Consider the following 56354-nt stretch of genomic DNA (forward strand, 5'->3'; position numbering starts at 1 on the left):
GTACCGGCAATATGCCGAAATTTGAGCCAGCTTGTAGTGCGCCTTAAATGAACAGAATTTACCTCCTTTCGGGTTGTCTTGTGGGGGCTGGGTTGATTACGAGCAGTTGCATTATTTTGGATGGGGCACCCCCAGTTCGGCACGACCCTCCCTACGCCAGCTTCTGGGAAAAGCCCGGTCTGAGCAATGAGCAGAAACAGGCAGACTGGGTTGCCTGTGGAGGCGCTGTGCGTGGGAGTTTTAGCCCGCAACTTGAGCGTGGTGACACAAAACCCATGCTTGGAGAATACAGCAGGAAAGACAGAGCATTCCAGAGTTGCCTGATCGGAAAGGGCTATCGGTGGACGGGGCAGTGTACGAACGACTGGATGAAAACCACGCCAGCTTGTGGGGCGCGTTAAGTGGAAAGAACTTACCTACTTCTGGTTTGCCTTGTCGGGACGGGTTTCATGACGGGCGGCTGTCAAGATCGGTTACCCATGACCAACTTTAGTCATTCTCCTCATCCCCCCTCCAGCTTATGGGGGAAGCCCGGCGCGAGCGACGAGCAGAAACCGACAGACTGGGTTGCTTGCGGGGGAGTAAAGAATGGGCTTTTTAGCCCATTCTTTGAGCGTGAAACACTCGAAGAATTCTCAACGAAAAGTAGAATATTTCAGCGCTGTCTGATCGGGAAGGGCTATCGATGGACGGGGCAGTGTACGAGCGACTGGATGAAAAGCATGCCAGCTTGTGGTGTGCCTTAAATGAAAAGAATCTACTTGCCTTTAGGTTGTCTTGTTGGCGCAGATTTAATGTCGGGCTGCTGTCAAGATCGGTTCTGTTCTGAATCTAAGGACGACGATGAAAAACAAGAAGGCTCGCACAAGCTACGAAAGGGACGACAACGAAAGTAATATAAGTGAAGATGAAAAACAAGAAAAAGTTTTTGCCCGTGCCACTCGCTATTCTCGTGCCTCTCGCCGTCCACGCGCAAATCCCGCCCAACGTAGCGGCGGCGGCCCGCACGAATGCCGAACAGCAGCAACAGGTCGAGCAGCGACGCGACGCGCAGCAGCGCGAGGCGACCGTCGCTGCGCCGGTGGTGCGCTCGGCTGCACCCGCAGCGGGGGAATGGCCGGTGCTGCCCGTCGAGACGCCGTGCTTTCGTATCGACACGTTCACGGTCGAGGTGCCCGATACGCTGCCTGACGCCGTTCGCGCGAAAGGTGCGTCTGCCCTGCCGATGGACCGGTTTGCGTTCCTGAATGACTGGCTGCGGCATTACGAAGGCCAATGCGTCGGCAAACAGGGCCTCGACATGCTGACGAAGGGACTTCAAGGCGTGATCCTGAGCCACGGCTACATCACGACGCGCGTGCTGCTGCCGACGCAGGACCTGTCGAACGGGTCGATGACGTTCGCCCTCGTGCCGGGCGTGATCCGGCATCTGACGTTCGCCGACGAGGCCACGCGCGGGACCTGGAAAACCGCGTTTCCTGCGCGCGATGGCGACCTGCTCCAGTTGCGCGACCTCGAGCAGGGGCTGGAGCAGATGAAGCGCGTGCCGAACCAGGATGCGGCCATGCAGATTGTGCCCGGCACCACGCCGGGCGAAAGCGATGTGGTCATCACCACAACGCGCACGAAGCCGTGGTCGCTCGTGGTCTCGGCGGATAACTCCGGTACGCGCGAGACCGGCGGCTATCTCGGCAATGTGTCGCTGGCGCTCTACAACCTGCTCGGCCTGAACGACGTGCTCTCGGGGGGCTACAACCAGGATCTCCAGTTCGGCAACCACTCCCTCGGCACGCACGGCTGGAACGCCTCGTATTCGGTTCCCTGGGGCTACTGGACGGGTACGCTCTACGGCTACACGAACACGTACTACCAGCAGATCGCTGGCGTGAACCAGACCTTCGTGGCGAGCGGCAACGCGCAGACGGCGGGCCTGAAAATTGAACGGGTTCTCCACCGCAGCCAGAGCGATGTATCGGGCGTCGAGTTCCAGCTCATCAGGCGCTTCGGCGCGAGCTTCATCGAGGACACCGAAATACCGCAGCAGTACCGCAACAACACGTTCATCGAGGCGGGGCTGACTAACCGGCATTACTTCGGTGCGGCGCAGTTCGACGGCATGCTCGCCTACCGGCAGGGGATCGGCTGGCTGGGGGCCATGCCGGATCCGGCAAGCGGCCCCACGTACTATTTCCACATGGTGACGCTCGATGCCAACCTCTCGGTGCCGTTTGCGGTGGCCGGTCAGGCATTTCGCTATGTCGGCACCGTGCACGGGCAGTTTACGAATGACGAATTGAACTACATCGACGACCTGAGCATCGGCAGCCGCTACACGGTGCGCGGCTTCAGCGGTCAGACGATGCTCGCGGCGGAAAAGGGCTTCTACTGGCGTAACGAACTCCAGTACGCGCTTGGACAGACAGGACAGGCGCTCTATGCGGGGCTCGACTACGGGCGCCTGTGGGGGCCGTCGACCGCGTACCTTGCTGGCACGCAACTCGCTGGCGCGGTCATCGGCCTGAAGGGGGCCGTCGCGTCGCGCTTCGGCGCGTACAGCTACGACGTGTTCGCCGGGACGCCCGTCTATGCGCCGTCGGGTTTTCCTGCGCCCAGCGTGACGCTCGGCTTTCAGGTAACGGCACAGTTCTGAGGATTTTCCTGATGGTCAATCACGCCTGCGGTGGTCGCGCCCGATCGGGCACCACCGTTCATTCCTTCTGAGGAGCGAAACCTTGAAGCAATCAAAGACGTCCACCCTCGTGGCACTCACGTCCATTGCGCTGGCGCTGGGCGGGTGCGCCACCGAAGCCTCGCGTACGCTGCCGGTTCCCCCGGTCAGTAGCGCCCAGACACCCTACGCCGGCAAGCGTGTCGAGATTGCTGTGGGCAAGTTCGACAATCGCTCGAGCTACATGCGGGGCATCTTCACGGATGGCATTGACCGGCTGGGAGGACAGGCAAAAACCATCCTGGTCACCTCGCTGCAGGAAAGCGGGCGCTTCAATGTGCTCGAGCGGGACAACCTGGATGAAATCCGCCAGGAGGCCGCGCTGATGAAGAAGGCACAGGTGCTCAAGGGCGCGAACTATGTCGTGACGGGGGACGTGACCGAATTCGGTCGCAAGGAGGTGGGCGACCGGCAGCTGTTCGGCATCCTCGGGCGTGGGAAAGACCAGGTGGCCTATGCGAAGGTCAGCCTGAACGTGATCAATACCTCGACATCCGAGGTGCTGCTGTCGAGCCAGGGCGCCGCTGAATACAGCCTGTCGAACCGGGAGGTCATCGGATTCGGCGGGACGGCGGGCTACGACTCGACGCTGAACGGCAAGGTGCTGACGCTGGCCATCCAGGAGGCGGTCAATCACCTCGCGGCCCAGGTCGATACGGGTGCCTTGGCACCGGCGAAATAGGATGGGGCAGACCATGAAGCGAACCACCATCCTTGGCACCCGCACCCTGTTGCCGGTCATCGTCGCCGGCCTGCTGCTGGCCGGGTGCGCCGCACAGCGCAGTCCTTCCCTCTATCAATGGGATGCCTACCAGCCCCAGGTGTACGAATACTTCAAGGGCGAGACGGGACCCGAGGCGCAGATCGATGCCCTGGAAAAGGCCCTGCAGCAGATCCGGGCGAAGGGCAACATGCCGCCGCCCGGCTTTCATGCGCAGCTCGGCATGCTCTACGCGGGTGTCGGCAGGAGCGGGCAGGCCATGCAGGCATTCGAAGCCGAAAAGGAACTGTTTCCGGAGTCATCGGCGTATATGGATTTCCTGATGAAGAAAAAGACCAACGCACTGTGAGGACCCGGTCATGTTCAAACGCGCTTTCCTGAAACCTGCAATAGCCCTGTCCCTGGTTGCGCTGCTGGCAGCGTGCGCGGGCACGCCACAGCATGTCGACTACACGGCGTTCAAGAACAGCCGGCCACGTTCGGTTCTCGTGCTGCCGCCCGTGAACGAGACGACGGACGTGCAGGCGACCTACGGTGTGCTTTCGCAACTCACGATGCCGCTGGCCGAAGCCGGTTACTACGTCGTGCCGGTTGCGGTGATGGACGAGACGTTCCGGCAGAACGGGCTGACGACGCCGGCAGACATCCAGTCGGTGTCGCCGTCGAAGCTGCGCGCGATCTTTGGCGCCGACGCAGCGCTGTATCCGAAGGTCACGCAGTATGGCTCGGTGTATCAGGTGATCGACAGCACGACGATTGTTGCGGCGTCGGCCACGCTTGTCGACCTGAAGACGGGTGACGTGCTCTGGGCGGGTACGGGACGCGCCACGGGCAAGGAGCTCGGCATGAACGTCAATGTCGGCGGGGTGATCGGCGCGCTGGTGCAGGCCGCCGTCAAGCAGGTCGCGCATGAGCTGACCGATGAAGCCCACGATGTGGCGGGGCTCGCCGGTGACCGGCTGCTTCGCGCCGGCCCTCCGGCAGGTTTGCTGTACGGTCCGCGTTCGCCCAGGTACGGGACCGATTGAGCCAGGTGCGACGGTCTGGTGCCAGGCTCGGATGGGCACGTCCAGCACGTGCAACCCTCGCTGGATAACGGCAGCAACTGGAGCGGGGCCGCGCTGTTGCTCGTCCGCTGGCAAGCTGCGCGCGGGTCGCCAGGGGCGGCGTGACCGTGAAGATTGCACGGGCCATCGCTCTCCGCGCCAACGATGCCGCCGTGCAATTCGACCATGTTCTTCACGAGTGCGAGACCAATGCGGAGACCGCCTTTAGATCGGTCGATTGTCGTTAGGCCTTGCTCAAAGAGCCAAAACAATTTCGGCATCAGTTCCGCGCCTGCCCAGCCGCCGTCTCCTGTGCTACGTCGCGACATCTTTGTAAGGTTGCGCCACGATACACGACATCTGCTCCGGGTTTCCCCGAAAATATCTGATGAATGAATCGATCGTTATGCTCTGATATGACGCTAATCCGCTGCGTCAGCGCTTTCCTGCACTGACGGGATAGGCTGCGCACCGTAGGGAGGTGGTCAGCCAATTTGAATCTCTATTCTCAGCCACGAACTTGATTCCGTTAGCTCATTTCTGAGCAACTACGTTGGTTGTGGCGTCGAAAATCGTAGCGTTACCTCACTCCCTAGTAGCGCTCGGTACAGACGGTTGGAAGGGCTTTAGCGGAGTGTTCCCCCTGAGCGATTACGTGGTGGACATGCTCCGTATTCGATACGTCCAGCGGAAGTCACGTGAGTGGGTGTTCGGGTTCAAGGTCGCAAAGGTCAACGTGCCGTATCGCTTCCGGTCGAAAGCTGAGGAAAAGGACGATCCGGGCGGCATGCATCCGGTCCTTTCGTGGCTGTACTCGGAAGGGAAGGCGAGCATGATCGAACTACAGGAGGTATACATGGTGGAAGATGCTTTCCGCATGCACCGTGAACTTCTTAAGTCGAAAGTGAAGGCCGCGATTGAAGCGGAAGCCGCGCAACTGGAGGCCAAGGCGAAAGCGAAGGGTGGCGCGTAGGGTGTCTGCGCACGACTTCTAACGGGCCGCGCTGGACTCTCGGAGGCGAGTAGGCGCGGCCTTCAGTGTAGTTGCGGCAGGAGTCTACTGGCTTCGCTTGTAAGTTCCCACCACGGCTGGCCTCCTTTCGGCGTGAGTGTAATTACGCCTATGTCCACTAGCCTTATTTTCATCGAGTGAAAATCTGCCATAACGACATGGACTACGCTTAGTCGCCCTGCGGACCCGTCTTTAATTGCTTGGTCAAGATAGTCCTTCACAGTTGACTCTGCTGCTCCCGCCATCAGTACTGGGCCAAGTAGGCGATACGCCTCCAGGTACTTTTCCTGCCACACAGCTTGTCCTGTCCTTGGCACTTCTCCGATTCGCGCCACAAAGTCGTAGCGAAGCTTGAAGTGCTCGCTCAAGCGCTCGATCACAATTTTCTTTTCGACCTTAGGCTCGACTCGGCTGACCGGCGCTAATGGTGCGGCGCTAGTCGGGCGGCTACTCGGAGTACTACTTGGTCGTTTGGTTGTCGCGGATCGAACGATGAACAGCGCGGCGACAGCCGACAGAACGCCCCAGACAACGACCAGCCAAAGCGGAATGCTGACGGGGTGACTCCAACTCAGCCCGGACAGTGCCGCCCAAATAGCGCTAATTGCGAGAAGGATCAGGCCGCCAATCACGCTGCCGATTGCGTTCGACAAGACCGAATCTTTCCAAATCCGTTGAATGACGTCCATATGCCGCCTGACCTTAGTTGTCTGATGCCGCAGATTGTAAAGGCGAACGGACCGCGCAAACGCTCGTGCCGAATACGCGAGTGATAGTGGAAGGTCGGCTTGAAGTGTCGGACAGGCTGCTGCGCACTGGATCGAGCGTGCCGCGCTGGACTCTCGGAGGAGAGTAGGCGCGGCGTTACTGCACGCGCGGACGGATTTTTCCGGTAGGATCGGGCCTTCCGCAGAAAGCGCGGAAAAATCGCGGAAAAGTTGGGAGTCTGCGGAAAATTCGGCTGAGGCTTAGAGCGCGTTAGCTCAGGTTTTAGCCTTTAGAATCAACCGTTTAGCATTCTGGTGCCTCGGGCCGGAATCGAACCGGCACTCCTTTCGGAACCGGATTTTGAGTCCGGCGCGTCTACCAATTTCACCACCGAGGCGTGTGTTTGGGTGCTGCTTCGGGTACTGCTTTGGGTGCGCTAGTGTGCTTTTGCCCATTTTTCGCACCCGAGCGCAAACTTGCAGGCGCTCGAAGTAGCCGGTGATTATGACGCAAATCGCCCGCCCAGGCAACTGCGCGGCGCCGGCAAGCCGTCAAATCGTCCGCGAGAACCGTTCGGGCTGCTGCGCGCCAAGGTAGCGGTCGAACACCATCGCGATATTGCGCACCAGCATGCGGCCGGCGGGCAGCACCTCGAGGCGGTCGGCGCTGCGCGCAACGAGCCCGTCGCGTTCGAACTCGCGCAGGCGTTCGAGTTCGGCCGCAAAGGTTGCGGGAAAACGAATGCCGTAGGCGGCCTCGAACTCGTCGTAGCGCAGTTCGAGATTGCACATGAGTTCCGTGATGATGTCGCGGCGCAGACGGTCATCGGCGGTGAGGCGCACGCCCTTTGCGGTCGCAAGCTTGCCCGCGCCGATGGCTGCGCCGTAGCCGATCAGGTCCTTCGCGTTCTGCGCGTAGACGTCGCCGACCTTGCCGATCGCCGAGGCGCCGAAGCCGATCAGGTCGCAGTCGGCGCGCGTGCTGTAACCCTGGAAATTGCGGTGCAGCGTGCGCTGGGCCTGGGCGCGCGCGAGTTCGTCGGTGGGCAGTGCGAAATGATCCATGCCGATGTAGACGTAACCCGCCTCGGTGAGCTGCTCGATCACGAGCCTCAGCAGCGCCATGCGCTCCGCGGGCGTGGGCAAGGTCGCTGCGTCGATCTGACGCTGCATCTTGAACAGATGCGGCATGTGCGCGTAGCCGAACACCGAAATGCGGTCGGGTGCGAGCAGCAACATCGTCTCGAGCGTGCGGCCGAAGGTTTTGACGTTCTGGTACGGCAAGCCGTAGATCAGATCGACACTGATCGACTCGAAGCCGTTCGCGCGCGCGGCGTTCATGACGTCGACGGTCAGTTCGAGCGGCTGGATGCGGTTGACCGCCTTCTGCACGACCGGATCGAAGTCCTGAACGCCGAGGCTCAGCCGGTTGAAGCCGAGCGAACGCAGATGCGCAATGGTCTGCGCCGTGGCTTCGCGCGGGTCGATCTCGATCGAGTATTCGCCGGCGTCGTCGGGCTGCAGCGCGAAGCGTTCGCGCGTGGCGGCCATGAGCGTGCTCATCTCGTCCAGCGAGAGAAACGTGGGCGTGCCGCCGCCCCAATGCAGCTGCGAAACGGGGCGCTTCGTGTCGAACAGCGCGGCCTGCAGTTCCACTTCGCGGATCATCTGCGCGAGATACGGCTTCGCGCGGCCGCGGTTCTTCGTGATGACCTTGTTGCAGCCGCAATAGAAACAGACGGTGTCGCAGAACGGAATGTGGAAGTACAGCGAGAGGCCGGTTTCGCTCGCGCCCGGATCGGCCGCGGCGCACCGGTAGTCGGCGGGATCGAAGTCGTCGCGGAACCGCAGGGCGGTGGGGTAGGACGTGTAGCGCGGGCCATTGGCGCCGTATTTGGCAAGCAGGTCGGGGCGAAAGAGCAGGTCGGCGTCGCTCATGCAAAGCTCACTGGGAAGGGCGGCGCACGGGTGGGCAGCGTCCGGCGCCGCGGAACGCCGCGCACAGGTGGCCTGTCCCTTGTCCTACAGCGCCAGATGGACAAAGTGTACGAGCGCGTAGGAAGAAGCGATTGTGTAAAAAGGTCGCACGCGAGCGATGGCACAATGCCGTCTGGTCCGCCGCCGCGCGGACACGATTTGTCAGCGTTCCAGGAAGCCGAAGTGAGTACCGTTTTTCCCGCCGATGCCTCAGGGCACGCCTGCCGTCCCGGTTGCGGCGCGTGCTGCATCGCGCCGTCCATTACGAGCCCGATTCCGGGCATGCCGCAGGGCAAGCCGGCCGACGTGCGTTGTGTTCAACTCGGCGAGGACCTGCGCTGCATGATCTTCGGCTCGCCGCTGCGGCCGGCGTGCTGCTCGGGGCTGCAGCCGCAGCTCGAGATGTGCGGCGAGTCGCGCGAGGAGGCCATCGTCTGGCTCACGCGTCTCGAGGCGCAAACCCAGCCACAAACCCGGCCGCAAAACCAGCCATGAGCGCCAGCCGCGCGCTGAACCCGGCGCAAACTGCGTCGGCCAGCCGCCATGCGCGAGAATGACGGCGCGCCAGTCCCGGCCCAACAAGGAGATTTCGCATGGCCCACACCGCAACGCGCGTTTCCCGGCGCGCCTTCCTGTTCACAGCCTGCGCTGCGGCGGGTACGGCGATGTCGCTCGGCGCGTGTGCGACGGGGATCTTCCCGTTCATTCCCGATCACTACACGTTTTCGCAGCAGCAGGTGCAGGACGCGGTGCAGCGCAAGTTTCCCTATCACCGCTCGATGCAGCAGATCTTCGACGTCTCGCTCACGAACCCGGTCGTCACGCTGCAGCCCGATCGCAACCGCGTGGCCGTGCGGCTCGACGCGCACCTCGAAAGCCCGTTGATGCAGCAGCCCGTGAGCGGCGCGTTCACGGTGTCGAGCGAACTCGCCTACGACAGCGCGAACCGCGCCGTGGTGCTGCGCTCGCCGTCGGTCGATGGCGTCGACATGGCGGGCAACGCCGCCGCCTACGCGCCGCAGGTGAGCGCGGTCGCCGCGCTCGTCGCCACCCAGCTGCTCAACAATTACCCCGTCTATACGTTCAAGCCCGAGCAGCTCCAATTCGCCGGCGTCAACTACGAACCCGGTACAATCACCATCCTTACAAACGGCATACGCGTGCAGATCGTCGAGAAGTAAGCCGACGAAACGCCGGTGCACGCGGCCGTCGTCGGTCGTGCGGCGCGGCGTGCGCCGTGCCGACGCTCAAAGAAGAGGGATAAAAGGGATGGACTGGATTGTGACCTGCAAGGCCTTGATTCTCGGCATCGTCGAAGGGCTGACGGAGTTTCTGCCGGTGTCGAGTACGGGGCATCTGATCGTCGCCGGCAGCCTGCTCAATTTCGATGGCGAGTATGTCAAGACCTTCTACGTGGCGATCCAGTTTGGCGCGATTCTCGCCGTGTGCTGGGAGTTCCGGCGCAAGATCGGCGAGGTGGTCGTAGGGTTGCCCTCGCGGCCCGATGCGCGGCGCTTCACGCTCAACGTGATCGTCGCCACCATTCCGGCAGTCGTGCTCGGTCTGATGTTCGAGAAGACGATCAAGTCGGTGCTCTTCGCGCCGGTGCCGGTGGCGTTCGCGCTCGTCGGCGGCGGCCTCGTCATCCTGTGGGTCGAAAACCGCCTGCGTGGCCCGAAGGGGCTGGCGGTCGCCCAGCAGCGCGGCGCGCGCGTGAACTCGATCGACGAGATCACGCCGCTCGACGCCTTCAAGGTGGGCTGCGCGCAGTGCTTCGCGCTGATTCCGGGCATGTCGCGTTCGGGCTCGACCATCATCGGCGCGATGCTGTTCGGCCTCGAGCGGCGCGTCGCGACCGAATTCTCGTTCTTCCTTGCGATTCCCGTGATCTTCGGCGCGACCGCTTATGAGCTGTACAAGAGCTGGCACGAGCTTTCCGTGGACTGGCTCGGGCTCTTCGGCATCGGCTTCGTCGCCGCATTTGTCAGCGCGTTCGCGTGTGTGCGCTGGCTGCTGCGCTTCGTGGCTTCGCACGATTTCACCGCCTTCGCCTGGTACCGGATCGCTTTCGGTCTCGTGGTCCTGCTGTTCGGCTATGGCGGCGGGCTAGGCTGGGACGACTAACAACGCAACGGGCGCCGCGTGACATCACGGCGCCCGTTTTTCCATGCGCTTGCCGGTTTCAGTCCGCGCGGCGGCGGAACACGAGATCCCACACGCCGTGACCGAGCCGCAGGCCGCGTCGCTCGAACTTCGTCACCGGGCGGTAGTCGGGGCGCGGCGCGTAGTCGGCAGCGGTATTCTCGAGCGCGGGCTCCGCGCTGAGCACTTCGAGCATCTGCTCGGCGTAGTTCTGCCAGTCGGTCGCGCAGTGCAGGTACGCGCCCGGCTTCATGCGCGAGACGAGTTGCCCGACGAACTTCGGCTGAATCAGGCGGCGCTTGTGATGGCGGGCCTTGTGCCACGGATCGGGGAAGAAGATGTGCACGCCGTCGAGGCTCGCCGGCGCGATCATGTGCTCGAGCACTTCCACGGCGTCGTGCTGGATGATGCGGATGTTCTCCAGATTCTGCTCGCCGATCAGCTTGAGCAGCGCGCCAACGCCAGGCTCGTGGACCTCGACGCCGAGGAAGTCGTCCTCGCGGCGCAAGGCGGCGATCTCCGCCGTGCTCGCGCCCATCCCGAAACCGATCTCCAGGATGCGCGGTGCGTGCCGTTCGAACACGGCGTCCCAGTCGGCGGCTTCGGGTGCGTAGGGCACGACGAAGCGCGGACCCAGATCGTCGAGCGCGCGGCGCTGGCCGGTCGAGACGCGGCCGGCACGGGTCACGAAGCTGCGGATGCGGCGGTGGTGCAGCGCGTCGCCGGCGGGTGCCGTGGATTGCGCGTTCGTGTCGGAGGCGGCGTCTTGTGCGTCGGACTGCGTGGCGTCGGGACGGGCGGCGTCGTTGGGATCGTGATTCATCTTCGCGGGTGGGTGTGAGAGCGGCGGATGTCGCGGCTGTCGATAATGGGGCGGGCTGCGCCTTCGCCTCGGTGCGAGGCAGGCCGGGCTATTCGCGGCGACGCGGTGCCGGGAGCGATGCGGGCCTGAGTGGCCGGACGCCTCGTGGGCCGCTTTCGCGTTTGCCGTCGTCGGCGACGGCCTTCGGCCCGGCAGGCGGGCACGGCGCGCTCGAAGCCCAGCGGCTCCGAAGCCGTCGCGCATTATATCAGCGCGCTCGCACGGCTCTGGCGGCTGAGGCGGCGAGGCGTGCCCGTAGCGCCTCGCTGCGCGCCGGTCCACGCATCCATCGACATCTCAATCGGCTGAAACGACGACCCGCATGCGCGTGGGTTCGTTCAATTCGAACGCGCTCACACGGCCGGCACGTACGTCGAACAGCAGGCGCGTGAGGTCGTCGGCCGCGGCGCGCAGGCGCTCGGCTGCGGCGGCTGGGCGTTCGTCGGCGTCGTCGAGAAGGGCTTTGCGCGAGCGCACGATCAGGGCGATCGCGCTCGGCCGGGACATGAAAAATTGATCCATCGGGGACTGGTGCGCCAGAGGGCGCGCAGCGAGTCGTTATGCGGCAGTCGTGCGAAATACGTGTCGGCGGACCTGCTCGCGGCGCGTGCGGGAGGACCCGAGGAGCGCCAGAGTGCATGTGCAACGGAGGAATTCAGGTCGTGCCCGGCGTGTGCCGGTCGGGCGGGCTTGGCGCTCCAAGGGTGTCCTGGAAGGGGCGCCGTCTGAAAGCCCAGGCCTCGAAGAGAGGTCGGCAAGCCGACGTGGAGCGGGCGATGGGAATCGAACCCACGTCATCAGCTTGGGAAGCTGAGGTAATGGCCATTATACGACGCCCGCAGAGCGCGCTATTTTACGCGGTTTTGACCTTCTTGCGCAATGACGCGCTCAAGCGACGCGGCGCGCCAGGCGCGCCGCCAGATGCATCAGACCGTATGCCGATGCGTCCTCAAATCCCGAACAGTGTGAGCGAAACCGCCGCGCGCGTGACCACCATCAGCAGCACCTGCACGATCACGAACAGCAGAATCGGCGAGAGGTCGAGGCCGCCCAGGTTCGGCAGGATGCGGCGCAGCGGGTTGAGGAACGGCGCCGTCAGCTGGAACAGCACGGGCATCGCCGCCGAGCGCGGGTTGAGCCACGAGAGCAGCGCCATCAGGATCGTCAGCCAGATCAGCAGGTTGAGCGCCCATTTCACGAGCGTGAGCAACGCGACGATCAGCAGCGTCGGCAAAAGACCCAATGGGTCCACGCCCGCGATCCATACCATCAGCAGGACGTAAGCAATGGCCGCGATCAGCGCGCCGACCACGCTCGCCCAGTCGATGCCGCGCACGCCGGGAATCACGTGCCGCAGCGGCAGCACCAGCCAGTTGGTGACCTGCTGGATCGCGTGGGTCACGGGGTTGTACGGCGGCACACGCACGTACTGGAGCCAGGCGCGCAGCAGCAGGGCGGCGCCGAACAGCGTGAAGACCGTATTGAGCAGAAAGCGGGCGATATCGCCGAACATCGGTGTTGTTTCCTTCTTGTGTGGGTGGCGGCGCGCTTGGCGTGTGGCGGCCGATAAAAGGTCATGCCGGGGTTCCGCTCGCCCCGTTCAACCACGCGGAGCACATCAGACGGACACCTTGACCTCGCTGATCAGAATGGTGCCATTTCCGCCGTCGGTGTAGTTGGGAATGTCGTCGAGGAGTGTGTCGGCATGCGGCTGAAACACCGCGTAGAACGCATCGACCGTCTCGAACAGGAAGTGCCCGGCCGCGACGTACGGCGGCGGCGTGCCCGGCGGCCCGGCATTGATGCCGATGTCGACCGACCAGCCCTTGAGTGCGTCGCCAAAGAGCTTCGCTGCGAGCGGCATGTGGTGCGTGCAGTAGTACCCGGTGTCGAAACGCCCGTTCTCGCGATAGGGATAGAGGATGCTGACCTTGATCATTGTGCGTGCTCGTCGGTGAGTCCCGTGGGCGCGCGTTGCCTGCCGTTGCGATGCGCGCGCCGTCGCCACATTAACACGGCTTACGCCTCGTCAGTATCCGCGATCGATTCCGCCTCGGGGCATGGCGCGCGGCCGCGGCCGGGGCTTGCGGCGTGCGCGCCGCGCAAAATGGCTGCACTCACGGCAGCCTTTTCCGCGAACGGCTACAGTGTTTCCGACAGACCGCGCTCGTCAGGCGCCTCGCAGCGCGAGTGTTGCCCCGCAGCCGCGCGGGCGCCCGAAATGTTCGCTTTCGTACTGATCACGCGCCGCCGGTGCGACTACAAATGACAGTGATGGGCGCGACGTCGCGCGAGTAGCCTGACGCGGCACGATTTCTGCTGGTGGCTCGCGGCGCACTTATGCGCAGTAACTCAAACCCAGCACGCGGAAGCCGCAACGAACAGTGCGCTATGCATATACGCCGCTCGTGAGGCTATCGCGCAACACTGCCATTTTTGTCTCGGAATCTGAGCACAATACTTTTCATCGTTTCGGTTTCGTTGTTGCAGCCGTGCAATTGGGTTTGTTCCTGTCGGTAGTCCGATTCGGGGAGTTCACCATGAGCATCTTCGCTTACCGAAAGCATCTGCGGTTTCTCACGCCCTTTCAGCGTCGCCGCTGGTGGGATCAGAAGAAGCGCCTGACGCCACGTGTGCGCATCAGCGGCGCCTACGTGCCACCGAACGTCACGCGCGAGTTCACTTACGTGAAGGTCGGATAGCGGAGAGTTTGCCTCGCGTGGCCGGCGGTTTGTGCGCCGCCGGCTGGTCGGATGAGATGCCCGGTCCCAGGACCGGGCATCGTCGTTTACAGCCTCGTCGGCCGCAGTCCGAACGTAGTCCCGGTCAACCAATTTGTAATCAAACATTACCGGGAGACTTCCCGCGCGATGCCCTCGAGCAGGTAACAATGACAGCGCCCTGGTTTTTGTAACGAATGGCGGCGTGATCGGGCGCGGGCGCGGCGATTTTTCGCGGCAGCCGCGCCCACCGGGCTTGACGCGCTATTAAGCGCCCCCAAAACAGGATTGCAATTCGAAACAAATGGCTACCAATGACGGTCGCCGTTTTCGATACATTGAATCCGTGGGCAGTGCCCGTTATTGCGCGTCGCCGCTGGCGGCCGCCAGGAGAAGAGAAGTGAAAAAGACCGTATCGTTCATCGTTGCCGCCGCGCTGGGTGTGGGCTTCGTCAGCGCGGCCCAGGCGCACGTCTCGGTGGGTATCGGCATTGGCATTCCGGTGGCCCCCGCTTATCCCGTCTATGCTGCGCCGGTCTACGCACCGCCGCCCCCGCCCGTGGTCTATGCGCCGCCGCCGGTGGTGTACGCGCCGCCGCCTGCCGTCGTCGTAGGCGGCTACGGTGGTTACGGCTACTACGGCCGTCCGTACTGGCATCACGGCTACTACGGCCACGGTTACTACGGCCGCGGCTACTACCGTCATTGAGCATGACGGGCGGCGCACGCCGCCTGGCTGCAGGTTTCACGAACGGCGCAACGCCGGCTCACGCCGCGTTGCACCGTTTGTTTTTGGCGTTCGCTTGCGCCGCGTGCGCGGCGCGCCAGACCGATGCGCGCCAATCGGGACTTAGGCGTACGGCGAGGCGCACCGGCGCCCGACACGGATTACGACGCGCCCGCGCCCCGCAGGATCATTTCGCGATAGCCGTGCACGATCACGCTGTACGAGAAGTACGCGAACAGCAGGGCCGAAAGCACGTGGCAGGCGCGCAGCAGGCCGGTGCCGGCACGTTTGCGGCCATGACTGGCCAGTCCGCAAATAAACAGGGTCCAGGCGAGCCCGCCCGCAAAAAAGCCCAGCAGAAACAGCGAGGCCGCGCCAGCGCTCGTCGCGCCCGACTTGGCGATCAGCGCGCCGCCGACCGCCGCAAACCAGAGAATCGCACTCGGCGACGAGAGCGCGAGCAGCACGCCGCGCCCGAAGCTGCGCCACGGGTTGGGCAACGGCGCGGCGCTATCGGCTTCGCCCTCCACGGGCGGCGCCGATGCCGGATTGAGCGCTTCGCGCGCCATCTTCCACGTGAGCATGAGCAGCAGGGCGGAGCCGCCGATCCACACGATCCAGCGCACGGCCGAGAACTGCAGCAGCGCGGCCATGCCCGCAAGCGCGAGTGCGGCGTAGATGAGGTCGCCGAAACACGAGCCGAGCCCTAGCCAGAAGCCCGGTCGGAAGCCGTGCGTGAGCGTGAGCGAGATGATGGCGACGTTGACGAGACCGATGTCGAGGCAAAGCGAAAGCGACAGAAAAAAGCCGTCGGAAAGCAGAGAAACGTGAGACATGAAAACGATTTCTTGTTGGTATGGACCGCATGCCGCTCACGCCCGCCTTTGAGGAAGCGGGCGCAAGCGGTTCAAGCGTGCTTCAAACGCCGATGCACAGATACTTCAGTTCGACATATTCGTCGATGCCGTACTTCGAGCCTTCGCGCCCGAGGCCCGACTGCTTCACGCCGCCGAACGGCGCGACCTCGTTCGAGATGAGTCCGGTGTTGATCCCGACCATGCCGTACTCGAGCGCTTCCGCGACGCGCCAGACGCGGCCGATGTCGCGGCTGTAGAAGTACGAGGCGAGGCCGAATTCGGTGTCGTTGGCGAGGCCGACGACTTCGGCTTCGTCGCTGAAGCGGAACACCGCCGCGACCGGCCCGAAGGTTTCCTCGCGCGCGATCAGCATGTCGCGCGTGACGTCGGCGAGCACGGTGGGCTCGACGTAGCGCCCCGAGCTGACCTTGCCGCCCGCCACGACCTTCGCGCCCTGGGCGGTCGCGTCGCTGATGTGCTGCTCGACCTTGGCGACGGCCGCGTCGTCGATCAACGGCCCCTGGTTCACGCCATCTTCAAAGCCGTTGCCCACCTTGATCTTGCGTGAGGCGGCGGCGAGCTTCCCGACGAAAGCGTCGTACACCTTGTCGTGCACATAGAAGCGGTTCGTGCAGACGCAGGTCTGGCCCGCGTTGCGATACTTCGAGATCATCGCGCCTTCCACGGCGGCGTCGAGGTCGGCGTCGTCGAACACGATGAAGGGAGCGTGGCCGCCGAGTTCGAGGGCGAGTTTCTTGACCGTCGGTGCGCACTGCTGCATGAGGATGCGCCCCACCGGCGTCGATCCCGTGAACGAGAGATGGCGCACGATGTCGCTCTCGCACAGCGCCTTGCCGATGGCGATGGAGTTAGCGGAGTCGGCGGTGAGTACGTTGAACACGCCCTTGGGCACGCCCGCGCGCTGCGCCAGTTCGGCGAGCGCGAGCGCGCAAAGCGGCGTCTGCTCGGCGGGCTTCACGACGATCGTGCAGCCCGCGGCGATGGCCGGCGCGACCTTGCGCGTGATCATCGCGATCGGGAAGTTCCAGGGGGTGATCGAGGCGCACACGCCGATCGGCTGCTTGAGCACGACGAGCTTGCGGTCGCTGGCGGGGCTCGCGAGCACGTCGCCGTTCACCCGCTTGGCTTCTTCGGCAAACCATTCCAGGAAGGACGCGCCATAGATCACCTCGCCGCGCGCCTCGGCGAGCGGCTTGCCTTGCTCGGCGGTCATGATCGCGGCGAGGTCGTCGGCGTGCTCGATCACGAGGTCGAACCAGCGCCGCAGGATGGCGGCGCGCTCCTTGCCCGTCTTCGCGCGCCACGCGGGCAGCGCGGCGTTCGCGGCGGCGATGGCGCGATGCGCCTCGTCGGCGCCGAAGTCGGGCACGCTCGCGATCTCTGCGTTGTCGGCGGGGTCGAGCACGGCGAACGTGGCCGCACCGCCGCTCCATTCGCCGTCGATGTACGCGCGGGTCTTGAAGAGGGCGGGGTCGTTCAGTTGCGTCAGGCGCTCCGATGCGGGCATCATCCTCGAATCTCCTCAGGTTCACTGGCGCCGCGGCTCATGCCATGCACGAGGCGTGACGCGGTAAGCGCGGCGTCGCGAACAGGCGTCGCGTATGAATCGGCCGGCGTGGCGCCCGAGGGCACTGCGTCGGATCGCGTTAGCTGCGGCTGAAGCCGAGCTCGTCGTAGAGACGATCGACGCGCGTCTTCACGTCGGCGTCCATCTCGATTGCGCGGCCCCATTCGCGGTCCGTCTCGCCGGGCCACTTGTTGGTGGCGTCGAGCCCCATTTTCGAGCCGAGGCCGGCCACCGGCGAAGCGAAGTCGAGATAGTCGATCGGCGTGTTCTCGACGAGCACGGTGTCGCGCGCCGGATCGATACGCGTGGTGATCGCCCAGATCACCTCCTTCCAGTCGCGGATGTCCACGTCATCGTCGACCACGACAATGAACTTTGTATACATGAACTGGCGCAGGAAGCTCCATACCCCGAACATCACGCGTTTTGCGTGCCCGGGATAGCTCTTCTTCATCTGCACGATCGCCATGCGATAGCTGCACCCTTCGGGCGGCAGATAGAAGTCGGTGATCTCGGCAAACTGCTTCTGCAGGAGCGGCACGAACACTTCGTTGAGCGCCACGCCGAGCACCGCGGGCTCGTCCGGCGGCTTGCCCGTGTATGTCGAATGGTAGATCGCATCGCGGCGCATGGTGATGCGCTCGACCGTGAAGACGGGGAACCACTCCTGTTCGTTGTAGTAGCCCGTGTGGTCGCCGTAGGGGCCTTCGAGCGCGTGTTCGTACGCGGCGCTCGCGCCTTTGGCGGGGCGGGGCGGCGCGCCCGCGGGCGCCGGGCCGGGCTCGCCCGCCTGCGGGTAGATGAAGCCCTCGAGCACGATCTCGGCGCGCGCGGGCACCTGCAGCGTGTCGACGCCGGGCGTCACGCACTTCGCGAGCTCGGTGCGGGCGCCGCGCAACAGGCCCGCGAACTGGTATTCGGAGAGCGTGTCGGGCACCGGCGTGACGGCGCCGAGGATCGTCGCCGGGTCGGCGCCGAGCACGACCGCCACCGGGTACGGCTTGCCGGGGTTCTTCAGCGCGAACTCGCGGAAGTCGAGCGCGCCGCCGCGATGCGCGAGCCAGCGCATGATGAGCTTGTTGCGGCCGATTAGCTGCTGGCGGTAGATGCCGAGATTCTGGCGCGTCTTGTTGGGACCGCGCGTGACGGTGAGGCCCCAGGTGACGAGCGGGCCGGCGTCGCCGGGCCAGCAGGTCTGGATCGGCAGCTTCGCGAGATCGACGTCGTTGCCTTCCCAGACGATCTCCTGGCAGGGCGGCGCGCTCACGGTCTTCGGCGCCATGTCCCAGACGGCCTTGGCGAGCGTGAGGAGCTTGCCCGCGTCTTTCAGGCCGCGCGGCGGCTCGGGCTCCTTGAGCGCCGAGAGCAGACGCCCCACGTCGCGCAGCGACTCGAGCGCCGTGCCGTCACCGCCGCTTTCCGGCGCGTCGATGCCCATGCCGAGCGCGACGCGCCGGGGCGTGCCGAACAGATTGCCGAGCACCGGGAACGCGTGCGTCGAACGGTTCTCAAAGAGCAGGGCCGGGCCGCCGGCGCGCAGGACGCGGTCGCACAGTTCGGTCATTTCCAGCACCGGAGAGACAGCTTGCGGGACGCGGCGCAATTCGCCGAGCGTCTCCAGGCGACCAACGAAGTCGCGCAGGTCTTTGTATTTCATTGGGGGCCAGTCTTGGGCAACTCGGTGGGCAACCCGCAGGCCGGCTCGCGCGGCCCGTTCGGGGCCGGATTGGGCGGCTGTGCAATGGTTGCAGGGCGGCTGCAGTCCGCGGCCGGGCTTGAAGCCGGACGAAACGCGGCGTAACGATTGTCGATTTTACCTGTGTTGGCTGGCACACGCTGGTAGCCAATCCGCATAACAAGCCGCAGAGGCACTTGGCGCGCGGTTTCCGGCCGATTGAACGGTGTTCATCATTACAATTAGTTATAGATTTGACATTCTATAGTATTGACGATCTATAACAGGCTGCTAGAATCCGTCCACACTGGTTGCAGGGTTTGAAATTTTTAACCACCTTCCCGGCCCTTCAGACGCAACGCGTCGCCGTTTTGCCGAACCCCTGCACGGCTTGCATACGGTCTAGATTGGTTGTCCTCGTCAGCGCCCCTTCGCGCTGGCTTTTCGCGTGAGAACTCCCGGCGCGCGCACATTGCGTGCCTGGTTGCCCAAAAGGAGTTCCACCCACGGCGAACTTGCCGTTTTCCCGACATCGCTGCCGCACCAGCCAGGGCGCGCGATGTCTTGATCCTGCGATTGGCTGTCTGCCTCGTGCCGACCCCTGAGCCGGATCATGCAATATGGGGAGATCTGTAGATGAATACCTGGTTATCGTGGTGGCGCGCCGACGAGCGTGGAGCTCCCGGCTTGCGCGCGTTGCTGCGTCTTGGCACGCGCCTGAGCCACCACCTGTTCAGCATTGTTGGCGGCTGTGCCGTTCTGCTCGCGGTTGCCGTCTGGCTGCTGCCCACGTGGCGCATCACGCTCGCTGCACGCGTGATGCCGTTCGTCTCGGCGGCGGTGCAGGCCGGGCCTGCACGTCTGCTGCAGGGCAACCCGCTGCCCTCGTTCGCGCCCCCCGGCGTGACGACGAACAACGACGACAACGCCGACGGAGCGATGCTGCCCACGGCGCTCGCGCCCGATGCCGGTGCTGCCGGTGTGACTGCCGCCGCCGGCACCACGGGCATCTCGCCCGCGGGGTCCAACGGCACGGTCGCGAAGGTCGCGAACTCGGTGTCGAACGGCGGCATCGCCACGCTCGACGCCGTCACACTCAACGGCCTCGATCCGCGCGCGCTGCCGACCAGCGTCGGCTCGCTCGCGCGCATGATTCCGCCCCAGCGCATCACGCCCGACGCACGCGACGACCGCGCGCTCGTTTCGGCGCGCGAGCAGGCGCTCGTCGCTACCTATCTGGCGCGCCGCTACCGGGTGGCGCAGGAGCCGGTCGGCGAACTCGTGAAAGCGGCGTTCGACACCGGCCGCGAAGTGGGGCTCGATCCGCTGCTGCTGCTCGCCGTGATGGCGATCGAATCGGGCTTCAACCCGTACGCCGAAAGTGGCGTCGGCGCGCAGGGCCTCATGCAGGTCATGTCGAAGGTGCACTCGGACAAGTTCCAGTATTTCGGCGGCCAGCGCGCGGCGCTCGATCCGCTCGCCAACATCAAGGTCGGCGCGCTGGTGCTCAAGGATTGCATCGCGCGCGGCGGTTCGCTGCCGGGCGGCCTGCGTCTCTACGTCGGTTCGACCTCGCCCGACGACGGCGGCTACGGCGCCAAGGTAATGGCCGAACGCGGGCGTCTGCGCGACGTCGCACGCGGCCGCAACGTGCCGATCAACGCGCCGCAAGCGCCCGTCACCACCACGGCCAGCACGTCCGCGTCGCAGAAGGTGGCGAGCATCAACGGCGAGAAGCGCGTGCACGTGACGCTCGACAACGCCCACGCGATCGTCGAGAAATCGTCGTCCGCGAACAGCGGCTCCGCTCAGGACGATGCCAGCACCAGCTCGACGGCCCAGAAGCACGCTTCGTCCGAACTGGGTGCCTGAGCAGCTAGCTGAAAGACCGGACCAAACAAAAAGGCACCCGCGGGTGCCTTTTTCCATTTCTCGACCACCAGTGGATCACCGTCCGAAGAACGTATGCAGCCGCTCGACCGCTTCCTCGAGGCGCTCGTACGCCGTGGCATATGAGAGCCGCACGTACCGGTGCGGCGCGGCGACGCCGAAGTCCATGCCTGGTACCATCACCGTGCCCGCGTCGTGCAGCATCGCGCGGGTGAGCGCGTCGCTGTCGCCGGCGGCGGGATGCGCGACGTTCGAGCAGTCGGCGTAGACGTAGAACGCGCCGTCGGGCATCACGGGCACCGTGAAGCCGAGCGACTCGAGCGCCGGCGCGATGAAGTCGCGACGGCGCTTGAATTCGAGCCGGCGGCCTTCGTAGAGCTTCAGCGTGTCCGGCTCGAAGCAGGCGAGCGCGGCATGCTGCGCGAGCGCCGAGGCGCAGATGAACAGGTTCTGCGCGAGCTTTTCGAATGCGCCGACCAGCGAGGGCGGCACCACGAGCCAGCCCAGACGCCAGCCGGTCATGTTGAAGTACTTCGAGAAACTGTTGACGGTCACCACGTCGTCGCCGAACGACAGCGCGGAGACGGGCGGCGTGTCGTACGACAGGCCTTGATAGATTTCGTCGACGATCGTGAAGCCGCCGCGCGCACGCACGCTTTGCACGATGCGCTTGAGTTCGTCGGGCTCGATCGAGGTGCCGGTGGGGTTCGACGGCGAGGCGAGCAGCACGCCGCGCGTGCGCGGCGACCACAGGCGCTCGACATCGGCGGCGGTCAGCTGGAAGCGCGCTTCCGGGCCGCTCGGCACGAGCACCGGCTTGCCTTCCGCGGCGGCCACGAAGTGGCGGTTGCACGGATAGCAGGGGTCGGGCATCAGCACTTCGTCGTCGCGGTCGACGAGCGCGGTGCAGGCGAGCAGGAGCGCCGCCGAGGCACCGGCCGTCACGACGATGCGCGCGGGGTCGACCGTGAGGCCGTACGCGTGCTGGTAGTGCGCGGCGATCGCCTCGCGCAGCGCGTGGATGCCGAGCGCGCTCGTGTATTGCGTGACGCCGCGGCGCAGCGCGGCGGCGGCCGCCTCGACTACGGGCTCGGGCGCCGTGAAATCCGGCTCGCCGATACCCATGTGGATGATGTCGCGCCCAGCGCGTTCGAGCTTCGCGGCTTCCTTCGCCAGTTCCATGACGTAGAAAGGCTGGATCTCGTTGACGCGCGCGGCTAGCCGCAGCAGCGGTTCGGCAACGGTGTTCATGCGGGTCTTTCCAGTACTGACAGATCACGCGGCGCGCGGGGCCGGGCGCTCAGGCGCACCCGCTTGCCCCGGCGGCTCGCGTTCTTACGACTTGCGGGCGTTTTGCGCTTCGGTGGCGCGCAGTTGCGCCGCGAGCTTGTCGAGCACGCCGTTCACGTACTTGTAGCCGTCCGAGCCGCCGAAGGTCTTGGTGAGCTCGACCGCCTCGTTGATCACGACGCGGTACGGAATGTCGACGTGATGCTTGAACTCGTAGGTCGCGACGAGCAGCACCGCGCGTTCGACGGGCGAAAGCTGCTCGATCGGACGGTCGAGACACGGCGTGATGGCGGCGGACAGTTCGTCCGACTCGCGGATGACGCCGTGCAGGATCGCGTCCAGATGCTCGTGATCGGCCTTGTCGTAGCCCTGCGAACCGCGCAGCTGCGCGTCGATCTCGCCGGCGGGCACACCCGACAGCAGCCACTGATACAACCCCTGCGTGGCCAGTTCGCGGGAGCGGCGGCGCGCGCTCTTCATTGCTGTTCCTCTTCGTCTTCCTCGTCTTCTTCGTCGTCGTCGCCGCCGTCGAGCTGCTCCAACGCCACCGTCAGGTTCGCCATTTCCACGGCGACACGCGCGGCGTCACGACCCTTCTCGGTCATGCGGGCCACGGCCTGCTCGTCGTTCTCGGTGGTGAGCACGGCGTTCGCGATCGGCACGTTGAAGTCGAGCGAGACGCGCGAGATGCCCGCGCCGCTCTCGTTCGAGACGAGCTCGAAGTGGTACGTCTCGCCACGCACGACCGCGCCGAGCGCGATCAGGGCGTCGAACTGGCCGCTTTCGGCGAGCTTTTGCAGCGCCAGCGGGATTTCGAGTGCGCCCGGCACGGTGACGAGCAGCACGTCTTCGCCCGTCACGCCGAGGCGTTCGAGTTCTTCGATGCAGGCGTCGGCGAGGCCGTTGCAGACGGGTTCGTTAAAGCGCGACTGGACGATGCCGATGCGCAGTCCGTCGCCGTCGAGGTTCGGTTGGTATTGTCCGATTTCCATGTGGTGTCCGTAAGTTCGGTTAAGCGTGGTGACGCGTGAAAAGAGCGCGATGCGACTTCAGGCGCGCGACGAGGCAGGGTCAGCGGCATCTGGCGGGCAGGGCGCTTGCGCGTTGCCGCCGGGCATCGGCACGAAGCCGGTGACCTCGAGACCGTAGCCCGACATGCTGCCGAGGCGGCGCGGCTTCGAGAGCACCTGCATGCGGCCCACGCCGAGTTCGCGCAGGATCTGCGCGCCGATGCCGTAGGTCTTGAAGTCCACGGGCCGGCGTGCGAGCGCCTCCGCGCGCTCTTTCTGGTCGAACGCCTTGAAGACGTCGATCAGGTGTTCCTTGGGTTCGCCGCAGTTGAGCATGACGATCACGCCCACGTCGCGCGAGGCGATCTCGCGCATGGCGGCGTCGAGCGTCCACGAGTGCGTGGACGAGCCCGTTTCGAGCAGATCGAGCACCGAGAGCGGCTCGTGCACGCGCACGGGCGTATCGACGCCGGGCTGCGGCGTGCCGCGCACGAGGGCGATGTGCGGCGTGCGCGTGGGCTGGTCGACGTACATGACCGCGCGGAACGGGCCGTGCGCGGTTTGCATGATGCGCTCGGCCACGCGCTCGACGATCGATTCGGTGCGGCTGCGATAGTGGATCAGGTCCGCGATGGTGCCGACCTTCAGGCCGTGCTCCTGCGCGAACTCCATGAGGTCGGGCAGGCGCGCCATCGTGCCGTCGTCCTTGATGACCTCGCAGATCACCGAGGCCGGCGTGAGGCCGGCAAGCGCCGTGAAGTCGCAGCCCGCTTCGGTGTGGCCCGCACGCACGAGCACGCCGCCTGGCTGCGCCATGATCGGGAACACGTGGCCGGGCTGCACGATGTGCTCGGCGCGCGCGTCGTGCGCGACGGCCGCCTGGATCGTGCGGGCGCGGTCGGCCGCGGAAATGCCGGTCGTGACGCCTTCGGCGGCCTCGATGCTGACCGTGAACGCCGTGCCGTACTGCGTGCCGTTGCGGTAGGTCATGAGCGGCAGGTTGAGCAGCTTGCAGCGCTCCTGGGTGAGCGTGAGGCAGATCAGCCCGCGGCCGTACTTCGCCATGAAGTTGATGGCTTCAGGCGTGACGAACTCCGCAGCGATGACGAGGTCGCCCTCGTTTTCCCGGTCTTCTTCGTCGACGAGGATGACCATCTTGCCGGCTTTGAGCTCGGCGATGATCTCAGGGGTGGAGGCGAGCGTCATGTTGGGATTCTGGCTGGAAAGGCCACATTTTACGCCACGCGGGCGGGCGCGTCGCCCAGAACGCGGGAAGGCGCGAATCGCACCTGTTTCACGCTAGTAACGCCATACGTCATTCACGTGAAACGTTACTATTCGTGCTTCATTTTCCGTGCTCGCGCGCATCACGCCGCACGCGCGCGCGGCTCCCGCCTGAGCCGGCTTGCGGCGGGAGGGCGCGAACGGGCGAGGCGTCAGCGCAGGATCACGTCGTCGGCGAGTCCCTTCGTCAGTTCCAGCGCCTGGCGCTCGAACAGGCGCCGATACAGGCCGTTTTCGCGGCGCACGAGTGCGTCGTGCGTGCCTTCTTCCGCCACGCGTCCGCGTTCGAGCACCAGCAGCCGGTCGAGCGCGCGCACGGTCGAGAGCCGGTGCGCGACGACCACGGTCGTGCGGCCTTCCATGAGCCGCTCCATGGCCTGCTGGATCAGCACCTCGCTTTCGCTGTCGAGGCTCGAGGTCGCTTCGTCGAAGATCAGGATCGGCGCATTCGCGAGGAACGCGCGCGCGATCGCCACGCGCTGGCGCTCGCCGCCCGAGAGCTTCACGCCGCGCTCTCGATTTCGGCGTGCGTGGCGCCGGGCCGGGCGTAAGCGATGTTCTCGGCAAGCGAGCGGTGGAACAGCACCGGCTCCTGTTGCACGATGGCGATCTGCGAGCGCAGCGACGCCTGCTGCACGCGCGCGATGTCCTGGCCGTCGACCGTGATGCGTCCGCCGGACACGTCATATAAGCGCTGGATCAGCTTGATCAGCGTGGTCTTGCCCGAGCCCGAATGGCCGACGAGGCCCACGCGCTCGCCCGGCGCGATACGCAGCGTGAGGTTCTCGTAGAGCGCCCTGACGTCCGCGTGATCGCCGTAGCGGAACGTCATGTTCTCGAAGCGGATGTCGCCCTGATCGATCACGATGGGCGGCGCATCGCGCTGGTCCTCGATGCCGAGCGGCGCCGCGTCGAGCGCGACGAGCTCTTCCATGTCGTTGACCGAGCGCTGCAGGTTGCGCACGTGCATGCCGACATCGCGCAGGTAGCCCTTGAGCAGGAAGAACAGCGTAAGCGCGAACGTGATGTCGCCGACGCTTGCGAGACCGCGCGCCCAGAGCAGCAGCGCCGCGCCGAGGATGGCCGCCTGCATGCCCACGAGCAGCGCGCCCTGCACGCCGCCGTTGAGCGTGCCGCGCTGCCACGTGCGCCGCGTGCGGCTGCTCCACTTCGTGACGACGCGCGCGAGCCGCGCTTCTTCGCGCGTTTCCGCGCCGAACGCCTTGACGACGGCATTGCACGAAATGGCGTCGGCGAGCGCACCGCCCATCTTCGTATCCCACTGGTTCGCGAGTCGGGCCGAGGGCGCGACGTAAAAGAGCGAAAGCGAGATCGTGATCGCCAGATACACGGCCGAGCCGAGGCCGACCACGAGGCCCATCACATGCCACTGCACCGCGAGCAGGATGGTCGAGCCGACCAGCATGACGAGCGACGGGAACAGGGCGACGAGCAGCGTGTCGTTGAGCAGGTCGAGCGCCCACATGCCGCGCGTGACCTTGCGCACCGTTGAGCCGGCAAAGCTGTTCGCGTGCCAGTCTGTCGAGAAGCGCTGCACGCGATGGAAGGCCTGCGTGGCGATCTCGCTCATCATGCGCAGCGTCAGCGTGATGATGTTGCGGTACGCGGCCTGACGCATGATCGTGCCGCCGAGCCCGAGCGCCGTGAGCGCCCAGAACGCGACGACCGCCGCATGCCAGGCGGCGGCGCTACTGGCTGCGCCGCCGTGCGTGAGGGCGTCGACGAGCTGTCCCGCGTAGTGCGGCGTGAGCACGTCGGCGAGCGCGCCGAGCAGCGAGGCGAGCGCGACGGCCGTGACGCGCACCGGTTGGCGCGCCCAGTGCCGGAAGGTGAAGCCGAGGACCTTGCGGAAGGTTTGTCCGCCCGATTCGGGTTTGTTGTTTAGCTCTGTCATGGACAGCATGCTTCGGACGTGACGCCCGAAGACTCTCCTGAAGGAAGCGTGAAGCGTTAAGACGGAAAACGGGCTTCGCCCGCCCGGGCATCGTTTGCCGGACGGCCTGACCTCGAATTCGCAGAATACGGCGCGGCGTCTGAAAACATGCCGCGCGGGACGCGCTATGGCTGCGCTGGAAGCGGGACGGTTGCGTGACGCGACGCAACGTGCAGCATCACCCGGACCATCGGCATGGCGGCGCTCGTGTCAATCGTTGCCAACTGGGCCTCCTGGTTCGATTCGGGTGATGGGAACGCGGCACGCCGTGCGGCGAGCGCGTAGGGAAGGCTAGATTCTATCAGCGCCCCGGCGCGCGTGCTTGCGCGCGTCCGGGGCGGTCATGGCGCCGGCCAGGCGGCTTTTAGTCCTGCGCGGCCGAATTGGCGGCCTTCTCGGCCGAGAGCATCCGCTCGACATAGCGCGCAATCAGATCGATTTCGAGATTCACCTTCGTACCGGTCTGAAGATGCTTGAGCGTGGTGACTTCCACGGTGTGGGGGATCAGGTTGATCGAGAATTCGCAGCCGTCGGCGCGGTCGTCGACCGAGTTGACCGTGAGGCTCACGCCGTTCACGGTGATCGAGCCCTTGTAGGCGAGATAGCGGCCGATATCCGCCGGCGCGAGAATGCGCAGCTCGTGCGACTCGCCCACGGGCGCGAAGCGCGTGACGGTGCCGAGGCCGTCCACGTGACCCGAGACGATGTGGCCGCCCAGGCGGTCGTTCGCGCGCAGCGCCTTTTCGAGGTTCACTTCGCCGGTCGCTGCGAGGCCCACGGTGCGGTTCAGGCTTTCGCGCGAAACGTCGACGTCGAAGCCCGTTGCCGACTTTTCGATGACGGTCATGCACGCGCCCTGGATCGCGATGCTGTCGCCGAGCTGCACGTCGTCGAGGCCCAGGCCGCCGGCGTTGACGGCGAGGCGCACGCCTGCGTCGGCGCCCGTGCCGAGCGGCTTGATCGATTCGATGCGGCCCACTGCCGCGACGATTCCGGTAAACATCGTGCTGTTCCTTGTGTTCAGTGCATCAGTGAGGGTCAGGCGTCTTGCGTCGTGACGACGCGCGCAAGAATGCGCAGATCGCTGCCGAGACGATCGACGGAATGAAAGGCGAGGCGCGTGCGCTCGTCGAGCGTCGCGGGCGCGGCGATGTCGATCATGCCGAGCGAGTTGGTGCCGAGCAGCGACGGCGCCACGTACACGAGCAGTTCGTCGACGCAGCCTTCGCGCAGGAGCGAGCCGTTGAGCTTGTAGCCCGCTTCCACGTGCAGTTCGTTCACGCCGCGCGCCGCGAGCTCCGTGAGCATGGCCGGCAGATCGACCTTGCCCTGCTCGTTGCCGAGCGCGACGATTTCGGCGCCGCGCACGCGCAGCGCTTCGGCGCGTTCTTCGTTGCTCGCGTCGAGCGCCGCGCAGAACACGAGCGTGGGCGCGCCCACGAAAATCTGTGCGAGCGGCGAGGCGTCGAGGCGGCTGTCGATCAGCACGCGTTTGGGCTGGCGCGGAGTGTCGACGGCGCGTACGGTCATGCGCGGGTCGTCTTCCTTCACCGTGCCGATACCCGTGAGGATGGCCGAGGCGCGCGCGCGCCAGGCGTGGCCGTCGGCACGCGCGGCTTCGCCCGTGATCCACTGGCTCTCGCCCGAGGGCAGGCCGGTGCGGCCGTCGAGCGATGCGGCCACCTTCATGCGCACCCATGGACGCTTGCGCGTCATGCGCGAGACGAAGCCGATGTTCAGCTCGCGCGCCTCGTTGGCCAGCAGCCCGCAACGCACGTCGATACCCGCGTCGCGCAAGATCGAAAGCCCGCGCCCCGACACCAGCGGGTTCGGGTCTTCCATCGCCGCAATCACGCGCGCGACCTTCGCTTCGATCAGCGCGTTCGCGCAGGGCGGCGTGCGGCCGAAGTGGCTGCACGGCTCGAGCGTCACATACGCGGTCGCGCCGCGCAGGTCGTGCCCGCGCGCGCGGGCGTCCTTCATCGCCTGGATTTCGGCGTGATCCTGGCCGGTCGGCTGCGTGAAGCCCTCGCCGATCACCACGCCGTCCTTCACCAGCACGCAGCCGACGCGCGGGTTCGGGTCGGTCGTGTACAGGCCGCGCTGAGCGAGCGCGAGCGCGCGCTCCATGTGGACGAAATCGGATTGCGAAAACATCGTCGGGCTTTCTCCCGGGCGGCGGTCAGAGGGGGGCCGGTGAGGCGCGCGCCGCGCCGGCGGTCGTTGGCGTGATGGCTTATTGCGTGACGTTTTCAGCCGCGGCTTCCGCTGCGAATGCGCTGCGCGCCGCGGCGATCGTTTCGTCGAGGATCGCGTCGTCGTGGGCGCTCGAGACGAAACCGGCCTCGTAGGCCGAAGGCGCGAAGTAGACGCCCGCGTCCAGCATGCGGTGGAAGAAGCGGTTGAAGCGCGCGATATCGCTCTTCGTGACCTCGGCGAAGCTGCCCGGCACCTTGTCCGCGAAATAGAGGCCGAACATGCCGCCCACCGAATCGGCCACGAACGGCACGTTCGTTTCGCGTGCCGCGGCCGACAGCCCCTTCGCGAGACGTTCGGTCTTCGCGGTGAGCTGCTCGTAGAAGCCGGGCGCCTGGATGAGCTGCAGCGTCTTCAGGCCCGCCGCGACCGCGATCGGGTTGCCCGAGAGCGTGCCTGCCTGATAGACCGAGCCGTTGGGCGCGAGGTGATCCATGATCTCGCGACGGCCGCCGAAGGCCGCCGCCGGCATGCCGCCGCCGATCACCTTGCCGAGGCACACCATGTCCGCCTCGACGCCGTAGAGCGCCTGCGCGCCGCGCAGGCCGACGCGGAAGCCGCACATCACTTCGTCGAAGATCAGCACGCTGCCGTGCTTCGCCGTCAGGCTGCGCAATGCGCCGATGAACTCGGGCGTGGCCTTCACGAGGTTCATGTTGCCCGCGACCGGTTCGACGATCACGGCGGCGATCTCGTCGCCGAACGCCTTGAACGCTTCTTCGAGCGCCGCGACGTTGTTGTATTCGAGCACCGTGGTGTGCTTCGCGATGTCCACCGGCACGCCCGCCGAGGTCGGGTTGCCGAACGTGAGCAGGCCCGAGCCGGCCTTCACGAGCAGGCTGTCGGCGTGGCCGTGGTAGCAGCCTTCGAACTTCACGATGCGGTCGCGCTTCGTGAAGCCGCGCGCGAGACGCAGCGCGCTCATGGTCGCCTCGGTGCCGCTCGACACCATGCGCACCTGCTCCATCGACGGAACGATCTTGCAGATTTCCTCGGCGATCTCGATCTCGGCCTCGGTGGGCGCGCCAAACGAGAAGCCATTCGCGAGCACGCGCTGCACGGCGTCGAGCACTTCCGGATGCACGTGGCCGACGATCATCGGGCCCCACGAGCCGATGTAGTCGATATAGCGCTTGCCTTCGGCGTCCCAGAAGTACGGCCCTTGCGCACGCTCGATGAAGCGCGGCGTGCCGCCGACCGAGCGGAACGCGCGCACGGGCGAATTCACGCCCCCCGGAATGGTGCGCTGGGCGCGTTCGAAGAGGGCTTCGTTGCGGTTCTGCGTGCTGGACTGGGTGTTGGACATGAGTGCTAGACCTGCGAAAGTGGTGTGGCGCGCGGCGCTGACGAAACGGGCCGGCGTACGGACCCATGCGGCGCCGCAGGGGCGCGGGCGATGGGGCTGTTCTCCCGAAATTGTACCGGAGTCGCGCGGATCGGGCCGGCGCCCCGGGGCGGCCGGGCGGTCCCCGGCTCGCCCGGATTCGGCGCGCTTGCGGCCCCTTCCTGCCTGCTACTGCCGGCGTTTGCGGGCTGGCGGCGCGAGGTGCGGCGCCGTGTCGCGCAGGTCGTCGTGCCATGCCTGCATGGCCGCGACGGCCGGGGCCGGCATGGGCCGCCGCCCGGTCAGCTCCGCCCAGCGCTTTTCCAGCGCGCCTTCGGCCGCCGGCTTGATGACGGTGCCCGAACTCTGCGCGTCCCAGGTCTGGATCGAAAACGGGTGCACGCGCAACGCGTCGCGCGCGACGACCACTTCCTCGCCCGCATCGACGAGCCAGTCGTAGACGAAGTCGATGCACAGCCGGTAGCCGCGCTTGTACGCGGCGTCGGGCACCTCGTAGGGCGCCCGCGTGACGTAGCCGGAACCGAACAGCCCGCGCGGCTCGGCAGCCACGCGGTGCAGGAACACCCGGTCGCCCGGCAGGATGCCGCGCGCGAAGCCGCATCCCCACGTGTCGGCGACGGCTTCCCCGGCGCGCACACGGCGCGCGAAGTCGGGCAGTTCAGGCCAGGGCCACTTCTTGGGGCTCCAGATGAGCAGGAAGGCGGTCATGTAGGCAACGCGGCAAATTGAAGTTGAGCGAAAGCGGGCAGCTTAGCGCAAAGCCGCGCCGACGCCCCATGTGAGGCCGGGCATGGCGGGCAAGGGGCGTCAGGTACAATTCGGCGACACCGCGTTGCTGTTTTTGTCCGCTTTCGTCCGCTCCTGCAGCGACGGATGACTCGGCCCCTGACATCGAGACCGCGCGAGCCGCGCGTGTTTCGCCGCCACACACACCATGTCCCATTCCCCGCGCCGCCGGCCCGATGGCCGGCTGATCCTGTTGCTGGGCGCACTCGCCGCCTGTGGCCCGCTCGCCACCGACATGTATCTGCCGAGCCTGCCCGCCATCGCGCAGTCGTTCGGCGTGAGCGCCGCCGCTGCGGCCTCGACGCTCACGAGCTTCATGGCCGGCTTTTCGATCGGCATGCTGCTCTACGGCCCGGTTTCCGACGCCTATGGCCGCCGCCCCGTGCTGCTCGGCGGCATCGCGCTCTTCACGATTGCCAGCATTGCCTGCTGGCTCTCGTTCTCCGTGGGCGAGCTCGTGGTCGTGCGCTTTCTGCAGGCGCTCGGCGCGGGCGCGGCCTCGGTGCTCTCGCGGGCCATCGCGCGCGACGCCCACGAGCCATCGGACGCCGCCAAAGTCCTCTCGATGGTCGCGATCGTCACGGCGATCGGGCCGCTGCTCGCACCGCTCATCGGCGGACAGTTGCTGCTGATCGGCGGCTGGCGCGTGGTGTTCGTCGCGCTCACGCTGTTCGGCCTCGCCTGCGCCGTGGCGGCCTACCTGCGCGTACCGGAAACCTGGCCACCGGAAAAGCGCGAAAGTGCCGCCGTGCTGCGCTCGTTCGCGGCGTATGGGCGTCTGCTGCGCGATCCGCTCGTGTGGGGGCACATGCTCTGCGGCGGCATGGCGTTCGCCGCGATGTTCACCTATATCTCGGCCACGCCGTTCGTCTATATCGAGTACTTCCACGTCTCGCCGCAGCACTACGGGTTCTTCTTCGGCGCGAACGTGTTCGGCATCATGCTCGGCAACTTTCTCAACACGCGCTTCATCGGGCGGTTCGGCACCCTTCGCATGGTGTCGATCGCTTCGGGTGTGAGCATCGTCGCGTCGCTCTTCGTCGCGCTCATGTGCGTGACGGGCTGGGGCGGCCTGTGGTCGATCGTGTTTGGCCTGTTCTTCGTGGTTAGCGTGGTGGGGTTGCTCGGCGCGAACTGCGCGACCGATCTCATGTACCGCTATCCGAAGAACGCGGGCGCGGCGGCGGCCGTATTCGGCGCGACGCAGCTCGCGCTCGGCGCGCTCGCGAGCGCCGTGGTCGGCTGGTTCCCGGGCATCTCGCCGTTCGGCATGGGCGTGACTATCGGCGTGTGCGGGCTGATGACGTGGGTGGGGCGCGCGCTCGTCGTGAAGTGGCACGGCACGCCGGCGCCGGACGCGGTGCGAACGGCAACGCCGTGAGCGATACATCGATAAGTCGATCCTTCGCACGAAATAAATATGGGACGCCGAGGCGTCCCATTTTTTTATCGCTCGAATGAGCCGATATCAGTCGCGCGCCGTGGGCGACGCACCGTGGCTAAGCCAGTCGAGCACGGCCGATGCGTCGTCGTCGGCATGCTCGCGCGCCTTTTCGACGGCGTTGCCCAGGTCCGCATCGGGCGAAGCACGGCGAATCGCGACGCCCACCGCGAGGATGTCGATCATCAGCAGATGCAGGATGCGCGAGATCATCGAAAGCTGCGATTCGCGCATCTCGATGTGATCGGTTTCGAGCGCCACGGTCGCGCGCTTGGCGAGCGGCGTGTTGCTCGACGTGATCGCGATCACCTTCGCGCCCGCCTGCATGGCGACGTCGAGCACGCGCAGCAGTTCCGGCGCGCGGCCCGACTTCGACACGGCCACGATCACGTCGCCCTTGCCGAGCAGCGCGGCGGAAGCGGCCTGCATGTACAGGTCGCCATAGGCGATGGTCGGGATGCCGAAGCGGAAGAACTTGTAGTGCGCGTCCTGCGCGACGATGTGCGAGTTGCCGAGCCCATAGAACTCGATGCGGCGCGCGCCGTTGAGCAGCGTGATCGCATTCTCGACCTGCTCGAAGTTCAGGTGCTCGCGCAACTGCAGGATGGCCGAGACGGTGTTGTCGAGCACCTTCGCGCCGAAGTCGGTGGCGGTGTCGCCCAGATGCACCTGGCTGTGGCTCACCGGAATCGTGCCCGTGAGGCCCGTGGCGAGCTTGAGCTTGAAGTCCGAGAGGCCCTGGCAGCCCAGCGAGCGGCAGAAGCGGATCACCGTGGGCTGGCTCACGTCGGCCTTGCGCGCGATATCGACGATCGGATCGTTGATGATCGAGCGCGGATGGTTGAGCGCGAGGTCGGCCACGCGGCGCTCGGCGGGCGTGAGCGCGTCGCGCATCTGGCGAATGCGTTCGAACACGGCCGACGAGCCGCCGCCCGCGCGATTGGACAGCTGCTCCGCGAGAATCGCCGACACGCCGAGAAACGCCGGATACTCGGCCGTGATCACGTAGGTGGGCACGTTCGAGAGATAGGTGTCGAAACGGCCCTTCGCCTCGAAGCGCTGGCGGAACGACGAGCGCGTGAAGAGGTCGCCGAGACGCGGCACCACGCCGCCGCCGATATAGATGCCGCCGAGCGAGCCGAGCGTCATCGCGATGTTTCCCGCGAAGCTGCCGAGAATGCCGCAGAAGCATTCGACGGTTTCCATCGCGAGCGCCTCGCCGTCATGCGCGCGCTGCACGACTTCGGCCGTGCCGAGTTCGGCGGGCAGCTTCTTCTTGTCGCGCGCGGCGAGCGCGCGATAGATCAGCTCGAGGCCGGGCCCCGCGCACACGCGCTCGAACGAGACATGCGGCCACTTCTTGCGCGCGAACTGCAGCACGACGTCTTCGCGCTCGTCCTGCGGCGAGAAGCTCGCGTGGCCGCCTTCGCTGCCGAGCGCGATCCAGCGGTCGTCGGCGGGAATCAGGCCCGAGACGCCGAGACCCGTGCCCGGCCCGAGCAGGCCGATCACGCTGTTCTGGCGGCGCTGGCCGCCGCCCACCTGGACGCGCTGCGAGTCGGTCAGGCCGGGCAGCGCCATGGCGAGCGCGGTGAAGTCGTTGACGACCAGCAGCGTGTCGAAGCCGAGCGAGCGGCGCGTCGCTTCGATCGAGAAGGTCCAGTCGTGATTGGTCATGCGCACCTGGTCGCCGTCGACCGGATTCGCAATCGCGATGGCCGCGTGATTCACGCGGCCGATCTTGTTGTCCTTCAGGTATTGCTGGATCACTTCCGCGACGCCGGGATACTGCGCGCACGGGTACACGCGCACCTGGCCGATTTCGCCCGGACGCGTTTCCAGCGCGAAGCGCGCGTTGGTTCCGCCGATGTCGGCGAGCAGCCTCGGACCGTCGGCGTGCTGGCCTGCGCCAGGGGCGTTTTTATTAGGCGCACCAGTAGACATCGAGTCTCACTCCCTTGTCGTTCGCCAGCTTCGAGATGGCGTTGTTTTGTTCGGCCGCGGCGGCCTGTTGCAGCACTTCGAGCTTGCGCTGCCCCGCGATCAGCAGGAACAGCCGGTCGACCTGGCGCAGCGCCTGCATCGACCACGAGACGCGCGCGTGGGGCGCTGCCTGCGGATGCACGGCCACGAACGGGCGCGCCGTGGTGATGGCTTCGTGCCATTCGGGGGCGTCGGCGAAAATCGAGGCCGTGTGGCCGTCCTCGCCCATGCCGAGCACGGCGACGTTCGGCAGCTTGCGGGTTGGGTCGGCGTTGAGCGCGGCAACATGTGCGTCGAGATCCTGCGCCACGTCGACGAGCGGCAGGAAGCGCGCGTGCGCCGCTTCGTGCGTGAGCAGCGTCTCGCGCGCGAGGCGCGCGTTGCTCGCGGAGTCGGTGTCCGGCACCCAGCGGTCGTCGACGAGCGTGACGTCGATGTGTGCCCAGTCGAAACGGTGCGTCGAAAGGGCCTCGAGGAAGGGGCGCGGGCTCGTGCCGCCGGAGACGGCGAGCGTTGCACGGCGCGCGGCAGTACCGGGCGCCGCCTGCTGAGCGGCGAGCGACGCATGTAGCGCGTCGCCCACGGCTCGCGCCAGCGCGTCGGATTGGACGCGCGGGTCGTCGAATACGTGAAGCTCGATCACTTCTCCTCCATGCTGCTTTTTTGTAGGTCTACGGGGTAGTTCATCTGTCCGGTCCGGCGTCGCGCTCGCGGTGCGCGCCGCCATGCAATCCCATCAATTCTCTTCTTCGAGCCAGCAGGTGCCGTGCTGCGCGAGCATCGCGCTGGCAGCCGCCGGTCCCCATGTGCCGGCCGCGTACGGCTTGGGCGCGCGCGGCGTCGCCGCCCACTCGTTGAGGATCGGCTCGACCCACGTCCACGCCGCTTCCTGCTCGTCGCGCCGCACGAACAGCGCAAGGCGCCCGTTGATCACGTCGAGCAGCAGGCGCTGGTAGGCCTCCATCTGGCCTTCGCGGAAGAACTGGTCGAACGCGAGATCCAGATGCACGCTCGCGAGATTCATGCCTTCGCCGGGCTGCTTCGCGAGGCAGTAGAGGCGGATGTTCTCGTTCGGCTGCAGGCGGATCACGAGGCGGTTCGCGCCGGGGCGCAGCGCCGGCGCGCCGAGCGCCGAATGCGGCACCGGGCGGAAGTTCACGACGATCTCGGCCACGCGGTCGGCAAGACGCTTGCCGGTGCGCAGGAAGAAGGGCACGCCCGCCCAGCGCCAGTTCTCGATCTCCACCTTGAGCGCGACGAAGGTTTCCGTATGGCTCTCGGGCTTCACGCCTTGCTCGGTCGCATAGCCCGGCACCGCCTGGCCGCGGATCACGCCCGCATGGTACTGACCGCGCACGGCGACCTTGCTGATGTCGAGCGGATTGATCGGCTTGAGCGCGCGCAGCACGCGAAGCTTTTCGTCACGCACCGAATCCGAATCCATCGAATGCGGCGGCTCCATGGCGACGATCGAAAGCAGCTGCAACAGGTGATTTTGCACCATGTCGCGCAGCGCGCCAGTGTTGTCATAAAAGTCGCCGCGCGCTTCGACGCCCAGTTCTTCGGCAATCGTGATCTGGATGCTCTCGACCCATTCGCGGCGCCACAGCGGCTCGAACAGCGCGTTGCCGAAACGCAGCGCGAGCAGGTTCTGCACCGGCTCCTTGCCGAGATAGTGGTCGATCCGGTAGATCTGGCCTTCGGCGAAGATCTCGCCCACGGCGTCGTTGATCGCGTTGGACGACTTGAGGTCGTAGCCGAGCGGCTTTTCCAGCACGATGCGCGAGTTTTCGTTCAGACCCACGGCGGCGAGCGCGCGGCAGATCGGCACGAACAGCGACGGGCCCGTCGCCAGATAGAACACGCGAATGCCGGGCAGCGACGCGATGCCGTCGCGCAAGTGAGTAAAGTCCTCGGCGCGCGAGAGGTCGAGCTTCACGTAGACGATGCGCTCGAGGAAGCTGGCCCACGCGTTGTCGTCGTAGCCGCCGTTCTTCTTCACATGCGGCTTGACGTGCTCGTCGACCCACCCGATATACGCCGCGCGATCCTCTTCGTGGCGCGCGACGCCCACGATCTTGCCGGACTCCGCGAGCATGCCTGAACGGTGCGCTTCATACAGGGCGGGGAGGATCTTGCGCATCGACAGGTCGCCGGTGGCGCCGAAGAGCACGAACGTGAAACCTGAATCGATCTGGGTTTGCATGAGTCTCAATCAGAGTCCTGGGGGGCCGCTGCAGGGTACAACGGGTGCCCGTCTGTGTGGGCGATCGAGCGGCCGTAGTCCGATAAAATTTTTTTTGACACTGAATTGTAGTTTAACTACAATCCAAATCAAGAGGTAACGTTCATTCGATGAAAAAAGCGTGGAACGCAGCCAGCAAGGCGGTTTGCGCGGTTTCGCGAGCGGACGGAATGCCCCCTCATGTTAACGGAGAACCACGCGGGACTCAGCCCGGCTTGCCAGTGAGCCGTGCGCCCGGTTCCCCGCCGTGCGGAGGCTTCAAGGCCGCGTGACGCAAGCGGCGCCTCGGCCGGCCGGGTGGCCGGCGAAAATCAAAAGAGGAGACAGTCAAGTTGCATTCCGAACCACTCATCTCTTGAGCGTCCTGCGGCCGGTAACCGGCACGCGGCCCGCGCGCATCTAATGAAAAGCACGCGCGCGCGGCACTCCGGCGCCCGTCCGTCCAGTGTTTTGCCTGTTTTGCCTGTTTGACCAACCACCGCACCCTGGCGATCAGGGGCCAATCGTTTTTTGTTCAGGTGTCTGGAGGAGATAAGCAATGAAATTCCGCGCGATCATGGGCGCCCTGTGCGCAGCAGGTCTGTTGGGTGGCGTCGCCACGGCGCAAGCGGCCGAGTCCCTCGAAGTGCTGCACTGGTGGACTTCGGGCGGCGAGTCGAAGGCCGTCGGCGTGCTCAAGGACGACATGACGAAGCAGGGCTATGTGTGGAAGGACTTCGCGGTCGCCGGTGGCGCGGGCGCGGCGGCCATGACCGCACTGAAGACCCAGGTGATCTCGGGCAACGCACCGACGGCCGCCCAGATCAAGGGTCCGCTGATCCAGGAATGGGCTGAGCAGGGCGTGCTGGTGAACGTCGACTCCGTCGCCGGCGACTGGAAGGCCAATCTGCCGCCGCAGATCGACAAGATCATGCACGCCGACGGCCACTACGTGGCCGCGCCGTTCTCGGTGCACCGCGTGAACTGGGTGTGGATCAACAAGGCAGCGCTCGACAAGGTGGGCGGCAAGGCGCCGACCACGTGGCCGGAATTCTTCGCGCTGGCCGACAAGATGAAGGCTGCAGGCATCCAGCCGGTCGCCGCTGGCGGCCAGCCGTGGCAGGACCTGACGCTGTGGGAAGACGTGGTCCTCTCGCAGGGCGCGGACTTCTACAAGAAGGCACTCGTCGACCTCGACCAGAAGACCCTCACGTCGCAGCAGATGGTCGGCGTGTTCGACACGGTCCGCAAGATCGAGTCGTACATGGATAACGGCCGCACGGGCCGCGACTGGAACCTCGCCACGGCCATGGTCATCAACGGCAAGGCCGGCATGCAGTTCATGGGCGACTGGGCCAAGGGCGAGTTCGCGAACGCGAACAAGCAGCCGGATACGGACTACGTTTGCGCAGCAGTGCCGGGCACGGCAAAGGCCTACACTTTTAACGTCGACTCGTTCGTGTTCTTCCAGCAGAAGGGCCAGAAGGAAGCAACGCCTGGCCAGCTCGCGCTCGCGAAGACGATCATGAGCCCGGGCTTCCAGGAGCAGTTCAGCCTGTACAAGGGTTCGATTCCGGTCCGTCTCGGCGTGGACATGAGCAAGTTCGACGCATGCGCGAAGAAGTCGTACGCGGATGAGCAGATCGCGATCAAGGCCGGCGGCTATGTGCCGTCGCTTGCTCACGGCATGGCTCAGCCTGACGCAACGGCCGGTGCAATCACCGACGTCGTGACGAAGTTCATGAACTCGACCCAGGATTCGAAGAGCGCGGTGGAAGCGCTCGCGAAGGCTGCGAAGACGAAGTGAGCGGAGGTTAGTGCTGTAAGACGGGGGGCGCCATTCGTGGCGCGCCCCGGGCATGACGGTTCACCCTCTGAACCCCATCATCGTGCGAAAGCGGTTTTCGCACCGTACCAGGAGTTGCGCAGTGACTGCTTCTCTTAGCGGCAACGGCAAGGCGGCCACGCCTGCTACCCGCCGCGCGTCGCCCATGGCGGCGCTCGCAGACCGCTGGATCCCGAAGCTGGTGCTTTCGCCCAGCATTCTGATCAGCCTCGTATTCGTCTACGGCTTCATTCTCATTACCGGGTATCTGTCGCTCTCGACCTCGCGACTGATGCCGCGCTATGAATTCGCGGGTCTCGACCGCTATCGCGAGCTGTTCTCCAACGACGTCTGGTGGACGTCGGCGCAGAACCTCGGATGGTTCGGCATCCCGTTCATCGCGATCTGCGTCGCGCTCGGGCTGTTCCTCGCGATCCTGCTCGACCAGCAGATTCGTCAGGAAGGCGCGCTGCGCGCGGTGTTCCTCTATCCGATGGCGCTCTCGTACATCGTGACGGGCACGGCATGGCAGTGGATCTTCAATCCGGACCTCGGCATTCAGCAGGTGATGCACAGCATCGGCTGGACGAGCTTTCACATCGACTGGCTCAACGACCCGGACAAGGCCATTTTCTGTATCGTGGTCGCCGCGGTGTGGCAGTCCACGGGCTTTTGCATGGCGCTGTTCCTGGCCGGCCTGCGCGGTGTCGACAGCGAGATCTTCAAGGCGGCCCAGGTGGACGGCGCGACGCTGCCCACGATCTATCGCAAGATCGTGATTCCGAGCATGCGTCCGGTGTTCTTCTCCGTGCTGCTGATCCTGTGCCACATCACGATCAAGACGTTCGACCTCGTCGTCGCCTTGACGGCCGGTGGTCCGGGCACGTCGTCGTCGCTGCCGGCCATCTTCATGTACACGTTTTCGTTCAACCGCGGGCAGCTCGGCGTCGGCGCAGCGTCGTCGATGATGATGCTCGCCACCGTCGTGGCCGTGCTCGTGCCGCTCATGTATCTGGAATCGAGGAGCACGCGCAATGCAGCCTAAGATGAACGTGAGCCGCGTGGTCATCTATGCGGCGCTGATCCTGTTCGCGGTGTACTTCCTGTTCCCGCTCTACGTGATGCTGTCGACGTCGTTCAAGTCGCTCGACCAGATTCACACGGGCACCATGCTCTCGCTGCCGACGAGCCCGACCTTCGCGCCGTGGATCAAGGCGTGGAGCGAAGCCTGTACCGGCGTGCGCTGTGACGGCATGCAGCCGTTCTTCATGAACTCGGTGAAGATGGTGATTCCGGCCGTGCTGATCTCGTCGATCATCGGCGCGTTCAACGGCTACGTGCTCACGCACTGGCGTTTTCGCGGCGCGGACGCGCTCTTCACGATGCTGCTGGTGGGCTGCTTCATCCCGTTCCAGGCCATCCTGCTGCCGATGGCGCGTCTCGAAGGCTTCCTCGGCCTGTCGAACACGATCGGCGGTCTGGTGCTGGTGCACGTCGTGTACGGCATTGCGTTCACCACGATGTTCTTCCGCAACTTCTACGTGAGCGTGCCCGCAGAACTCGTGAAGGCCGCGCGCATCGACGGCGCCGGTTTCTTCATGATCTTCACGCGCATCATGCTGCCGATCTCGCTGCCCATCTTCATGGTGTGCCTGATCTGGCAATTCACGCAGATCTGGAATGACTTCCTGTTCGGTATCGTGTTCTCGGGCGTCGATTCGATGCCGATCACGGTGGCGCTGAACAATCTCGTGAACACGTCCACGGGCGTGAAGGAATACAACGTCGACATGGCCGGCGCGATCATCGCCGCGCTGCCCACGCTGCTCGTCTACGTGATCGCCGGCCGCTACTTCGTGCGCGGTCTCACGGCGGGCGCGGTGAAGGGTTAAACCCGCATTCGATTAAAAGGATTCATAGCATCATGGCAAGCCTTTCCATTCGCGACGTCTACAAGACCTACCCGAACGGGGTTCCCGTCCTCAAGGGCGTGAACATCGACATCGAAGACGGCCAGTTCCTGATTCTGGTCGGTGGTTCGGGTTGCGGTAAGTCGACGCTGCTCAACATGATCGCGGGTCTCGAAACCGTGACCAAGGGCGAGATCCAGATCGACGGCAAGACGGTGAACAACCTCTCGCCGAAGGATCGCGACATCGCAATGGTGTTCCAGTCGTACGCGCTCTATCCGTCGATGACGGTGCGCGAGAACATCTCGTTCGGCCTGAACATCCGCAAGGTGCCGAAGAACCAGCAGACGGAGATCGTCGGCCGCGTGTCGAAGCTGCTGCAGATCGAGCACCTGCTCGACCGCAAGCCGGGCCAGCTGTCGGGCGGCCAGCGCCAGCGCGTCGCCATGGGCCGTGCGCTCGCGCGCGATCCGGTCATGTTCCTGTTCGACGAGCCGCTCTCGAACCTCGACGCGAAGCTGCGTATCGAGATGCGCTCGGAAATCAAGCTGCTGCATCAGCGCGTAGGCACGACCATCGTCTACGTGACGCACGACCAGATCGAGGCCATGACGCTCGGCGACCGCATCGCGGTCATGAAGGACGGCATCGTGCAGCAGTTCGGCGCACCGCAGGAGATCTACGACTCGCCGTCGAACCTGTTCGTGGCGGGCTTCATCGGCGCGCCGCCGATGAACTTCATCAACGGCAAGCTGGTGGAGCAGGGCTCGGGCATCGGCATCGAGCTCGACACGGGCGTGGCGCGCAGCGTGCTGAACCTGCCGTTCGAAGCGAACAAGCTGCGCGGCCAGATCGGCCAGGAAGTGGTGCTGGGCCTGCGCCCGGAGCGCATCACCGACGCGCGCAGCTCGCACGACGGCCACGGCCACGAACTGCAGCGCCACTCGGTGAAGGTCGACGTGATCGAGCCGACCGGTCCGGACACGCTCGTGTTCGCGCAGGTCAACGGCAAGCGCATCGTGAGCCGCGTGCACCCGGGCGCGAATCCGCAGCCGCTCAACAACATGGATCTGCTGTTCGACGTTTCGAAGGCCGTGCTGTTCGACCCGAAGACGGAAGAGCGCCTCGCCTGATCGCCGTGTGCCGGTTTGCCCGGCGCAATAAAAAACCCCGTTCGCTGCGCAGGCAGCAACGGGGTTTTTTCATGTCGACACGCCGACGACCGGTTCGGTCAGGGCGCGTGGGAATGATGCTGCGCGTGCCCGACCGGGTGCGGCTGCAACAGCACGAGTACGGCGCCCGCGCCGCCGTCGTGCGGCCGCGCCTGGCAGAACGCGATGACTTCTTCCTTCTGCACGAGCCACGCGCGGACCTTGCCCTTGAGCACCGGCTCCTTGCCGACGGAACCGAGGCCCTTGCCGTGGATCACGCGCACGCAGCGCAGTCCGCGCTTGCCCGCTTCACGGATGAAGTTCTGCAGCGCCTCGCGCGCTTCCTCGCGGCGCATGCCGTGCAGGTCGAGTTGCGCCTGCACGATCCACGTGCCGCGCCGCAGCTTCTTGACGACTTCTTCGCTCACGCCGGGGCGGTGGTAGTACAGCGAGTCGTCGGTGTCGAGCAACGCTTCCGGGTCGAATTCGTCGGAGATCGCTTCGTGCAGCACGGCCTGCTCGTCGAGCCGCGTTTGCAGCGGCAGCGGCACGGGGGCTGCACGGCGCGGCTGCGCGCGCACAGGCTGCTTGAGCGGCGCGATCTGGCCGATCTCGCGGCGAAACAGGTCGCTGTCGGCGGCGGCTTCGACACGCGCAGCCTGCGCGGCCACGCGTTCGCGCTCGCGCTGGCGGGTTTGCACCTTGAGCGCGTCGCGCAGGCTGCCGAGGCCGGCGAAGCCGGAAGCCGTCTTGGCGGGCGTGGCTTCGTCCGCCGCGGGAGCAGGCGTGGGCGCCGGATCAGGGCGAGTCGGGGCGGGGCGCCTCGGCTCGCCCGGGTGGGGCACGTTCTTGGGCATGGCGAAAAACGCTGGGTAAAGCTGCGCTCGCCCGGCTTAGCGCTCGGCTTCGGCGCTCATCACGTGCGCCTGGCCCAATTCGTTGACGGTCTCGAGGTAGCGCTGCGCGTCGAGTGCGGCCATACAGCCCGTACCCGCGCTCGTGATCGCCTGGCGATAGACGTGATCCTGCACGTCGCCGGCCGCGAACACGCCCGGCACGCTCGTGCCCGTGGCGTTGCCGTTCAGGCCGCCGTTCGTGATGATGTAGCCGTTCTTCATCTCGAGCTGGCCTTCGAAGATGTCCGTGTTCGGCTTGTGGCCGATCGCGACGAACAGGCCCTGCAGGTCGAGCTCGGTGGTCTCGCCCGTCTTCACGTTCTTGATGCGCAGGCCGTTCACGCCGCCTTCATTGCCCTTCACTTCGTCGAGCACGTGGTCCCACTTGATCTCGACCACGCCTTCCTTTTCCTTCTCCAGCAGGCGGTCGATCAGGATCGGCTCGGCGCGGAACTTGTCGCGGCGGTGAATGACCGTGACCTTCTTCGCGATGCCCGAGAGGTAGAGCGCTTCTTCGACGGCCGTGTTGCCGCCGCCGATCACGGCGACGTGCTGGTTGCGGTAGAAGAAGCCGTCGCAGGTCGCGCAGGCCGAGACGCCGCGGCCCATGTACAGCTCTTCGCTCGGCAGGCCGAGGTATTGCGCCGACGCGCCGGTCGCGATGATGAGCGAATCGCAGGTGTACTCAGCCGAATCGCCGATCAGGCGGATGGGCTTTTCGTTGAGCTTGGCCGTATGGATGTGATCGAACACGATTTCCGTGTTGAAGCGCTCGGCGTGCTCGAGGAAACGCTGCATCAGCTCGGGGCCTTGCACGCCGTTCGGGTCTGCGGGCCAGTTTTCGACGTCGGTCGTCGTCATGAGCTGGCCGCCCTGGGCGAGACCCGTGACGAGCAGCGGCGAAAGGTTCGCGCGCGCCGCATAGACGGCGGCCGTGTAGCCGGCGGGGCCGGAACCGAGAATCAGGACTTTCGCGTGTTTGGTTGCAGACATGATCGAATTCCGTAGAAAGACGCTGCGTGGCGCGTAAATTCGGGCGCCCGCCGGGGGTGCCCGGTCGGGCCGCCCGGCGTTGCGGCGGGGCTCACGCATGTAGTTGGGCATCAGCCCGCAATTATAAAGGCGGGGGGCGCTCGCCGCTCGATGAAGCTTCCTCATCGGCGCGATAGCCTGGGCCCGGCGGGTGGCGCTTGGAGCGCGGGCTCGACCGCCACGGCGCGGCCGGATGCCGCCCTGTCGCGCTCGCGCAGCGTTGTCAGTTACCGTCATTTACAGCGAGGGGCCGCCGGGGCCGAAACAACGCGTTTACAATAGGCCGGATCGGACGACGGCGGCCGCGCCCGTCTGCCCGGGGTTTCGGGCATACGGTAAGACTGGCGGACCGCAAACGCATCAAGAATCAGCCCAGGATTCAATGGCCAAAGCTCCCTATTCCGCGCAGGCGCAGGCATTGCCTCACCGCATGTCGCGCCTTTTCACCGAAATTCGCTGGATCCTGCAGGTCGCGCTAGGCGTGTTCCTGCTGATGGCGCTCATCAGCTACAGCCGCCACGACCCGAGCTGGACGCACGCGGCCCAGGTCGACCACATCTCGAACTGGGCGGGGCGCGTCGGCGCGCGCGTCTCGGACATCCTGCTGCTGCTGTTCGGCCTGTCTGCCTACTGGTGGATCGTGCTGCTGGGGCGCCTCATCTCGGCGAACTACCAGCGCATCACGCACCACGAAGCGATTGCCGACGATGACGACGACAAGCCGCGCGACATCAGCTGGGTCGCCGAAGCCCTGTCGTTCGTGCTCGTCATGCTGTCGAGCTGCGGCATCGAGGCGCTGCGCATGTGGTCGCTCAAGGTGCAACTGCCCCAGACGCCCGGCGGCGTGGTGGGCGGCGCGGTGGCGCGCGGCGTTTCGCACGCGCTCGGCTTCACGGGCGGCACGCTCGCGCTGCTGATCGCGCTCGCGATCGGTCTCTCGCTCTATTTCCGCTTCTCGTGGCTCTCGGTTGCCGAAAAGGTCGGCGAATCCATCATCAACGCCGTGACCATGGCGAGGCTGCGCCGCGAGGCGGGCCGCGACCGCAAGCTCGGCGAAGCGGCGGCCGTCAAGCGCGAAGGCAAGGTCGAGCGCGGCCGCGTGAAGATCGAGGAACACGAGCCGGTCACGATCGTGCCGCCGGTGGTCACGCCACAGCGCTCCGAGCGCGTCGAGAAAGAGCGCCAGGTGCCGCTCTTCAAGGATCTGCCGGGCGACTCCACGCTGCCGGCGATCTCGCTGCTCGACCCCGCGTCGGCCACCCAGGAAACCATCTCCGACGACACGCTCGAATTCACCTCGCGCCTGATCGAGAAAAAGCTCAAGGACTTCGGCGTGGACGTGGCCGTGGTGGCCGCGTATCCGGGCCCGGTCGTCACGCGCTACGAGATCGAGCCGGCTACGGGCGTGAAGGGCAGCCAGATCGTGAACCTCGCGAAGGACCTCGCGCGTTCGCTCTCGCTCGTCTCGATCCGCGTGGTGGAAACGATTCCGGGCAAGAATTTCATGGCGCTGGAGCTGCCGAACCAGCGCCGCCAGACTGTGCGTCTTTCGGAAATCCTCGGCTCGGCGGTGTATGCCGACGCGCCTTCGGCGCTCACCATGGGCCTCGGCAAGGACATCGGCGGCAAGCCGGTGTGCGCCGATCTCGCGAAGATGCCTCACCTGCTCGTGGCCGGCACGACCGGCTCGGGCAAGTCGGTGGGGATCAACGCGATGATCCTGTCGCTGCTCTACAAGGCGAGCGCCGAGCAGGTCCGCATGATCCTGATCGACCCGAAGATGCTCGAAATGAGTGTCTACGAGGGCATTCCGCATCTGCTCTGCCCGGTCGTGACCGACATGCGCCAGGCCGGCAACGCGCTGAACTGGACCGTGGCCGAGATGGAGCGCCGCTACAAGCTCATGAGCAAGCTGGGCGTGCGCAATCTCGCGGGCTACAACAACAAGATCGAAGAGGCGAACAAGCGCGAGGAGAAGATCCCGAACCCGTTCAGCCTCACGCCGGACGATCCGGAACCGTGCCAGAAGCTGCCGCACATCGTGGTCGTGATCGACGAACTCGCCGACCTCATGATGGTGGTCGGCAAGAAGGTCGAAGAGCTGATCGCGCGTATCGCACAGAAGGCGCGCGCCGCGGGCATCCACCTGATTCTTGCGACGCAGCGGCCTTCCGTGGACGTCATCACCGGCCTCATCAAGGCCAACGTGCCCACGCGTATGGCCTTCCAGGTCTCCTCGAAAATCGACTCGCGCACGATTCTCGACCAGATGGGCGCCGAGTCGCTGCTCGGCATGGGCGACATGCTCTATCTGCCGCCGGGCTCGGGTCTGCCCGTGCGCGTGCACGGCGCGTTCGTCGCCGACGACGAGGTGCACCGCGTCGTCGAGAAGCTCAAGGAGCAGGGCGAGCCGAACTATATCGAGGGCATTCTCGAAGGCGCGGTGGGCGGCGAAGGCGACGAGGGCACGGCTGCGGGAACCAGCGGCACCGGCGACGAGTCCGATCCGCTGTACGACCAGGCCGTCGAAGTGGTCATCAAGAATCGCCGCGCGTCGATTTCGCTCGTGCAGCGGCACTTGCGCATCGGCTACAACCGCGCGGCGCGGCTGCTCGAACAGATGGAGCAGTCCGGGCTCGTCTCGGCGATGTCGTCGAGCGGCAACCGCGAGATCCTCGTGCCCAACCGCGGCGACGCCGAGTAAGCCGCGCCGGGCCGCCGCGCTTTGGCAACGGCCAGGCATGGCCCCGGCAACCCGACGGCCAAAGACACACCTCTTGGAGAACGATAGATGCAGTATCCGGCTGGACTTCCGACCCGCTTTGCGCGCACCGCGCGCCGCGCGCTCTTCGTCGCGCTAGGCGCGTCGGTCCTGATGGTCTCGCAGGCGTATGCGAGCGGCACCGATCAACTGAAGCAGTTCGTCTCGCAGGTGCACGCCGCGCGCGGCAGCTTTGTTCAGCGCGAACTCAAGGCGCCCTCGGGCGCGAAGAACGCCAGCGACGCCATCGCCACGGCCACGATGAACGCCAAGACCTCGAGCGGCACGTTCGTGTTCGCGCGGCCCGGCAAGTTCATCTGGTCGTATGAGAAGCCGTATCAGCAAGTGCTGCAGTCGGACGGCGACAATCTCTACGTCTACGACAAGGACCTGAACCAGGTGACCGAGCGCAAGCTCGGCGGCGCGCTCGGCGCGAGCCCGGCGGCGATCCTGTTCGGCAGTAACGATCTCGACAAGAACTTCACGCTCTCCGACGCGGGCGTGAAGAACGGCATCGACTGGCTGGAGCTGATTCCGAAGTCGAAGGACACGCAGTTCAAGAGCGTGGGCATCGGCTTTCGCGACGGCAACCTCGAAGCCATGGAACTGCACGACGTGTTCGGCAACGTGACGCTGCTCACGTTCTCCAACATCGAGAAGAACCCGTCGCTGCCGGCTTCGACCTTCAAGTTCGTGCGGCCGCCGGGCGCCGATCTGATCACGGGCGGCTCGAACTAAGGCCGTTCACCTCGCGCTAAACATAAAAAAACGGGCGGCTCCTTGCGGGCCGCCCGTTTTTCTTTGTGCGCAGTGGTTTGTCAGGCGGTGAAGCGGATCACCCCGTCCGCGCCGGTCGTGCGCGTGACCTTGCCTTCGAGCCACAGCAGGTTCAGGTGCGCGAGCGCCTCGCCCATCGCGAAGGTCATCTGGTGGATGTCGAGCTCGCGCTTGAACATCATCGGCACGATGTCGGCGGCGCTTTGCGGCGCTCGCCCGCACGCTTCGATCACTTCGGCAAGACGCGCGTCATGGTGCGCGCGCAGTTGCGCGATGCGCGTGCGCACGCCGCGAAACGGCTTGCCGTGCGAGGGCAGCACGAGCGTGTTCGCGGGCAGCGTTTCGTAGCGGCCGAGCGATTCGAGGTAGAGGCCGAGCGGATTGCCTTCCGGCTCCATGTCGAACACGGAAACGTTGGTCGAGATGCGCGGCAGCACCATGTCGCCGGAGATCAGCACGCCGGTTGCCTCGCAGTACAGCGCGCAATGCTCGGGCGAGTGGCCGTAGCCCGTGATGACGCGCCAGTCGCGCCCGCCGATCGCCACCGTATCGGCTTCGCGCAGGCGGCGGTACTGCGTGGGCAGCGCGGGCACGAGGCTGCCGTAGTAGCCGCGGCGGTTGCGCAGCTTGTCGAGCGACGCTTCGTCCGTGAGCCCGTGACGCGCGAAATGGCGCGCGGCGCCTTCGCCGCCCGCATTCGAGCCGTCGCCGGCCGCCATCACGCGGGCCTGCATGTATTCGCCGAGCGTGGTCCACAGGCGCACGTCCCAGCGCGCCTTGTCCCCGCCCGCGCAAATCCAGTGCGCAAGGCCGATATGGTCGGGGTGGCAATGCGTGACGAGCACGCGCAGCACCGGCAGTCCTTCCAGCTGGTTCTCGAACACGGCTTCCCAGCGGGCCTTGATGGTGTCGTTGGTGATGCCGCAGTCCACCACGGTCCAGCCTGGCTGGCCGTCGATCTCGTCGCGCAGCAGCCAGAGGTTGATGTGGTCGAGCGCGAACGGCAGCGGCATGCGCAGCCATTTCACGCCGGGCGCGACATCGAAGGCGAGGCCGGGCTCCGGCAGGGTGTCGGCGTAGGGATAGTCGAGCTGGTGTTCGAGGGCATTCATTGGGGGTGTCTTCTCCTGTCGACCAGAGTTAGCGCTTTAGCGCTTACTCTGGTCCCACGTAAAGCGGTCGACCAGAGTTAGCGCTTTAGCTGTCGGCCGGAGTTGGCGCTTTAGCACCTGCTCCGGGCCCATGCAAAGCACTTACTCTGGTCCCACGTAAAGCGGTCGACCAGAGTTAGCGCTTGCGCGCCCACTCCGGCCCCATGCAAAGCGCGTCTTGCGCGTCGCTCCTGCCGGTTGCGTAACCGCGTACTTGACGATAACGTAAACGTCGATTCTATCGTCCCTCGCGCTGTCGTGCAGACAACAGCCGGGCCAGCCGCCTTCCGCACACTATGACGACCCAGTACACGATTACCGAACTCGCCCGGGAATTCGACGTAACGCCGCGCGCGATCCGCTTCTACGAGGACCAGGGCCTGCTGGCACCGAGCCGGGAAGGCGCGGGTGGCCTGAAGCGTGTCTTTTCGGGGCGCGATCGCACGCGGCTGAAGCTGACGCTGCGCGGCAAGCGCCTCGGCTTCACGCTCTCGGAGATTCGCACGCTGCTCGATCTCTACGAGTCGCCGACCGACACGCTCCCGCAGCTCCAGGCGTTCCTCGACACCGTCGTGCATCACCGCGAGATACTCGAGCGCCAGCGCGCGGACCTCGACGCCACGCTCGAAGACCTCGCGCAGTACGAGTCCCAGGCGCGCGCGCTTCTGGACAGGAATGCGGCGCACGAGAGCGACGCTCCCGCCGCCGCTCGCGCGAAACGCTGACGCGAGCGCAACTGGCATGGCCGCCATGAAACACTTCCCGAAACTGCTCTCTTCGCAGATCGGCTTCGATGTCGCGCAGACCATGCTCGACGGCTTCAACCGTCACTATCACAACTTCTGCGACGCGGCGGCGAGGGCGCGGACTTTCTTCGAGGCAGCCGACTGGCGCGCCCTGCAGCAGCTCGCGCGCGAGCGCATCGCCTCCTATGACGACCGCGTGAAGGAGTGCGTGGCCGCGCTCGAAGACGAATACGGCGCCGAGAGCATCGACGACGAAGTCTGGCAGCAGATCAAGCTGCACTACATCGGCCTGCTCACGACGCACCGGCAGCCCGAATGCGCGGAGACGTTCTTCAACTCCGTGTGCTGCAAGATCCTGCATCGCTCGTACTTCAACAACGACTTCATCTTCGTGCGGCCCGCCATCTCGACCGAATACATCGAGAACGACGAGCCCGCCGCGAAGCCCACCTACCGCGCGTACTATCCGGGCAAGGACGGTGTCGCGGCGACGCTTGAGCGCATCGTCACGAACTTCCAGCTGGAGACGCCGTTCGAGGATCTCGGGCGCGACGTCGACTGCATCATGCAGACGATGCTCGACACCTTCGGGGTGGTCGAGCCCAAGCCGAACTTCCAGATTCACGTGCTGTCGTCGCTGTTTTTCCGGCATAAGGGCGCATATATCGTCGGGCGCATCATCAACGGCGATCTGCTCGCGCCGTTCGTCGTGCCGATCCGTCATGTGGAGTCGGGCAAGCTGGCACTGGACACGGTGCTGCTGCGCACGGAACAGCTGCTCATCCTCTTCAGCTTCTCGCACTCGTATTTTCTGGTGGACATGGAAGTGCCGTCCGCCTACGTCGAGTTTCTGCGCACCATCATGCCGCGCAAGGCCAAGGGCGAAATCTACACCTCTCTCGGCTTGCAGAAGCAGGGCAAGAACCTGTTCTATCGCGACTTGCTGCACCACCTCTCGCATTCGAGCGACCTGTTCATCGTCGCGCCCGGCATCCGCGGCATGGTGATGATCGTATTCACGCTGCCTTCGTATCCGTATGTGTTCAAGGTCATCAAGGACAGCTTTCCCGCGCCGAAAGAGACCACGCGTGAGCAGGTCGAAGCGAAGTATCAGCTCGTGAAGCGCCACGACCGGCTTGGGCGCCTTGCCGACACGCTCGAATATTCGAGCGTCGCGCTGCCCATCGCGCGGCTCGACCACGCGCTCGTGCGCGAACTGGAGACGCTGGCGCCCTCGATGCTCGAGTACGAAGGCGATAACCTCGTGATCCGTCACGTCTACATCGAACGGCGCATGGTGCCGCTCAATCTCTATCTGCAGAACGGCAGCGACGCGGAAGTCGAGCATGGCATCCGGGAATACGGCAACGCGATCAAGGACCTGCTGCGCGCGAACATCTTTCCGGGCGACATGCTCTACAAGAATTTCGGCGTGACGCGCAACGGCCGCGTGGTGTTCTACGACTACGACGAGATCGAATATCTCACCGACTGCAACGTACGCGCCGTGCCGCCGCCGCGTCATGAGGAGGACGAACTATCGGGCGAGCCATGGTACGCAGTCGGCCCGCGCGACATCTTTCCGGAGACGTACGGCACGTTTTTGCTCGGCGATCCGCGCGTGAAGCGCGCATTTCTCGCCCATCACGCGGACTTCTTCGAGCCCGGGCTCTGGCAGGAAAGCCGCGCGAGGCTCATCGCGGGCGAAGTGCCGGACTGCTTTCCCTACGACGCATCGATTCGTTTTAGCGTGTGTTACCCGGAACGTTTCGCGCGTGAAGACGCGCCGGTCGTGCGCGTTGCCTGAACGCGCGTGCGGCCAACAGCGAATGCAAACGGATTCATCAAGGAGCACAAACATGAGTGAGACGCAAAAGCAGGACGCCATCGTGATCGTTTCGGCGGCGCGCACGCCGATGGCGGGTTTTCAGGGTGATTTCGCGACGCTCACCGCGCCGCAGCTCGGCGCGGCGGCGATCGCGGCGGCCGTCGAGCGCGCCGGGTTGAAGCCCGAACAGGTCGACGAGGTCGTGATGGGCTGCGTGCTGCCCGCAGGGCAGGGCCAGGCGCCCGCGCGCCAGGCGGCGCTCGGCGCGGGGCTGCCGCTCGCAGCGGGTGCCACGACCGTCAACAAGATGTGCGGCTCCGGCATGCGCGCGGCGATGTTCGCGCACGACATGCTGCTGGCGGGCTCGGCCGATGTGATCGTCGCAGGCGGCATGGAGAGCATGTCGAACGCGCCTTATCTGCTGCCGAAGGCGCGCTCCGGCATGCGCATGGGCCACGGCCAGGTGCTCGACCACATGTTCCTGGACGGCCTCGAAGACGCCTATGACAAGGGACGTCTGATGGGCACGTTCGCGGAAGAATGCGCGGGCGAGTACGACTTCTCGCGCGAGCGCCAGGACGCGTTCGCGATCGAGTCGCTCAGGCGCGCGAAACGCGCCAACGAGGACGGCTCGTTCGCATGGGAGATCGCGCCGGTGAAGGTGGCTTCGCGCGCAGGCGAAACGACCATCGCGCGCGACGAGCAGCCGTTCAAGGCCAATCTCGACAAGATCCCGACGCTCAAGCCCGCGTTCAGCAAAACCGGCACGGTGACGGCGGCGAATTCGTCGTCGATTTCGGACGGCGCGGCGGCGCTCGTGATGATGCGCGAATCGACGGCGAAGCAGCTCGGCCTCAAGCCGCTCGCCCGCGTGACGGGCCATTCGACTTTTGCACAGCAGCCCGCGAAGTTCACGACGGCGCCGGTGGGCGCGATCCGCAAGCTGTTCGAGAAGACCGGCTGGACGGCGAGCGACGTCGATCTCTACGAGATCAACGAAGCCTTTGCCGTGGTCACGATGGCCGCGATGAAGGAGCATGATCTGCCGCACGAGAAGGTCAACGTGAACGGCGGCGCGTGTGCGCTCGGTCACCCGATCGGCGCTTCGGGCGCACGCATTCTCGTGACGCTGATCGGCGCATTGCGCGCGCGCGGCGGCAAACGCGGCGTGGCGACGCTGTGCATCGGCGGCGGAGAGGCCACGGCGATGGGCGTCGAACTGCTGTAGGCTAGTGCCCGAAGAAGCGCGCCGCTTGGCAAGGCGGGCAGGCGGCGCGCTGCAGCGGTTTCAATGCACGGACAAGCAAGGTGACGAGATGAAAACAGCGTTGATCGTGGGCGCGTCGCGGGGCCTGGGTTTCGAGTTCGCGCGGCAGTATGCGAAGGCCGGCTGGCGCGTGCTGGCCACGGCGCGCGGGCCCGAAGCGCTCGAAGCGCTGCGCGCAATCGGCGCGCAGACCTTCCAGCTCGACATCGCGCGGCCCGATGAAATCGCTGCGCTCGGCTGGAAGCTCGACGGCGAGCGGCTCGACGTGGCGCTCGTCGTGTCCGGCGTCTACGGCCCGCGCACCGAGGGCGTGGAAACCATCACGGCCGAAGACTTCGAATACGTGATGAACACCAACGTGCGCGGCCCTATGCAGCTGATCCCCGTCCTGTTGCCGCTCGTCGACGACGCCCACGGCGTGCTCGGCGTGCTGTCGAGCCGCATGGGCAGCATTGCGGAGACCACGGGCACGACGGGCTGGCTCTATCGCGCGAGCAAGGCCGCGCTCAACGACGTGCTGAAGATCACCTCGCTGCAAACGCGCCGCGCCACTTGCGTTGCGCTGCATCCGGGCTGGGTGCGTACCGACATGGGCGGCGCGCACGCGGCGATCGATCCAGCGGTGAGCGTTTCCGGCATGCGCGAGGTGGTGGCCGAGGCGGCCGCCGCGCGCGACGTCTTCAACGGCCGCTTCTTCCAGTACGACGGCACCGAGCTCGACTGGTAAAGCGGCGCCCGTCTGCGCTACGCTTGTGGCCTCTCGCAACGGAGCCTCGACCCATGAACGCTGAAGCCGCGCGCGTCGTCTCGCCCGCGACCCGGCCCGCCGATTGTCCCTGCGGCGGCGCCGCGCCCAACCAGAAGGCGGCCAGCAAGGCGCCGCGCTACGCGCAATGCTGTGGCCGCTTCATCGACGGAGTGGCGATCCCCGCCACGGCGCTCGAACTGATGCGCTCGCGCTACACGGCTTACGTGCTGGGCGAGGAGGCGTATCTGCGCTCGACGTGGGCGAATGAGACCTGTCCCGCCGATCTCGATGTGGACCCTGCAGCCGAGGGCGCCCCGCGCTGGCTCGGACTGGCCATCAAGCGCCACGAACAACTCGACGACACGCACGCGATCGTCGAATTCATCGCACGCTACAAAACGGGCGGCCGTGCACACCGGCTGCACGAGACGAGTCGCTTCACGCGCGGCGGCGACGGACGCTGGCGTTATGTTGACGGCGACGTTTCGTCTGGCTAACGAGTCACTGACTGCCTGCAATATTTTCCGCAGCGAATTCCCTCTCCGGTTCGCTAACATGACGCCGAAAATATTGCCTTTGCAAACAAGCGCTTACTGCACAATCGCGCGGCTGTTGTCCGCGCGCGACGCTCACCACCCGGACCTTTTTTAAAAACGCGCGTTCGGCACGTGCCGAAAGTCCTCTGTCCGCCTTGCCTCATAGGGCCGCGCGAAGTTGGCATGCCTTATGCCGGGTTACCCCTGAATTGCACAACAAATATTTGTCGTGCGAGTATCTAATCACGGTGCCCCGCACGATACGTAAGTGCATAGTGAAGAAGTTTTTTCACGTGATGCGTGTATCGACTGCAACGGGTGCTGGCGGCGGGTCTGATCGACGATAGAACTGCGCCGCGCAGGTGTTCCGATCGATGCAATTCCACGTTACGGGTACACGCCCGCTCCTGGCTTCGCGGCCAGGCGCAACGGTGTCTCATTGTGCCCTGAAAGGGCTGAAGCGTGGGTAATGGTCGGACGGTTGTCGGATTCACAGCAGCAGGTCTTTTGCAGGTGGTGTAGCGCATGGCGTTCAGGAAGCTCCTTACCGGATGGGTCGTAGCCGGCACCGCGTGTGTGCTTTCGGTGGCTCACGCAGCGTCGCTTTCCGATCCGGCAAGTGCGAGCGCGAACCCGCAACTCGCCGCCAACACCCCCGCCACGCATTCCGCCACCGCTTCTCACGCGAACCTCGCAGGCGGTCCCCTCGGCAGCGCCAACGTGCCGCGCATCGCGCTCGACGACGCGTATCTGCCCGTCGTGCCCGCCAGCATGAACGAGCAGGTGATCCGCGTTCCCGTCGACGCATCGGGCGACGTCACGCTCGAAACAACGATTTACCGCCCGAACGGCCCCGGCCCGTTCCCGATGGTGATCTTCAACCACGGCAAGATTCCCGGCGACCCGCACCTCCAGGCGCGCAGCGACCCGCTCTCGTTCGCGCGCGAATTCGTGCGCCGTGGCTACGTCGTCGTCGCGCCGAACCGCCAGGGCTTCGCGGAGTCGGGCGGCTCGTATCAGCAGGACGGCTGCGATGTCGCGAGCAACGGCCTCGGCCAGGCGGCCGATGTCGCATCGACCATCGCGTACATGTCGAAGCAGCCCTATGTCGACGCGAGCCAGATCATCGTCGCGGGCACCTCGCACGGCGGCCTGGCCACCATGGCCTATGGCACCGAGGCGGCCAGCGGCGTGCGCGCACTGATCAACTTCTCGGGCGGCCTGCGCCAGGACGCCTGCACGGGCTGGCAGAATAACCTGACGCAGGCGTTCGGCAACTACGGCGGCAAGGCCCGCGTGGCCTCGCTCTGGCTCTACGGCGACAACGACTCGGTCTGGTCGCCCGATCTCGTCGCGAAGATGTTCGCCGCTTACCGCGACGCGCAGACGGGTGAGGATCACCCGGCCGCGACGGCCAAGCTCGTAGACTTCGGCGCCTACAAGAACGACGCACATCGCCTCGTGGGCGATCGCGACGGCGTGAAAGTCTGGTGGCCCACGGTCGAGGCGTTCCTCGCCAACCGCGGCCTGCCGACGGCGGTGCAGTACCGCGTGGCCGCGCCGGTCGCGCCGCGCGGCACCGGTTTCGCGCAGATCGACTCGGTCGGCTCGGTGCCGTTCGTCGATCAGGCGGGCCGCGACGGTTATCGCAACTTCCTCAAGCAGTATCCGAGCCGCGCCTTCGCCGTATCCGACTCCGGCGCGTGGTCGTGGGCCGAAGGCGGCGACAACCCGATGGCCGTGGCGATCTCGAACTGTGAAAAGCACAGCGCCGATCCTTGCCGCCTCTATGCCGTCAACAACACGGTGGTCTGGAACAACGGCGGCACGCAGACCGCCCAGACCGGCGACAGCGACACCACGCGCGCCACGGCGGACAACAGCACCGACGACCGTGACCACCCGCTGGCGAGCCGGTAAGGCGCGTTGCCCCGCCACTGCCGGGCGCACACTCTCAATCGCATCGGAAGCTTGCGGCCCCAAAGCGGGCCGCTTTGCTTTTGCGCGGGCCATTTCCTCGCACGCGACCCGTTGTGCCGCCCTTGGCGTCTGATTTCCGCGCGCCTGCGCGCGCGCCACGCGTCGCCAAAAATATCCGCCGCGCCGTCCCGCGTTCTGCAATTTCGCACCGCCGCGCAGATTTTTTTGCATAAGGCGGGTTCACTTTGCCGTCGTCATCTCCGCGCATTTCGGGTCTTTCTTTTCTATCGGTCCGGAGTTGTTGCGAACCGCTCGAAACGCCGCGCCGCCGTGCGCTGGAGGGCGATTTTCGGGGTAGTGCATTGCGGCAGCTAACACGTTAATCTCGGTTCCGCTGTCGTATCGGGAGTCGTATTTGAATTCGCCATCTCACCCTGCACACCTTGCCCGCGAAGATCGCGCCGCGACCGACTGGGTCGCTCGCAGCCTGCGCGCCGTGTGGCACCCCTGCACCCAGATGAAACATCACGAGCGCCTGCCGCTCGTGGCCGTCGCGCGCGGCGAAGGCCCGTGGCTGTATGACCGCGAGGGCCGACGCTATCTGGATGCGATCAGTTCGTGGTGGGTGAACCTCTTCGGCCACGCCAATGCCTCGATCAACGCGGCGCTCAAGGCGCAGCTCGACACGCTCGAGCACGTCATGCTCGCGGGCTGCACGCACGAGCCCGCCGTGGAGCTCGCCGAGCGGCTCTCGGCGCGCACGGGCGGCGTGCTCGGCCACGCATTCTTCGCTTCCGACGGCGCATCGGCCGTCGAAATCGCGCTCAAGATGAGCTTTCATGCGTGGCGCAACCGCGGCGAGAGCGGCAAGCGCGAATTCGTCTGCGTTGCCAACAGCTATCACGGCGAGACCATTGGCGCGCTCGGCGTGACCGACGTGAAGCTCTTCAGGGATGCGTACGATCCGCTGTTGCATCACGCGCATGTGGTCGCTTCGCCCGACGCGCGCGCGGCGCAACCCGGCGAAACGGCGGCGGATGTCGCGGCGCGCGCGCTGGCCGATGTCGAGCGTCTTTTCATCGAGCGCGAAGGGCGTATCGCCGCGCTGATCGTCGAGCCGCTCGTGCAGTGCGCCGCCGGCATGGCGATGCACGATCCCGCCTATCTGAAGGGCCTGCGCGCGCTGTGCGACCGCCATCGCGTTCACCTGATCGCCGATGAAATCGCCGTGGGCTGCGGGCGCACCGGCACCTTCTTCGCGTGCGAGCAGGCAGGCATCTGGCCCGATCTGCTCACGCTTTCGAAGGGCATCAGCGGCGGCTATCTGCCGCTTTCGATCGTGCTGTCGCGCGATGCGATCTACGAGTCGTTCTACGACGACGACACGACGCGCGGCTTCCTCCATTCGCATTCATACACGGGCAATCCGCTCGCGTGCCGCGCCGCGCTCGCCACGCTCGACCTGTTCGAGCGCGATGACGTGCTGGCTGCGAACGCGCGCAAATCGGCGCGACTGCGCGAATTGTTCGATCCGCTTGCGTCGCATCCGCTCGTGCGCAACCTGCGCCGGTGCGGCACGAT

The 56354-nt window shown here is 65.6% G+C and carries 48 protein-coding genes, 2 tRNA genes and 1 pseudogene (1 of these 51 running past the window's edge); 25 read left to right on the top strand and 26 right to left on the bottom strand.

All coding sequences use genetic code 11. From position 1 onward, the window contains the following. The first annotated feature begins 907 nt into the window (after window positions 1-907). From AB4Y40_RS11100 to AB4Y40_RS11120, 5 genes are all read left to right on the top strand, one after another. A complete protein-coding gene (locus tag AB4Y40_RS11100; protein ID WP_368687695.1) occupies window positions 908-2650 on the top strand; it encodes a ShlB/FhaC/HecB family hemolysin secretion/activation protein in 1743 nt (580 codons plus the stop codon). Between the two features lie 82 nt (window positions 2651-2732). Then, window positions 2733-3410, top strand: a complete 678-nt coding sequence (locus AB4Y40_RS11105; protein WP_368687696.1) for a CsgG/HfaB family protein — start codon at window positions 2733-2735, stop codon at window positions 3408-3410. Between the two features lie 13 nt (window positions 3411-3423). Continuing rightward, the gene (locus AB4Y40_RS11110; protein WP_368687697.1) at window positions 3424-3798 is read left to right on the top strand and encodes a DUF4810 domain-containing protein; all 375 of its coding nucleotides are present in this window, start codon (window positions 3424-3426) and stop codon (window positions 3796-3798) included. A gap of 10 nt (window positions 3799-3808) precedes the next feature. Continuing rightward, window positions 3809-4477 carry a DUF799 domain-containing protein gene (locus tag AB4Y40_RS11115; protein WP_368687698.1) on the top strand — a complete coding sequence of 223 codons (669 nt, stop codon included), beginning with the start codon at window positions 3809-3811 and terminating at the stop codon, window positions 4475-4477. Window positions 4478-5150: 673 nt separating this feature from the next. Further along, window positions 5151-5468: a hypothetical protein gene (locus AB4Y40_RS11120; protein WP_368687699.1), complete on the top strand. Its 318-nt coding sequence runs from the start codon at window positions 5151-5153 to the stop codon at window positions 5466-5468. 62 nt (window positions 5469-5530) lie between these two features. Here AB4Y40_RS11120 and AB4Y40_RS11125 read toward each other — a convergent pair whose 3' ends face one another. The 3 genes from AB4Y40_RS11125 to hemN all read right to left on the bottom strand — a co-directional run bounded on the left by AB4Y40_RS11125 (window position 5531) and on the right by hemN (window position 8152). Further along, on the bottom strand, window positions 5531-6196 hold the full coding sequence (locus AB4Y40_RS11125) for a hypothetical protein (RefSeq protein ID WP_368687700.1): 666 nt from the start codon (window positions 6194-6196) through the stop codon (window positions 5531-5533). A 331-nt stretch (window positions 6197-6527) separates the two neighbouring features. After that, window positions 6528-6612, bottom strand: a tRNA-Leu gene (locus tag AB4Y40_RS11130). Between the two features lie 154 nt (window positions 6613-6766). Further along, entirely contained in the window at window positions 6767-8152 is a 1386-nt protein-coding gene (gene hemN, locus AB4Y40_RS11135; RefSeq protein ID WP_368687701.1) for an oxygen-independent coproporphyrinogen III oxidase, read from the bottom strand. A gap of 222 nt (window positions 8153-8374) precedes the next feature. Between hemN and AB4Y40_RS11140 the strand changes: the two genes are divergently transcribed. From AB4Y40_RS11140 to AB4Y40_RS11150, 3 genes are all read left to right on the top strand, one after another. Next, a complete protein-coding gene (locus AB4Y40_RS11140) occupies window positions 8375-8686 on the top strand; it encodes a YkgJ family cysteine cluster protein (protein WP_368687702.1) in 312 nt (103 codons plus the stop codon). A gap of 98 nt (window positions 8687-8784) precedes the next feature. Then, on the top strand, window positions 8785-9372 hold the full coding sequence (locus tag AB4Y40_RS11145; protein ID WP_368687703.1) for a DUF1439 domain-containing protein: 588 nt from the start codon (window positions 8785-8787) through the stop codon (window positions 9370-9372). A gap of 88 nt (window positions 9373-9460) precedes the next feature. Then, window positions 9461-10315, top strand: a complete 855-nt coding sequence (locus AB4Y40_RS11150) for an undecaprenyl-diphosphate phosphatase (protein WP_368687704.1) — start codon at window positions 9461-9463, stop codon at window positions 10313-10315. A 58-nt stretch (window positions 10316-10373) separates the two neighbouring features. On the opposite strand, the gene trmB is transcribed toward AB4Y40_RS11150, so the two are convergent. The 5 genes from trmB to AB4Y40_RS11175 all read right to left on the bottom strand — a co-directional run bounded on the left by trmB (window position 10374) and on the right by AB4Y40_RS11175 (window position 13134). Continuing rightward, the gene (gene trmB, locus AB4Y40_RS11155) at window positions 10374-11156 is read right to left on the bottom strand and encodes a tRNA (guanosine(46)-N7)-methyltransferase TrmB (RefSeq protein ID WP_368687705.1); all 783 of its coding nucleotides are present in this window, start codon (window positions 11154-11156) and stop codon (window positions 10374-10376) included. A gap of 336 nt (window positions 11157-11492) precedes the next feature. Further along, window positions 11493-11702: a hypothetical protein gene (locus tag AB4Y40_RS11160; protein ID WP_368687706.1), complete on the bottom strand. Its 210-nt coding sequence runs from the start codon at window positions 11700-11702 to the stop codon at window positions 11493-11495. 258 nt (window positions 11703-11960) lie between these two features. Further along, a tRNA-Gly gene (locus tag AB4Y40_RS11165) sits at window positions 11961-12035 on the bottom strand. 109 nt (window positions 12036-12144) lie between these two features. Further along, complete coding sequence (locus AB4Y40_RS11170; protein WP_321930056.1) at window positions 12145-12708, bottom strand: YggT family protein; 564 nt, start codon at window positions 12706-12708, stop codon at window positions 12145-12147. A 105-nt stretch (window positions 12709-12813) separates the two neighbouring features. Next, window positions 12814-13134, bottom strand: coding sequence for an EthD family reductase (locus AB4Y40_RS11175; protein WP_368687707.1), 321 nt, complete (start codon window positions 13132-13134; stop codon window positions 12814-12816). Between the two features lie 601 nt (window positions 13135-13735). Between AB4Y40_RS11175 and AB4Y40_RS11180 the strand changes: the two genes are divergently transcribed. Further along, window positions 13736-13897 (top strand): hypothetical protein, encoded by a 162-nt coding sequence (locus AB4Y40_RS11180; protein WP_165822777.1) that lies wholly within the window; start codon window positions 13736-13738, stop codon window positions 13895-13897. 418 nt (window positions 13898-14315) lie between these two features. Next, a complete protein-coding gene (locus tag AB4Y40_RS11185; protein ID WP_069262732.1) occupies window positions 14316-14624 on the top strand; it encodes a hypothetical protein in 309 nt (102 codons plus the stop codon). A gap of 179 nt (window positions 14625-14803) precedes the next feature. On the opposite strand, the gene AB4Y40_RS11190 is transcribed toward AB4Y40_RS11185, so the two are convergent. The 3 genes from AB4Y40_RS11190 to AB4Y40_RS11200 form a co-directional block, all read right to left on the bottom strand. Beyond that, window positions 14804-15478: a LysE family translocator gene (locus AB4Y40_RS11190; RefSeq protein WP_368687708.1), complete on the bottom strand. Its 675-nt coding sequence runs from the start codon at window positions 15476-15478 to the stop codon at window positions 14804-14806. A gap of 82 nt (window positions 15479-15560) precedes the next feature. Next, complete coding sequence (locus tag AB4Y40_RS11195; protein ID WP_368687709.1) at window positions 15561-17030, bottom strand: NAD-dependent succinate-semialdehyde dehydrogenase; 1470 nt, start codon at window positions 17028-17030, stop codon at window positions 15561-15563. A 136-nt stretch (window positions 17031-17166) separates the two neighbouring features. Further along, window positions 17167-18744 (bottom strand): UbiD family decarboxylase, encoded by a 1578-nt coding sequence (locus tag AB4Y40_RS11200; protein ID WP_368687710.1) that lies wholly within the window; start codon window positions 18742-18744, stop codon window positions 17167-17169. Window positions 18745-19398: 654 nt separating this feature from the next. Here AB4Y40_RS11200 and AB4Y40_RS11205 point away from each other — a divergent pair. Next, window positions 19399-20634 (top strand): transglycosylase SLT domain-containing protein, encoded by a 1236-nt coding sequence (locus AB4Y40_RS11205; protein ID WP_368687711.1) that lies wholly within the window; start codon window positions 19399-19401, stop codon window positions 20632-20634. 75 nt (window positions 20635-20709) lie between these two features. Here the strand turns inward: AB4Y40_RS11205 and AB4Y40_RS11210 are convergent, their stop codons facing one another. The 9 genes and pseudogenes from AB4Y40_RS11210 to AB4Y40_RS11250 form a co-directional block, all read right to left on the bottom strand. Next, complete coding sequence (locus AB4Y40_RS11210) at window positions 20710-21903, bottom strand: pyridoxal phosphate-dependent aminotransferase (RefSeq protein ID WP_368687712.1); 1194 nt, start codon at window positions 21901-21903, stop codon at window positions 20710-20712. Window positions 21904-21987: 84 nt separating this feature from the next. Continuing rightward, window positions 21988-22422, bottom strand: a complete 435-nt coding sequence (gene nusB / locus AB4Y40_RS11215) for a transcription antitermination factor NusB (protein WP_042260852.1) — start codon at window positions 22420-22422, stop codon at window positions 21988-21990. Next, on the bottom strand, window positions 22419-22934 hold the full coding sequence (gene ribH / locus AB4Y40_RS11220) for a 6,7-dimethyl-8-ribityllumazine synthase (RefSeq protein ID WP_028211567.1): 516 nt from the start codon (window positions 22932-22934) through the stop codon (window positions 22419-22421). Before ribH ends, nusB begins: the two co-directional genes overlap by 4 nt. Window positions 22935-22991: 57 nt before the next feature. Then, window positions 22992-24158, bottom strand: coding sequence for a bifunctional 3,4-dihydroxy-2-butanone-4-phosphate synthase/GTP cyclohydrolase II (ribBA, locus tag AB4Y40_RS11225; protein WP_368687713.1), 1167 nt, complete (start codon window positions 24156-24158; stop codon window positions 22992-22994). Between the two features lie 230 nt (window positions 24159-24388). Further along, window positions 24389-26151: pseudogene (locus tag AB4Y40_RS11230) on the bottom strand (ABC transporter ATP-binding protein). A 403-nt stretch (window positions 26152-26554) separates the two neighbouring features. Continuing rightward, window positions 26555-27193, bottom strand: coding sequence for a riboflavin synthase (locus AB4Y40_RS11235; protein ID WP_368687714.1), 639 nt, complete (start codon window positions 27191-27193; stop codon window positions 26555-26557). Window positions 27194-27228: 35 nt separating this feature from the next. Continuing rightward, a complete protein-coding gene (gene ribD, locus AB4Y40_RS11240; protein ID WP_368687715.1) occupies window positions 27229-28347 on the bottom strand; it encodes a bifunctional diaminohydroxyphosphoribosylaminopyrimidine deaminase/5-amino-6-(5-phosphoribosylamino)uracil reductase RibD in 1119 nt (372 codons plus the stop codon). Window positions 28348-28426: 79 nt separating this feature from the next. After that, the gene (gene hemL / locus AB4Y40_RS11245; RefSeq protein WP_368687716.1) at window positions 28427-29752 is read right to left on the bottom strand and encodes a glutamate-1-semialdehyde 2,1-aminomutase; all 1326 of its coding nucleotides are present in this window, start codon (window positions 29750-29752) and stop codon (window positions 28427-28429) included. Window positions 29753-29959: 207 nt separating this feature from the next. Further along, window positions 29960-30499, bottom strand: a complete 540-nt coding sequence (locus tag AB4Y40_RS11250) for a hypothetical protein (RefSeq protein ID WP_368687717.1) — start codon at window positions 30497-30499, stop codon at window positions 29960-29962. Between the two features lie 226 nt (window positions 30500-30725). Here AB4Y40_RS11250 and AB4Y40_RS11255 point away from each other — a divergent pair, with 226 nt between their 5' ends. Next, window positions 30726-31958 (top strand): Bcr/CflA family multidrug efflux MFS transporter, encoded by a 1233-nt coding sequence (locus tag AB4Y40_RS11255; RefSeq protein ID WP_368687718.1) that lies wholly within the window; start codon window positions 30726-30728, stop codon window positions 31956-31958. An 87-nt stretch (window positions 31959-32045) separates the two neighbouring features. On the opposite strand, the gene AB4Y40_RS11260 is transcribed toward AB4Y40_RS11255, so the two are convergent. The 3 genes from AB4Y40_RS11260 to zwf all read right to left on the bottom strand — a co-directional run bounded on the left by AB4Y40_RS11260 (window position 32046) and on the right by zwf (window position 36207). Continuing rightward, entirely contained in the window at window positions 32046-33962 is a 1917-nt protein-coding gene (locus tag AB4Y40_RS11260) for a bifunctional transcriptional regulator/glucokinase (protein ID WP_368687719.1), read from the bottom strand. Continuing rightward, window positions 33943-34644 carry a 6-phosphogluconolactonase gene (gene pgl, locus AB4Y40_RS11265; RefSeq protein ID WP_368687720.1) on the bottom strand — a complete coding sequence of 234 codons (702 nt, stop codon included), beginning with the start codon at window positions 34642-34644 and terminating at the stop codon, window positions 33943-33945. Before pgl ends, AB4Y40_RS11260 begins: the two co-directional genes overlap by 20 nt. A 93-nt stretch (window positions 34645-34737) precedes the next feature. After that, complete coding sequence (gene zwf / locus AB4Y40_RS11270) at window positions 34738-36207, bottom strand: glucose-6-phosphate dehydrogenase (RefSeq protein ID WP_368687721.1); 1470 nt, start codon at window positions 36205-36207, stop codon at window positions 34738-34740. A 577-nt stretch (window positions 36208-36784) separates the two neighbouring features. Here zwf and AB4Y40_RS11275 point away from each other — a divergent pair. From AB4Y40_RS11275 to AB4Y40_RS11290, 4 genes are all read left to right on the top strand, one after another. Beyond that, window positions 36785-38032 (top strand): ABC transporter substrate-binding protein, encoded by a 1248-nt coding sequence (locus AB4Y40_RS11275; protein WP_368687722.1) that lies wholly within the window; start codon window positions 36785-36787, stop codon window positions 38030-38032. A 121-nt stretch (window positions 38033-38153) separates the two neighbouring features. Further along, on the top strand, window positions 38154-39095 hold the full coding sequence (locus AB4Y40_RS11280; protein WP_368687723.1) for a carbohydrate ABC transporter permease: 942 nt from the start codon (window positions 38154-38156) through the stop codon (window positions 39093-39095). Then, window positions 39085-39942 carry a carbohydrate ABC transporter permease gene (locus AB4Y40_RS11285; RefSeq protein WP_368687724.1) on the top strand — a complete coding sequence of 286 codons (858 nt, stop codon included), beginning with the start codon at window positions 39085-39087 and terminating at the stop codon, window positions 39940-39942. Before AB4Y40_RS11280 ends, AB4Y40_RS11285 begins: the two co-directional genes overlap by 11 nt. Before the next feature lie 32 nt (window positions 39943-39974). Next, on the top strand, window positions 39975-41093 hold the full coding sequence (locus AB4Y40_RS11290; RefSeq protein ID WP_368687725.1) for an ABC transporter ATP-binding protein: 1119 nt from the start codon (window positions 39975-39977) through the stop codon (window positions 41091-41093). Window positions 41094-41191: 98 nt separating this feature from the next. Here the strand turns inward: AB4Y40_RS11290 and AB4Y40_RS11295 are convergent, their stop codons facing one another. Together AB4Y40_RS11295 and trxB are read right to left on the bottom strand one after the other, a co-directional pair. Further along, window positions 41192-41968: a Smr/MutS family protein gene (locus tag AB4Y40_RS11295; protein WP_368687726.1), complete on the bottom strand. Its 777-nt coding sequence runs from the start codon at window positions 41966-41968 to the stop codon at window positions 41192-41194. Between the two features lie 36 nt (window positions 41969-42004). Next, window positions 42005-43000 (bottom strand): thioredoxin-disulfide reductase, encoded by a 996-nt coding sequence (trxB, locus tag AB4Y40_RS11300; RefSeq protein ID WP_368687727.1) that lies wholly within the window; start codon window positions 42998-43000, stop codon window positions 42005-42007. A gap of 421 nt (window positions 43001-43421) precedes the next feature. Between trxB and AB4Y40_RS11305 the strand changes: the two genes are divergently transcribed. Both AB4Y40_RS11305 and lolA read left to right on the top strand, forming a co-directional pair. Further along, window positions 43422-45743 carry a DNA translocase FtsK gene (locus AB4Y40_RS11305; protein WP_368687728.1) on the top strand — a complete coding sequence of 774 codons (2322 nt, stop codon included), beginning with the start codon at window positions 43422-43424 and terminating at the stop codon, window positions 45741-45743. 87 nt (window positions 45744-45830) lie between these two features. Then, window positions 45831-46538: an outer membrane lipoprotein chaperone LolA gene (gene lolA / locus AB4Y40_RS11310; RefSeq protein WP_368687729.1), complete on the top strand. Its 708-nt coding sequence runs from the start codon at window positions 45831-45833 to the stop codon at window positions 46536-46538. Between the two features lie 80 nt (window positions 46539-46618). Here lolA and AB4Y40_RS11315 read toward each other — a convergent pair whose 3' ends face one another. Further along, window positions 46619-47689, bottom strand: coding sequence for an MBL fold metallo-hydrolase (locus AB4Y40_RS11315; RefSeq protein WP_368687730.1), 1071 nt, complete (start codon window positions 47687-47689; stop codon window positions 46619-46621). 335 nt (window positions 47690-48024) lie between these two features. On the opposite strand from AB4Y40_RS11315, the gene AB4Y40_RS11320 reads away from it, so the two are divergent. From AB4Y40_RS11320 to bioA, 7 genes are all read left to right on the top strand, one after another. After that, window positions 48025-48453, top strand: a complete 429-nt coding sequence (locus AB4Y40_RS11320) for a MerR family DNA-binding transcriptional regulator (protein ID WP_368687731.1) — start codon at window positions 48025-48027, stop codon at window positions 48451-48453. 25 nt (window positions 48454-48478) lie between these two features. Further along, window positions 48479-50281, top strand: a complete 1803-nt coding sequence (aceK, locus tag AB4Y40_RS11325; RefSeq protein WP_368687759.1) for a bifunctional isocitrate dehydrogenase kinase/phosphatase — start codon at window positions 48479-48481, stop codon at window positions 50279-50281. A 52-nt stretch (window positions 50282-50333) separates the two neighbouring features. Next, window positions 50334-51530 (top strand): acetyl-CoA C-acetyltransferase, encoded by a 1197-nt coding sequence (locus AB4Y40_RS11330; protein ID WP_368687732.1) that lies wholly within the window; start codon window positions 50334-50336, stop codon window positions 51528-51530. A gap of 88 nt (window positions 51531-51618) precedes the next feature. Then, window positions 51619-52296: an SDR family oxidoreductase gene (locus AB4Y40_RS11335; RefSeq protein ID WP_368687733.1), complete on the top strand. Its 678-nt coding sequence runs from the start codon at window positions 51619-51621 to the stop codon at window positions 52294-52296. A 53-nt stretch (window positions 52297-52349) separates the two neighbouring features. Then, window positions 52350-52814, top strand: a complete 465-nt coding sequence (locus AB4Y40_RS11340) for a YchJ family protein (RefSeq protein WP_368687734.1) — start codon at window positions 52350-52352, stop codon at window positions 52812-52814. Window positions 52815-53378: 564 nt separating this feature from the next. Next, window positions 53379-54773, top strand: coding sequence for a dienelactone hydrolase family protein (locus tag AB4Y40_RS11345; protein ID WP_368687735.1), 1395 nt, complete (start codon window positions 53379-53381; stop codon window positions 54771-54773). A gap of 415 nt (window positions 54774-55188) precedes the next feature. Next, on the top strand, window positions 55189-56354 hold the 5' portion of the coding sequence (gene bioA, locus AB4Y40_RS11350) for an adenosylmethionine--8-amino-7-oxononanoate transaminase (protein ID WP_368687736.1). Its footprint extends 214 nt past the window's final position; only the first 1166 of its 1380 coding nucleotides appear in the window; it begins with the start codon at window positions 55189-55191; its stop codon lies beyond the right edge, outside the window.

This window comes from Paraburkholderia sp. EG287B (genome assembly GCF_040965595.1).
Classification (GTDB): domain Bacteria; phylum Pseudomonadota; class Gammaproteobacteria; order Burkholderiales; family Burkholderiaceae; genus Paraburkholderia.

What these genes read in the sequence shown, in the direction of transcription:
- AB4Y40_RS11295 (WP_368687726.1), bottom strand. Translation starts at nt 41,968, where the DNA reads ATGCCCAAGAACGTGCCCCACCCGGGCGAGCCGAGGCGCCCCGCCCCG.
- AB4Y40_RS11340 (WP_368687734.1), top strand. Translation starts at nt 52,350, where the DNA reads ATGAACGCTGAAGCCGCGCGCGTCGTCTCGCCCGCGACCCGGCCCGCC.
- AB4Y40_RS11305 (WP_368687728.1), top strand. Translation starts at nt 43,422, where the DNA reads ATGGCCAAAGCTCCCTATTCCGCGCAGGCGCAGGCATTGCCTCACCGC.
- AB4Y40_RS11160 (WP_368687706.1), bottom strand. Translation starts at nt 11,702, where the DNA reads ATGTCCCGGCCGAGCGCGATCGCCCTGATCGTGCGCTCGCGCAAAGCC.
- AB4Y40_RS11320 (WP_368687731.1), top strand. Translation starts at nt 48,025, where the DNA reads ATGACGACCCAGTACACGATTACCGAACTCGCCCGGGAATTCGACGTA.
- lolA (WP_368687729.1), top strand. Translation starts at nt 45,831, where the DNA reads ATGCAGTATCCGGCTGGACTTCCGACCCGCTTTGCGCGCACCGCGCGC.
- AB4Y40_RS11170 (WP_321930056.1), bottom strand. Translation starts at nt 12,708, where the DNA reads ATGTTCGGCGATATCGCCCGCTTTCTGCTCAATACGGTCTTCACGCTG.
- AB4Y40_RS11110 (WP_368687697.1), top strand. Translation starts at nt 3,424, where the DNA reads ATGAAGCGAACCACCATCCTTGGCACCCGCACCCTGTTGCCGGTCATC.
- AB4Y40_RS11250 (WP_368687717.1), bottom strand. Translation starts at nt 30,499, where the DNA reads ATGACCGCCTTCCTGCTCATCTGGAGCCCCAAGAAGTGGCCCTGGCCT.
- AB4Y40_RS11345 (WP_368687735.1), top strand. Translation starts at nt 53,379, where the DNA reads ATGGCGTTCAGGAAGCTCCTTACCGGATGGGTCGTAGCCGGCACCGCG.
- AB4Y40_RS11180 (WP_165822777.1), top strand. Translation starts at nt 13,736, where the DNA reads ATGAGCATCTTCGCTTACCGAAAGCATCTGCGGTTTCTCACGCCCTTT.
- AB4Y40_RS11335 (WP_368687733.1), top strand. Translation starts at nt 51,619, where the DNA reads ATGAAAACAGCGTTGATCGTGGGCGCGTCGCGGGGCCTGGGTTTCGAG.
- AB4Y40_RS11210 (WP_368687712.1), bottom strand. Translation starts at nt 21,903, where the DNA reads ATGAACACCGTTGCCGAACCGCTGCTGCGGCTAGCCGCGCGCGTCAAC.
- AB4Y40_RS11255 (WP_368687718.1), top strand. Translation starts at nt 30,726, where the DNA reads ATGTCCCATTCCCCGCGCCGCCGGCCCGATGGCCGGCTGATCCTGTTG.
- AB4Y40_RS11115 (WP_368687698.1), top strand. Translation starts at nt 3,809, where the DNA reads ATGTTCAAACGCGCTTTCCTGAAACCTGCAATAGCCCTGTCCCTGGTT.
- hemL (WP_368687716.1), bottom strand. Translation starts at nt 29,752, where the DNA reads ATGTCCAACACCCAGTCCAGCACGCAGAACCGCAACGAAGCCCTCTTC.
- zwf (WP_368687721.1), bottom strand. Translation starts at nt 36,207, where the DNA reads ATGCAAACCCAGATCGATTCAGGTTTCACGTTCGTGCTCTTCGGCGCC.
- AB4Y40_RS11175 (WP_368687707.1), bottom strand. Translation starts at nt 13,134, where the DNA reads ATGATCAAGGTCAGCATCCTCTATCCCTATCGCGAGAACGGGCGTTTC.
- AB4Y40_RS11200 (WP_368687710.1), bottom strand. Translation starts at nt 18,744, where the DNA reads ATGAAATACAAAGACCTGCGCGACTTCGTTGGTCGCCTGGAGACGCTC.
- AB4Y40_RS11125 (WP_368687700.1), bottom strand. Translation starts at nt 6,196, where the DNA reads ATGGACGTCATTCAACGGATTTGGAAAGATTCGGTCTTGTCGAACGCA.
- AB4Y40_RS11195 (WP_368687709.1), bottom strand. Translation starts at nt 17,030, where the DNA reads ATGATGCCCGCATCGGAGCGCCTGACGCAACTGAACGACCCCGCCCTC.
- AB4Y40_RS11275 (WP_368687722.1), top strand. Translation starts at nt 36,785, where the DNA reads ATGAAATTCCGCGCGATCATGGGCGCCCTGTGCGCAGCAGGTCTGTTG.
- AB4Y40_RS11315 (WP_368687730.1), bottom strand. Translation starts at nt 47,689, where the DNA reads ATGAATGCCCTCGAACACCAGCTCGACTATCCCTACGCCGACACCCTG.
- AB4Y40_RS11285 (WP_368687724.1), top strand. Translation starts at nt 39,085, where the DNA reads ATGCAGCCTAAGATGAACGTGAGCCGCGTGGTCATCTATGCGGCGCTG.
- AB4Y40_RS11100 (WP_368687695.1), top strand. Translation starts at nt 908, where the DNA reads ATGAAAAACAAGAAAAAGTTTTTGCCCGTGCCACTCGCTATTCTCGTG.
- aceK (WP_368687759.1), top strand. Translation starts at nt 48,479, where the DNA reads ATGAAACACTTCCCGAAACTGCTCTCTTCGCAGATCGGCTTCGATGTC.
- AB4Y40_RS11290 (WP_368687725.1), top strand. Translation starts at nt 39,975, where the DNA reads ATGGCAAGCCTTTCCATTCGCGACGTCTACAAGACCTACCCGAACGGG.
- hemN (WP_368687701.1), bottom strand. Translation starts at nt 8,152, where the DNA reads ATGAGCGACGCCGACCTGCTCTTTCGCCCCGACCTGCTTGCCAAATAC.
- AB4Y40_RS11190 (WP_368687708.1), bottom strand. Translation starts at nt 15,478, where the DNA reads ATGTCTCACGTTTCTCTGCTTTCCGACGGCTTTTTTCTGTCGCTTTCG.
- ribBA (WP_368687713.1), bottom strand. Translation starts at nt 24,158, where the DNA reads ATGACGCTCGCCTCCACCCCTGAGATCATCGCCGAGCTCAAAGCCGGC.
- trmB (WP_368687705.1), bottom strand. Translation starts at nt 11,156, where the DNA reads ATGAATCACGATCCCAACGACGCCGCCCGTCCCGACGCCACGCAGTCC.
- ribH (WP_028211567.1), bottom strand. Translation starts at nt 22,934, where the DNA reads ATGGAAATCGGACAATACCAACCGAACCTCGACGGCGACGGACTGCGC.
- AB4Y40_RS11260 (WP_368687719.1), bottom strand. Translation starts at nt 33,962, where the DNA reads ATGTCTACTGGTGCGCCTAATAAAAACGCCCCTGGCGCAGGCCAGCAC.
- trxB (WP_368687727.1), bottom strand. Translation starts at nt 43,000, where the DNA reads ATGTCTGCAACCAAACACGCGAAAGTCCTGATTCTCGGTTCCGGCCCC.
- AB4Y40_RS11145 (WP_368687703.1), top strand. Translation starts at nt 8,785, where the DNA reads ATGGCCCACACCGCAACGCGCGTTTCCCGGCGCGCCTTCCTGTTCACA.
- AB4Y40_RS11205 (WP_368687711.1), top strand. Translation starts at nt 19,399, where the DNA reads ATGAATACCTGGTTATCGTGGTGGCGCGCCGACGAGCGTGGAGCTCCC.
- AB4Y40_RS11150 (WP_368687704.1), top strand. Translation starts at nt 9,461, where the DNA reads ATGGACTGGATTGTGACCTGCAAGGCCTTGATTCTCGGCATCGTCGAA.
- ribD (WP_368687715.1), bottom strand. Translation starts at nt 28,347, where the DNA reads ATGTTTTCGCAATCCGATTTCGTCCACATGGAGCGCGCGCTCGCGCTC.
- AB4Y40_RS11235 (WP_368687714.1), bottom strand. Translation starts at nt 27,193, where the DNA reads ATGTTTACCGGAATCGTCGCGGCAGTGGGCCGCATCGAATCGATCAAG.
- AB4Y40_RS11330 (WP_368687732.1), top strand. Translation starts at nt 50,334, where the DNA reads ATGAGTGAGACGCAAAAGCAGGACGCCATCGTGATCGTTTCGGCGGCG.
- nusB (WP_042260852.1), bottom strand. Translation starts at nt 22,422, where the DNA reads ATGAAGAGCGCGCGCCGCCGCTCCCGCGAACTGGCCACGCAGGGGTTG.